Source organism: Streptomyces sp. NPDC047853, from assembly GCF_043204535.1.
In the GTDB taxonomy this organism is placed as follows: domain Bacteria; phylum Actinomycetota; class Actinomycetes; order Streptomycetales; family Streptomycetaceae; genus Streptomyces.
This window is the reverse complement of sequence record NZ_JBIDCI010000007.1, coordinates 56310-110501: the sequence shown is the minus strand read 5'-3', so window position 1 is coordinate 110501 and position 54192 is coordinate 56310. Positions and strand designations below refer to the sequence as shown.

Below are 54192 nucleotides of genomic sequence, written 5' to 3'. Positions count from 1 at the left end.
GTCGCCGTGGTCGCCGTGGTCATGGTCGTCGTGGTCCTCGCCGGCTGGGAAGGCTGAGCGTGAGCTCCCGCGACCGCGTGAGCACCCGCGACCCCGGCCTCCAGCCCGAACGCACCCGGCTCGCCTGGCGCCGCACGACCCTGTCGGGCACCGTCGTCGCCGTACTCGCCGCGAAGGCCGCCCTGCACGGGGGCACGACCCCCGCCTCGGTGGTCGCCGCCGCCCTGTGCTGCGCCCTGTGGACGGCCTTCCTGCGCCTCGCCCACGTCCGCATCCGCACCCTCGCGGCGACCAGCCGCCCCGGCGCGCTGACCCCGCCGTCCGTCGCGGCGGCGGCCCTGTGCACGGTCGCGCTCGCGGTGTGCGGCGCCTTCCTCGTCCTCTAGCTCCCGGGAGCCTCAGCTCTCCCGGTCCACCGTGACCACGACCTTCCCCCGCGTCCGGCCCTCCTGGTTCCGCCGGTGGGCGTCCGCCGCCCGCTCCAGCGGGAAGGTCTCCGACACGTACACGCTCACCACCCCCTGCTCCGCCAGCTCGGTCAGCCGCAGCAGATCGTCCGCGTCGGGCCGCACGAAGCAGTACCGCCCACCGTGGTCGACGACGTCCGCGTCGGCGATCGACGCCAGACGGCCCCCGGCCGCCAGCAGCTCGGCCGAGGTCCTCAGCGTCTCGCCGCCGACCGTGTCGAACACCGCGTCCACGCCCTCGGGCGCCAGCCCCCGCACCCGCTCCGCCAGCCCCTCCCCGTACGCGACCGGTTCCCCGCCCAGCCCCCGCACGAAGTCGTGGTTGCGTTCGCTCGCCGTACCGATGACCCGCGCCCCGGCGTGCCGTCCCAGTTGGACGGCGATCGAGCCCACCCCGCCCGCCGCGGCGTGCACGAGTACGGTGTCGCCCCGGCCGACCCCCAGCGCCCCGTTCATCACCTGGTACGCGGTCAGCCCGGTCAGCGGCAGCCCCGCCGCCTCCTCCCAGGTGAGGTTGCGCGGCTTGCGCGCGAGGGTGCGCACGGGCGCCGCCACGTACTCGGCGAAGGTCCCCCGGGAGAGGAAGTCCTCGCGGACGTAGCCGATGACCTCGTCCCCGGCCGCGAACTCCGCGACGGCCGCCCCGGGCCGCACCACGACCCCCGCGACGTCCCACCCGGGCACCACCGGGAAGACGGGCTGGAGGACCGCGTCGAGGTGTCCGTCCCGGCACTTCCAGTCGACGGGATTGACGGCCGCGGCCCGCACCTTCACGAGCACCGAGTCGGGGCCCACCCGCGGATCGGGGACCTCCCCGTACTCCAGCGCCTCGGGACCGCCGTACTGTGCGTAACTGATCGCCTTCATGGCTCCGACCCTCCGGGGTACTCGGGCACCACGCAACCCTGATGTCCGCATATGCACCCTTAAGGTGAGCGCCATGACCACACTCCACCAGGAACACACGGCCCACGAGCACGACCACGGCCCGGCCTGCGGACACGACGAGGTGCCGCACGGCGACCACGTCGACTACGCGCACGACGGGCATCTGCACCGCGCCCACAGCGGCCACTGGGACGAGTGCGAGCCCGCCGGACACACCGCGCACGGGAGCCACGAGCACCGCCACGACGAGAACTGCGGGCACGCGCGCGTGCGCCACGGCGACCACGTCGACTACCTCCACGACGGCCACCGGCACGCGGCGCACGACGGCCACTGGGACGACCACTGACCGACGGGCACCACGCCGCCCCCGGGCACCCACGGACCGGCGGTCCCCCGCGAGCAGGGCGCGGGGGGCCGCCGGTCCGTCGTGGCACCGATCACGTTCCGTCCTCCCACTGGACGGCATACCGACTGGTCGGCATCATGACTCGGGTACTGTTCGCCTGCCCGTAGGAGCGATGATGAGCCCCGACCACCCGCCCGGACTCGATCTCGACCGGCTGCGCGGCCTGCTCGACCGCGAGCGGCCCGGTCTGGTGACCGGCCCGCTGTCCGGCCGGCTGATCGAGGGCGGACGGTCGAACCTCACCTACGCGGTCTCGGACGGCGGCGCGCGCTGGGTCGTACGGCGCCCCCCGCTCGGCCACGTCCTGGCCACCGCGCACGACATGAAGCGCGAGCACCGCGTGATCAGCGCGCTGCACCCGACGAACGTGCCGGTGCCGCGGACCCTCCTCCTCTGCGAGGACGACGAGGTTCTCGGGGCGCCGTTCTACGTCATGGAGTTCGTCGAGGGCACCCCGTACCGCACCGCGGACCAGCTCGCCCCGCTCGGTCCCGAGCGCACCCGCTCCGCCGTGCTGAACCTGGTCGACACGCTCGTCGAACTGCACGCGGTGGACCCCGCCGAGGTGGGCCTCGCGGACTTCGGCCGCCCCGAGGGCTTCCTCGACCGCCAGCTGCGCCGCTGGTCCAAGCAGCTGGACGCCTCCCGCAACCGCGACCTGGCCGGCATCGACGAACTGCACGCCACGCTCGGCCGGGAGCTGCCCGACTCCCCGGCCCCGGCGGTCGTGCACGGCGACTACCGCCTCGACAACGTGCTGATCGGCGGCGACGACGAGATCAAGGCGATCCTCGACTGGGAGATGTCCACCCTCGGCGACCCGCTCACCGACCTCGGCCTGCTGGTGATGTACAGCATGCCGCTCGGCATGCCCGACTCCCCCGTCTCCACCACCGCCCAGGCCCCCGGCCACCCCGCCCCGTCCGAGCTGATCGAGCGGTACGCCGCGCGCTCGGGGCGCGACGTGTCCGCCGTGGCCTGGTACACGGCGTTCGCCTGGTTCAAGCTCGCCGTGATCCTGGAGGGCATCCACTACCGCTACACGCTGGGCCAGACGGTCGGCCGCGGCTTCGACCGCATCGGCGATCTCGTCCCCGTCTTCATCGAACACGGCCTGACCACCCTTCAGAAGGGCTGACCCGTCATGGACTTCGCGTACGACGCACGCACCGAGGAACTCCGCGCCCGGCTGCTCGCCTTCATGGACGAGTACGTCTATCCGGCCGAGCGGGTCGCCCACGAGCAGCGCGCCCGCCTCGCCTCCCCGTGGGACACCCCGCAGGTCGTCGAGGACCTCAAGGCCGAGGCCCGCCGCCAGGGCCTGTGGAACCTCTTCCTGCCCGACGCCGAGCACGGCGCGGGCCTCACCAACCTCCAGTACGCCCCGCTCGCCGAGATCACCGGCCGCAGCCCGCAGCTGGCGCCGACGGCGGTGAACTGCGCGGCGCCGGACACCGGCAACATGGAGGTGCTCGCCCAGTTCGCCGACGAGACGCAGAAGAAGCAGTGGCTCCAGCCGCTGCTCGCCGGTGAGATCCGCTCGGCCTTCGCGATGACCGAGCCGGACGTGGCCTCCTCGGACGCCACGAACATCACCACGCACATCGAGCGGGACGGCGACGAGTACGTCGTCACGGGCAAGAAGTGGTACATCTCCGGGGCGATGAACCCGGACTGCCGGATCTTCATCGTGATGGGCAAGACCGACCCGGGCGGCGAGGACATCCGCCGCCAGCAGTCGATGGTGCTGGTCCCCCGCGACACGCCCGGCGTCACCGTCGACCGGGCCATGCAGGTCTTCGGTTACGAGGACCACTACCACGGCGGCCACGCCGAGGTGACCTTCGACCACGCGCGCGTGCCGGTGGCGAACCTGATCGGCGAGGAGGGCGGCGGCTTCGCCATCGCCCAGGCACGCCTCGGCCCGGGCCGCATCCACCACTGCATGCGGCTGATCGGCATGGCGGAGCGCGCGATCGAGCTGATGTGCCGCCGGGCGGTGGACCGTACCGCCTTCGGCAAGGCGCTGGCCCAGCAGGGCGTGGTGCACAACTGGATCGCGGACGCGCGGGTCACGGTGGAGCAGCTGCGGCTCCTCGTGCTGAAGACGGCGTGGCTGATGGACACCGTCGGCAACCGGGGCGCGCACACCGAGATCCAGGCCATCAAGATCGCCACGCCGCGCGCGGTGGTCGACATCATCGACCGGGCCATCCAGCTGCACGGCGCGGGCGGCGTGAGCCAGGACTTCCCGCTGGCCGAGCTCTACGCCGGTGCCCGGACGCTGATGATCGCCGACGGCCCGGACGAGGTGCACCAGCGCTCGCTGGCCCGCCGGGAGATCAAGAAGTACCTCTGAGCGGGACGGCGCCCCCCGGGACCCGGGGGGCGTCACCTCACGGGCGCAGCGCGCGCAGCAGCAGGTCGGCCAGGTGGTCGGCCACTTCCTGCGGGGTCAGCGGACCGTCGGGGCGGTACCAGGTGGACAGGTGGTGGACCGAGCCGAAGTGGTAGTCCACCACCAGCGAGGCCGGTGCCTCCTTGGTGAAGACGCCGGTCTGCTGGCCCTCCTCGATGAGCGCGCGGAAGCGTTCGTGGTAGCGCCGGCGCTCCGCGCGCACCTGCTTGTTCTTCTCCGGGCTCAGCTGGTGCATGGAGCGGAAGAAGATCGACGCGTCGTCGAGGTTGTCGATGGTGGTGACGACGACGTCGGCCGCCGCGTCGCGCACCCGCTTCTCGACGGGCTCGTCGGAGGCCGCGAAGGCGTCCAGGCGTTCCTGCTGGAGGCGCAGCACGCGCGCGTAGACCTCGTGCAGCAGGTCGTCCTTGGAGCCGAAGTAGTGGTACAGGGCGCCCTTGGTGACGCCGGCCGCCTCCACGATCTCCTGTACCGAGGTGCGGTCGTAGCCCTGCTCGGCGAAGAGCCGGGTGGCGGCGGCCAGGAGCCGCTGCGGCACCGGAGTGCCGTCCCCGTCCGTGGTCCTGGGCACTGCCGTCACCTGCCTTTCCGTTTTCAGTGTCCGTTCACTGTCCGTCCTGGTGCGCTCGGGAACGCAGTTCCCGACGGAGGATCTTCCCACTCGCCGTCTTCGGCAGCTCGGGCAGGATCTCCACCTGGCGCGGGTACTTGTACGCGGCCAGTTTCTCCTCGCAGTACGCGGCGAGTGTCTCCGGGTCCGCCTCGGCACCCGGACGGAGGCTGATGTACGCCTTGACGGTCTCGCCGCGGTACCCGTCGGGCACGCCGACGACGGCGGCCTCGCGTACCGCCGGGTGGGTGTAGAGCACGTCCTCGACCTCGCGCGGCCAGACCTTGAAGCCGGAGGCGCTGATCATGTCCTTCTTGCGGTCGACGACGTAGAGCCACCCCTGGGCGTCCATGAAGCCGATGTCGCCGGTGCGCAGCTCGCCGCCGGGGAAGGTCTCGGCGGTGGCGTCGGGGCGGCGCCAGTAGCCGGGGACGACCTGGGGGCCGCTCACGACGATCTCGCCCTGCTCGCCGAAGGGCACCTCGGCGCCCTCCTCGTCGACGATCCGGACCACGGTCTCGGGGCCGGGCACGCCGACGGCGAGGGTCCCGGAGACCGGGTCGACGGGCGCCTCCAGGTGGGGCGGTACGGAGGCGCAGGGGGCCGTGCACTCGGTCAGCCCGTAGCCGTTGCGGATGTACGGTCCGAAGCCGGCCCGGAACTTCTCGACCAGGGCGGGCGGCAGCGGGGCGCCGCCGGAGGAGATGTTCGCGAAGGACGCGAAGTGCTCGCGGGTCGCGGACGGGTGGGCGGCCAGCGCCATGAACGCGGTGGACGGGCCGACCGTGTAGTGCGGCCGGTGCTCCGCGAGGGCGTCCAGCACGACGCCCGCCTCGAACCGGTAGGCGAGGACGAGCGTGCCCGCGCTGTTCAGGCAGGCGCCGAACTCGCAGACCATGCCGGTGATGTGGAACAGCGGCGCCAGCGCGAAGTAGACCGGTGCCTCGGGCAGACCGAGCCCGGTGCGCTGGCGCTCGGCGTTGTACATGATGTTGCGGTGCGTGTTGGTGGCGCCCTTGGGCGTGCCGCTGGTGCCCGAGGTGTAGCTGATGAGCGCGGTGTCGGCCGGGCGCGGGTCGCGGCCCTCGGGGGCCTGGTGGCCGCCGCGGGCCACCTCCGCGAGGTCGTCGGCGTCGGCGGCCCGCGGCAGCCGCTCGAAGGTCAGGACGCGCTCGTCCCGGCGGCTCTGGAAGTCCAGCTCGCAGCCGGTGAGCACGATCCGCACCGGCGAGTCGGCGGCCGCCTCGCGCAGGTACGACTCCCAGGCCCGGTCGGAGCAGACCAGGGCGGCCACCTCGCCGTCCCGCAGGACGTGCCCGACCTCCCCCGCCTTGTACATGGGGTTGACGGGCACGACCACCGCGCCGGCCTTCCAGGCACCCAGCACCGCGAGCACGAAGTGCGGCGAGTTCTGCAGCAGGACCGCGACCCGGTCGCCGCGCTCCAGGCCGCGTGCGGCGAGGTGCCCGGCGACGGAGTCGCTCAGCTCTTCCACCTCGCGGTAGGTGAGGCGGCCGTCGAAGTAGGCGAGGAAGGCCCGGTCGGGGGCGGCGGCCGCGGCCCGGCGCAGGGCGTGCACCAGGGAGGGCTCCGGGCTCAGCGGCGCCTTCTGGACATCGGTCAGCAGATCCAGCCAGGGCTTGGCCGCGTAACGGGAGCCGGTCATCGGGCCGCCGCCTCCTCCCACTGCCGCTGGAGCCGGTTCATGCCGTGCAGCCAGCGGTCCGGCTCGACGGCGCGGGCCTGGTAGTACTCGGCGACCTCGGGGTGCGGAAGGATCAGGAAGCGGTCCTCCTCGATGCCCCGGAAGAGGGCGTCCGCCACGTCCTCGGGCTCGATGGCGGTCGGGGCGAGCACCAGGTCGCCGGCGCTGCCGCTCGCGGTGAGCATGTCGGTGCGCACGCCCTGCGGGCAGATGGCGTGGACCTTGACGCCGCGGTGGCGGTACGTCAGGGACAGCCACTCGGCGAAGGCGTAGGCGCCGTGCTTGGTGACGCTGTAGGGGGCGGCACCGATCATGGTGAGCAGTCCGGCGGCGGAGACGGTGGAGACGAAACGGCCGCTGCCGCGCTCCAGCCAGTCCGGGATCAGTTCGTGCGCCGCCCGCACGTGCGCCATGACGTTGACGTCCCAGGCGAGCGCCCAGACGGCCTCGTCGGCCGCCTCGGTGCCGCCGGAGCCGACGCCCGCGTTGGCGCAGTACACGTCGATCCTGCCGTCCAGCGCCTCGCGCGCCTCGGTGACGATCGACGAGGCGTCGCCCGGGACGGCGACGGCGCCGATCTCGTCGGCCACGGCCTTCGCCCGGTCGGCGTCCAGGTCGTTGACGACGACCCTGGCCCCCTCGGCCGCGAAGCGGCGGGCCAGGGCGGCACCGATGCCGCCCCCCGCCCCGGTGACCACGACTCCGGCATCCTGCACGGCTTCCACCATCGGTCTCCTTCGACACGGCTCGGGCACTGCTGGCTCCCCGTTGCAGCGCCAGACTAACCAGTCGGTATGTACGACGGAAGGGGCGAACCGCGGTCTGCTCCGTTCCGCACGGCACGCGGCGCGGGTTAGCGTGCGTGCGCATGACACCCGCCGCGATCACGGAGGTCACCGCATGACGCTGTCCAGACGGTCCCTGCTCGCCACCACGGCCGCGGTGGCGGCCACCACCGGAGCCGCCGCGACCGGCACGGCGCAGGCGGCGCCCGGGGGGCACGGCGGCCGCCGGCTCCGTACCGGCTTCGAGCGCCTCGCCGACGACGGCTACGCCCTGCTCGACGGGGAGCGGGTCGGCGTCGTCACCAACCCGACCGGCATCACCCGGGACGTACGCCACATCGTCGACGTCATGCACGCCGACGACCGGGTGAACCTCACCGCCGTCTTCGGCCCCGAGCACGGCTTCCGGGGCACCGCGCAGGCGGGTGGCTCCGAGGGCCGGTACGACGACCCCGCGACCGGGCTGCCGGTCTACGACACGTACCTGAAGAGCGGGCAGCCGCTGGCGGACGTCTTCACCGCGTCCGGCGTGGACACCGTCGTCTTCGACATCCAGGACGCGGGGGCCCGCTTCTACACGTACATCTGGACGCTCTACGACTGCATGGAGGCGGCCCGGCTCGCGGGGAAGCGGTTCGTGGTCCTGGACCGGCCCAACCCGGTGACCGGGCGGGCGGCCCTCGGGCCGGTCCTGCACGAGGAGTTCGCGACCTTCGTCGGCCGCAAGCCCATCGCCCAGGCGCACGGCATGACGGTGGCCGAACTGGCGCGGCTGTTCAACGGCGAGTTCCTCGCCTCGCCGGTGGCGCTGGAGACCGTGGCCATGTCGGGCTGGCGGCGCTCGGAGTTCTACGACAGCTCCGGGCTGCCCTGGGTGCCGCCGAGCCCGAACATGCCGACGCCGGAGTGCGCGCTGGTGTACTCGGGGACGTGCCTGTTCGAGGGCACGAACCTGTCCGAGGGGCGCGGCACCACCCGCCCCTTCGAACTGCTCGGGGCCGAGGGGATCGACGGGAGCTGGGCCGCCGCCGCGAACGAGCTGGGGCTGCCCGGGGTGCGGTTCCGCGAGGCGTACTTCGCGCCCACCTTCTCCAAGTTCCAGGGGAAGACCGTCGGGGGCGTGCAGCTCCACGTGCACGACCGGGCCGCCCTGGACCCGGTGCGCACGGGGATCGCCCTGCTGGTGACCGCCAAGCGGACCTGGGACGGCTTCGCCTGGCGGCCGGACAACTGGATCGACAAGCTCACCGGCTCCACCCAGGTCCGGACCATGATCGACGCCGGTGCGGACACCGACGAGGTGGTGGGCGGCTGGGAGGGGGAACTGGCGGCGTTCCGAAGGACGCGCCGCCAGTACCTCCTCTACAGGTGACCGTGGGACCGGCCGGTCACCGGTGGGACGTGAACTCCACGACCTGCTGGTAGGTCGGCCGGTTCTGCCAGCCGATCCCGCCGTGCTTGATGCCTCCCAGAGTGCGGTGGATCACGGAGTCGGCGCACCACTGGTCGCCCGCCGAGCAGTGGTCGTCGCCGGGGTAGACCTGGGCGGCGGTGCGGCCCGCCGCCTCCTTCAGGGTGGTGACCAGGGTGTCCCGGCAGGCGGCGAGGTCGCCGCCCCCGCAGTACGCGCGCGCGAGGGGCCCCTTCACGGGCTCGCCGAGCACGGCCCGGACGTCCTTGTCGACATAGCTCCACCAGCCGTACTGGAAGGCGCTGCCGGCGTGCGCGCCGGTCGGGCCGTGGGCGGCGGACGGGGACTCGTCCACGGGGATGCTCCGGGTGATGGCGGTGTACAGCTCGCTGCCGAGGCCGGGTTCGAACGCGGCCTTCACCAGCAGCGGCCACCAGGCGTCCAGCGTGCGGATGGCGTCGGCGTGGGCGTACTTCCGGGAACCGGCCGACGTCTCCGTGCGCAGGGCGCCCGCCCCGGTCCACGCCCGCAGGCCGTCCACGGCCGCCTTGGCCGCGGGGTCGGTCACCGGCGCGGAGTCGATCACCTTGAGCAGGTCGGGCAGGACGGCCTCGGCCCGCAGGTCGGCGAGGCCCGCCTCGGCCATCGCCCGCACCAGCGCGGCCCGGGTGACACCGCCCTCGGCGACCAGCTTCCGCACCCGCTCGTCGAGGAGGTCGCCGCGGTGGACGGAGCCGTTGCCCCAGGGGGCGGTGGTGTAGTCCTTCGCCAGCTTGTTGTTCCAGGAGACGTAGTAGTCCTGGTCGACCGACCGGGGGTGGGCGGACGGGGGCGTGTAGCGGGCGGTGTTGGCGGCCGGGTCCCAGTCCGCCCACTCGTGGGACGGGCGCGCCCACACCGGGAAGTCGGCGTCGACGCCGGCCGCCCGGACCGGGTTGTCGCCGCTGTTGTAGTACGCGGTCCGCTCGGAGTCGGCGTAGAACCAGTTGAAGGTGTAGTTGATGTTCTGGACGGCGCTCTGGAAGCGCTCGGGGCCGGTCAGGTAGTCCGGATCGTTCAGCATCTGGAAGCCGATGATCGAGTCGGCCTCGTGCAGGAACGAGGAGCGCAGCGAGGTGTAGGCGACCCTCTTGCCGCCGACGGTGGCGCGGTACTCGACCGGGCCGTACTTCGTGCGCCAGACCCGCATCGTGTAGGAGCCGGCCGCGGTGGAGTCGGCGACGGTCGGTTTCCAGGCGTTCTTGCGCTCGATCTTCTCCATCGGCGTGCAGGTGCCGCGGTACAGGTAGTGGTGGTCGTCCTGGCACAGCTCGACGGCGTAGGTGTCGATGATGTCCTGGCCGGAGGTGGTCGCGCTCCACGCGTAGTCCTGGCCGCGGCCGAGTTCCACGTACATGCTCAGGCCGGCGAAGGAGGCGCCGCGGGCGCTGATGCCGGGGCCCTGGATCTCCTGGAGCATCAGGAGCTGGGGGGCGAAGTAGCCGGTCTGGGGGCCGAAGACGGCGACCGGGTGACCGCTCGCGGTGTGCTCGCCGCTGACGACGAGGGCGTTGGACATGCCGCGCCGGGCCGAGGTGACGGCCGTGTCCGCCGCCGTCGCCGAGGCGCCGGCCGCGTCCGGGCCGGCCGCGCTGCCCGTGCGGTCGTGCACCAGCGGCTCGGGGGTCACCGAGCCGGCGTCGGGCAGGGCCCGGCCCTGGGGGGCGTCCGGTCTGGGCAGGTACGGGAAGCTGCCGTCCCGCTGGGTGAGGAGCGCCTCGGGGTCGTTGCGCTGGCGGAAGGACTCCCAGACCTTCGTGCCCTCGGCGACGCCGTGCTTCTCCTGGGCGGCCAGCAGGGAGAGGGCGTTGTTGACCTCGCCGCCGCCGCCCGAGCCGAAGAGGGAGCCGATCACGGAGGCCAGGGCGATCAGGTCGGTGCGCTTGAAGCGCTCGATGGTGCCCGCGTTGGTGATCGCGTTCTTGTGGCCGGTCAGGACGTACTCGCCGGGGAAGTAGCGGCCCTTGTCGGAGGCGTCGATGTAGGCGTTGATGCCGGCGACGTAGGCGTCCACGTCGGCCAGGGCCAGCTCGCCGCGCTCGCCGGCCTTGGCGGCGGCGCTGAGGATCTGCGCCTCGAGGTCGGCCTCGGTGTACGGGGCGCTGCGCCAGAACTGCTGCTCCAGGCCCTGGTTGGCGGGGGCGCCGCCGGCGAAGGGGGTCAACTGGCCGCGTCCCACGTGCCGGAAGAGGTCCATCAGCCACAGCCGGTCCTGCGCGGCCGCGTACCCGGCCCCGAACTCGGTGCCGTAGCGGGTGGTGCCGGTGATGTGCGGCACCCCGGTCCTCTTGTCGCGGACGATGGTCACGTCACCGCGTCCGGCGGGGCGGACGGTGGAGGCGACCTGGCCGGCCGGGACGCCGAACGAGGCGTCGTTGAAGAACGTGTTGATCTTGTCGTTGGTGAGGCCGGAGTAGCCGGTGGCGAGGTCGGCGTAGGGCCCGAGCTGGTCCTCGGCGTGGGCCGGCTGGGTGCCGAAGGCCTGGTTGAGGAGGATCTGGGCGAGGGTGGCGTTGCCGTTCTGACCGGGCGGCAGGATGTCGGAACACTGGCCGCCGCAGTGGTCGTTCGCCGCTGCCGCGGTCGCCGGTTGCGGGGTCCTTTCCGAGGCGGGGTCCGTTCCGGCGGCCATCGCGGGGGAAAGCGGTGACAGAAGACCGGCGATGAGGGCGCATAGGGAAGCGCCCTTCAGGAACCCGTGGAGGCCGCGGGGAGTTCTCAGTCTGTCGAGGGCGTTGCGTGGGGTGCGCCGTGGCATGGCAGCTCCTCCCGACGGGGGTGGTGGCGGGACGTTACCGCCGGTATCGCCGACTTGGAAGATGAACATGCGTCACTTTTTGGAGTGGGTGGATCGGCTGATGAGGGGCATCGGAAATCGGATGGAGCCGAATCGCGTGTCGATACGTCTATTCGGCGACGTCCGTACGACGACGCCGAAGTGACCGAAGTGCAGGTGCAGGTGTGACGGAGGTGCAGGGCGATGGCCGGTTTCCGAAGTCTGGCGAGACAGGTCCGCGATCCACGGTGCGACCTGGCGCTGCGGCGCTATTCACTGCGCAAGTGTCTTGAGCGGTTCGCCCCCTACGGGCACAGGGCGACCTGGGACCATCTGTGCTCCCGGGCCGGGTTCGGCCCCGAGGACCGCTCTCCCGAACCGGCGCGGCTCGTGGCCGCACTGGAGGAGCTGGAGGCGGCGCGCTCGGTGTGGCTGGCCTACGAGGGCGAGTTCGCCGAGCGACGCAGGAAGGAGAAGCACGACGGGCTGCGCAGGCCGGGCAGCGTGGACGACTGGCACCGGCTGACCTGGGGCGGATTCGGGGTCGCCTGGTGCGACGACCCCCGCGTCCACCCCGACGGACCGCTGGCCGAGGTGCTGCGGAACCTCATCTCCGCCCTGGAGCGCGCACCCGGGTCCGTGTGCCCGGTGTGCGACGGGGAGCGCCTCGTCTGGAAGTACGACCTGGATCACGAGCCCTCGACCGGGCCCGTCTGCACGGACTGCGGAATACTCGTCCCGCGGCCCGTCCTCACCCCCGACGCGCTGGCGGACGCCCGCCGGGGGCGGCTGCTGATGTCGGCCTAGCCGACCGGGGGTGCGCAGGGGATGCCGCACCCCACGGCCCGTGCGGGATCGCGCGCGACGCGTGTCGGCGGCGGCGCCGGGCACCATGGGGAGATGGTGCAGGTGTGCGCGAACGGCAGCCGGACGGGCGCCGACGGGGCGGTGGTGCCGCTGTCCCCGGAGGCGATCGCCGAGTCCGTGGCCGCGGCGGTCGCCGCGGGGGCCACGGACGTCCACGTCCACCCCAAGACGCCGTGCGGGCGGGACTCGTTGTCGCCCCGGGTGCTCGCGGCCACCCTGGACGCGGTACGGGCACGGGTGCCCGTACCGGTCCCGGTCGGCGTCACCACGGGCGCCTGGGCCGAACCCGATCCGGCCGTCCGCGCGGCGCGGGTGCGCAGCTGGACGGTCCTGCCCGACCACGCCTCCGTCAACTGGCACGAGCCCGGCGCCGAGCAGGTCGCCGCGGCGCTGATCGAGCGCGGCGTGGGCGTGGAGGCCGGCCTCTGGTCGGGCACGGACGGTCCTGCCCTGTTCCAGCGCTCGCCCCTCGCACCGCGGGTGCTGCGCGTACTGGCCGAGGTCACGGACACCGACCCGGCGACCGCCCGGGAGACGGCGCGCGAGCTGCTGTCCGTCCTCGGTGCGGCCCGCGGACGCCCCGTCCTGCTCCACGGCGAGGAGGCCGGCACCTGGCCGGTCCTGCGCCTGGCGGGCCGCCTCGGTCTGGCGACCCGGGTCGGCCTGGAGGACACCCTGCGCCTCCCGGACGGCCGGCGGGCCGCGTCCAACGCCGAGCTGGTCGCCGCGGGGCTGGCCGAGTGGGCGTCGGCACGGCGCAGCGGACGGGCTTGAGGTCCCGGCTCCGCAGGGGACGATCCGGGGCGGACTCCACCTCGCGCGACCGTGCCGTGCGGCCCCGGGGGCGGGCGAGTGCCCCCGCCCGACCCCATGACGCACCGCCAGGTACGGGCGCGGGCGGCGGCCCTGCCCGACACCTCAGTCGCAGCACTCCGCCTGCGCGCGGGCCCCGCGCCGCGTACCGCCGCGCCGGGTGGCGGGGTCCCGGCGCTCCACCAACAGGCGGGATCCGGTGCCGCGTTCACCGAAGGCGTCGTCGGGGTTGGACAGGACGCACGTCTCCAGGGACAGGCAGCCGCAGCCGATGCAGTCGGTGAGGTGATCGCGGAGCCGGTTCAGCTGCTTGATGCGCTCGTCCAGTTCGGAACGCCAGGACTCGGAGAGCCGGGCCCAGTCCTCCTCGGTGGGCGTGCGCTCCTCGGGCAGCTCGGCGAGCGCCTCGCGGATCGTGGCGAGCGGGATGCCCACGCGCTGCGCGGCGCGCACGAAGGCCACCCGGCGCAGCGTGTCACGGCTGAAGCGGCGCTGGTTGCCCGAGGTGCGGCGACTGCTGATCAGGCCCTTGGACTCGTAGAAGTGCAGGGCGGAGACGGCGGCGCCGCTGCGCGCGGCGAGCTGGCCGACCGTGAGCTCGTGGATCTTCTCGGGAATCTGGGGCACTCCCCCCACCCTACCGACCCCGCCACCTGGCCGGTCCGTTGACATGGGCTCCGCGGGCGACCATGCTAAGCAGTCGCTTAGAGTCGTGGGAACAGGTCGAGCGAGCAGAGAGGCCGGGACATGGCAGAGCCCAGGATCTTCACATCCACCGACGAGGTGAAGGCGGCGGTCGGCGAGCAACTGGGGTACACCGACTGGCTGGAGGTCGACCAGAAGCGGATCGACCTCTTCGCGGAGGCGACCGGCGACCACCAGTGGATCCACGTCGACCCGGAGAAGGCCGCCGCGGGCCCGTTCGGCACCACCATCGCGCACGGCTACCTCACCCTGTCGCTGCTGCCGCTCTTCGGACCGCAGCTCATCCGGGTCGAGGGCGTGACGATGGGCGTCAACTACGGCACGAACAAGGTGCGCTTCCCCTCCCCCGTCCCGGTGGGCTCGCGGCTGCGCGCCACGGCGACGATCACCGGCGTCGAGGACGTCAAGGGAGGGATCCAGGTGGCCGTCGCCTTCACCGTGGAGCGCGAGGGCGGCGACAAGCCCGTGTGCGTCGCCGAGTCCGTCTCGCGCTACTACGTCTGAGCGGCGCCCGGCACCCGGGCACCCACCATCCGCAGCACGAGGTCGGCGTAGAGCGCGCCGACCTCGTCGGGCGTCCGGGGCCCGTTGACGTTGAACCAGCGGGCCACGTCGATGCAGAGCGACAGCACGGCCAGTGTCGTGCCCTTGACGTCCGGCACGTCGAACTCGCCCGACGCCACACCGTCGTCGATGATGCCGCGCACGGCGGCGTCGCACTGCCGGCGCAGCGCGAGGATCTCGTCGCGGGCCTCGGGTCCGAGCGCGTCCAGCTCGTACTGGACGACCCGCGCGGTGGTGCGCCGTCCGGCGTGCCAGCGCACGAAGGAGCTCACCGCGTCGGCGAGCCGCTCGGCGGCGCTCCCCTCGCCCTGGGCCGCGGCGCGCAGGATGGCGACCGCCCGGGCGTGGCCGATCCGGCTGATGCGGTGGAGGAGCTCCTCCTTGGTCTTGTAGTGGATGTAGAGCGCGGCCGGGCTCATGCCGGCCCGCCCGGCGATGTCGCGGGTCGTGGTCGCGTGGTACCCGCGCTCCGCGAAAGCCTCCACCGCGGCGACCAGGAGCCGCCGGGCCGCGTCCGGGGTGACCTCTTCCCACGGCTCGGTCTCGCCGCCCGTCTTCTCGGCCGCCGTACTCATCGCTTGTTCGCCCCTCTCGGTGACAGGAGCACCACCATACCGCCGAAGCTGAGCGGTCGCTTAGGGGCGCTGCTGTGCCGGGGTGCCGCCCGGCTTCTGGAAGGGGTCGTGCTCGACGAGGATCTTGTCCAGCCGCGCCTGGTCCACCCGGCTCACGATCTGCCCCACCTCCTGGCGGTCACGGATGATCTTGGCCAGGGTGAAGGCCGAGGTGACCAGGTACAGGACGGCTATGGCGAGGAAGGCGCGCACCCAGGGGTCGGCCTCGAGCTGGTAGATGCCGATGGCGGTGGCGGCCATGGCGACCGAGAACGACGCGACGGCCTGACCGTAGAAGGCCGCCGTGCTCTGCTGCTTGACCGATGTGTCATTCATGGGAACAGGATCGGCGGACGCGGCCCCGGCCACATCCGCCCGCGTACTCAGTCCCGGTACTCAGGGCCGCAGGCTCGGAGCCCGGGGCTCAGAAGGCCGACACCCCCGTCAGCGCCCGTCCGATGACCAGCTTCTGGATCTGGCTGGTGCCCTCGTAAAGGGTCATCACGCGGGCGTCGCGCAGCAGCTTCCCGGCCGGGTACTCGTCGATGTAGCCGTAGCCGCCGAAGACCTGCAGGGCGTTGTTGGCGGCGCGGACCGCGGCCTCCGAGGCGAACAGCTTGGCCTTGGAGGACTCGACGGTGAAGGGCTGTCCGCGGTCGATCAGGTCGGCGACCCGCCAGGTCAGCAGCCGGGCCGCGTCCACGTCGAGGGCGATGTCGCTGATCAGCTCCTGGACCAGCTGGTGGTGGGCGATGGTCTTCCCGAACTGCTCGCGCTCGCCCGCGTACCGCACGGCGACGTCCAGCGCGGCCTGGGCGATGCCGACACAGCCGGCCGCCACCGACATCCGGCCCTTGGCGAGGGCCGACATGGCGACCGAGAAGCCCTTGCCCTCGGGGGCCAGCATCGCGGAGGCGGGGACGCGCACGTCCTCCAGGACCAGCTCGGCGGTGGCCTGGCCGCGCAGCCCGAGCTTGCCGTGGACGGCACGGCGGCTGAGGCCGGGCGTGTCGGTGGGCACCAGGAAGGCGGAGACGCCCTTGTGGCCGGGGGCGTCGGTCGAGCGGGCGAAGAGCAGTACGACGTCGGCCCAGGTGCCGTTGGTGATGAACATCTTGGTGCCGTTGATGACGTAGTCGCCGCCGTCGCGCACCGCGCGGGTGGAGAGGTTGCCGGCGTCCGACCCCGTGCCGGGCTCGGTCAGCCCGAAGCAGCCGACGTGGTCGCCGGAGGTGAGCCCCGGCAGCCAGCGCCGCTTCTGCTCCTCGTCGCCCCACGCGGCGACGGTTTTGGCGACCAGGCCGAGGGAGACGGAGACGATGCCGCGCACCGAGCTGTCACCGCGCCCCAGCTCCTCGGTGACCAGGCAGTACGCGAGGTGGTCGCCGCCCGAGCCGCCGTACTCCTCGTCGACGGTGAGCCCGAGGAAACCGACCTCGCCGAGCTTCTTCACGATCGACCGGTCGACCTCCTCGGCACGGTCCCAGGCGACGACGTGCGGGGCGATCTCGCGCTCCACGAAGTCCCGCGCGAGCTGCCGTACGGCGCTCTGCTCCTCGCTGAGCTCCAGGTTCATGCCGAGTCACCCCACAGGAAAGACGTCTTGGAAGCCGTACACCTTGAAAACCGTACATTTAAATTAGCACTGCTAGTTTCTGTACGCAGCCCTACTATGTGCGCCATGGCCCGACCGCGCAAGCCCCTGCTCAGCACCGACCGGATCGTCGAGACGGCCCGCGCGCTGGTGGACGCGGAGGGCCTCGCGGCCGTCTCCACCCGCCGGCTCGCGGCGGAGCTGGGGGTCAGCGGGCCCTCGCTCTACAACCACTTCCGCACCAAGGACGAGATCCTGGAGGCGGTGGCCGACTCGGTGAGCGCACAGGTCGACCTGTCGATGTTCGAGGACGGCCGGGAGTGGCGGACCGCGCTGCACGACTGGGCCGTCTCCTACCGGGCGGCGCTGCGCGACCACCCCAACATCGTCCCGGTCCTGGCCCACGGCCCCGGCCGCCGCCCGGCCGCGCTGCGCCTCGCGGACGCCGTCTACGGGGCGATGGTCGACGCGGGCTGGCCGCCGGCCCAGGCCACGTCCATCGGCGCCCTGATGCGCTACTTCGTCATGGGTTCCGCGCTCGGCTCCTTCGCCCGGGGCTTCCCGGACGACGCCAGCGCGTACGACCCCGCCGACTACCCGCACCTCGGCAAGGCGCACCTGCTGGCCGAGCAGCAGGAGAAGATCGACGAGCGCGCCTTCGAGACCGGGCTGGCGGCCCTGCTGGACGGGCTGGCGCAGCAGTACCGTCAGGCCGCGGGGGACGCGTGAGGACACTTCGGCGGGGACCGAACGGTGCGTGACGCATCCTGGGACGCATGACCACCAGGGAAACCGGGGCCCCCGGACTCGCCCGGCTGGCCGGGCTGATCGCCGACGAGACCCGGGCCGCCTGTCTGCTGGCGCTGCTCGACGGCCGGGCGTGGACCGCCGGCGAGCTGGCCCGGCACGCGGGCGTCGCCGCGTCGACGCTCAGCGAACACCTGGGCAAGCTCGTCGCGGGCGGTCTGCTCGCCGAGGAGCGGCAGGGGCGGCACCGGTACGTGCGGCTGGCCGACGAGCGGACCGCCCAGCTCGTGGAGGACCTGGCCGCGCAGGTCGCCCCCGAGGCCGCGACCCGGCGACCGCGTACCCTGCGGGCTTCGAGCGCCGGGTCGGCGATGGCGCGGGGACGCACCTGCTACGACCATCTCGCCGGGCGGCTCGGGATCGCCGTCACCGACGCGCTGACCGGACGCGGGCTGCTGCGCCAGGACACCGGCTTCGCCCTCACGGACGCGGGCCTGGGCTGGTTCGACACCGCCGGGATCGCCCTGCGGCCCACGGGGCGCAGGCCGCTGGCCCGCGGCTGCCTCGACTGGACCGAACGCCGCCCCCACCTCGCGGGCGTCGCGGGCGCGGCCCTGTGCCGGCACGCCCTGGAGACGGGCTGGTGCGTGCGCATCGGCTCCGAGCGCGCGGTGCGGGTGACGGCGGCGGGTGAGCGGGCGCTGACGGAGCTGCTGGGCATCGACCCGGTGGTACTGCGCTGAGCACACCGTCCCCGTCCCCGAACCGCCGCCCCGAACCGCCGCGTCCCCGTCCGGAACCCGCCGGTCGAAAAACCCTTTCCCTCCTAGCCTCGGGAGCATGATGAGCACCGCCCCGCGCGCCACCACCCCGCGCGCCGCCTCACCCCGCCCGCAGCTGCTCGCGGCCGGCGCCGCCACCGTCACCGTCGTGCTGTGGGCCTCCGCCTTCGTCTCCATCCGCAGCGCGGGTGAGGTCTACTCCCCGGGCGCGCTGGCGCTCGGCCGGCTGCTGTCGGGCGTCCTGGCACTCGGCGCGCTCTGCCTGCTGCGCCGGGAGGGGCTGCCGCCGCGGGCCGCCTGGCGGGGCATCGCGATATCGGGGGTGCTGTGGTTCGGCTTCTACATGGTCGTCCTGAACTGGGGCGAGCAGCAGGTGGACGCCGGTACGGCCGCCCTGGTGGTGAACGTCGGGCCGATCCTCATCGCCCTGCTCGGCGCCCGGTTCCTCGGGGACGGACTGCCGCCGCGGCTGCTCGCGGGGATGGCGGTGTCGTTCGCCGGGGCGGTGACCGTGGGCCTGTCGATGTCCGGTGAGGGCGGTTCCTCGCTGTTCGGCGTCGTGCTGTGCCTGCTGGCCGCCGTGGCGTACGCGGGCGGGGTCGTCGCGCAGAAGCCCGCGCTGGGACACGCGAGCGCGCTCCAGGTGACGACCTTCGGGTGCCTGGTCGGCGCGGTGCTCTGCCTGCCGTTCGCGGGGCAGCTGGTGCGGGAGGCGGCCGACGCGCCCGTCTCCGCGACCCTCAACATGGTGTACCTGGGCGTGTTCCCGACCGCCCTGGCGTTCACCACGTGGGCGTACGCCCTGGCCCGTACGACGGCCGGCCGCATGGGCGCGACCACCTACGCCGTGCCCGCCCTGGTCGTCCTGATGTCGTGGCTGGCGCTGGGCGAGGTGCCGGGGCTGCTCACCCTGGCGGGGGGCGCGCTGTGCCTGGCGGGCGTGGCGGTGTCGCGGTCGCGGAACCGGAAGGGGACGGCGGCTCCGGAGCCCGAGGGGGCCACGGAGCCGCACGCGGGACGCGGGGGCCGGGTCTAGAACACCACCAGCGCCCGTCCGCCCTTGCCCGCCAGCATGTTCTCGAAGGCCGCCGGGATGCCGTCCAGCGCGATCCGCTCCGTCACCAGGGCGCCGAGGTCCAGCCGCCCCGCGCGGACGTGCTCGGCCAGGACGGGCAGGTCCCGGACGGGGTCGGCGTCGCCGTAGACACAGCCGGTGAGGGTGCGGCCCCAGTGGAAGATCTCCAGGGCGTTGAAGGTGACCTGCTGGTCCTTGCCGCCGATGCCGACGACCGTGGTGCGGCCACCGCGCCGGGTGGATTCCCAGGCGGTGCGGATGGTGACGGCCCGGCCCACGCACTCGACGGCGACGTCCACGCCCTGCTTGCCCGTGAGGGCACGGATCTCGCGGGCGGTGTTCTCGCCGGCGACGAGGTAGTCGGTGGCGCCGGCGGAGCGGGCCAGCTCCTCCTTCTCCGGGGACACGTCGACGGCGACGATCTTCGAGGCGCCCGCGATCCGGGCCGACTGGAGCGCGGCGAGCCCCACTCCCCCGACGCCGAACACCGCGACGGTCTCGCCCTCCCGGACCTTCGCCGAGTGGTGGACGGCGCCGTACCCGGTGAGCACGGCGCAGCCGAGCAGGGCCGCGTCGGTGAGGGGGATGCCGTCGGGGACGGGCAGGACGCAGGCCGCGGAGACCACCGTCTCCTCGGCGAAGGCGGCGACGTTGAGCCCGGGGTGCAGGTCGGTGCCGTCGTCGGCACGGCGGGCGTGCACGTTCGCCGCGCCGGCCAGGGCGTTCGCGCACAGCCAGACCTCGCCGAGCGAGCAGGCGTGGCAGGCGCCGCAGGACGGGGCCCAGTTGAGGACGACGTCGTCGCCGGGGGCGACGTGGGTGACGCCGTCGCCGACGGCGAGGACCGTGCCGGCGCCCTCGTGGCCGAGGACGGCGGGGACCGGCACGCGCATGGTGCCGTTGGACAGGGACAGGTCGGAGTGGCAGACGCCGGCGGCGGCGAGCCGCACGTGGACCTGGCCGGGGCCGGGTGCGGGCAACTCGATCCCGGTGACCTCCAGCGGGGAGCCTACGGCGGGTACGACGGCGGCACGGACAGCGGTACGGACGGCCATGACGTGGACGACTCCCCTGGAGCTAGAACTGGAGGGACTTGGTCTGGAGGTACTCGGCCAGGCCGTGCGAGCCCAGCTCGCGGCCCACGCCGGACTGCTTGTAGCCGCCGAAGGGCGCCAGCGGGTTGAACCGCCCGCCGTTGATGTCGACCTGGCCGGTGTCCATGCGGCGGGCGAAGGCGACCGCCTCGGCCTCGTCCCCGGCCCAGACGGCGCCGGCGAGGCCGTACACCGTGCCGTTGGCGATCCGCAGGGCGTCGTCCTCGTCCTCGTAGCGGAGGATGGTCAGGACGGGGCCGAAGATCTCCTCCTGGGCGACGGTCATCTCCTCGGTCACGTCGGCGAAGACCGTAGGGCTGACGAAGTACCCCTTGTCCCGCGGGGCTTCGGGACCGCCCGCGACGACACGGGCGCCCTCGGCGGCACCCTTCTCGATGTATCCGCGCACCCGCTCCTGCTGCTTGGCGTTGACGACCGGGCCGATCCGGTCGCCGTACTTCGCGGCGGCCTCGGCGGCCAGCTCCACGGCCTCGTCGTACTGGTCGCGGTGGACCAGCATGCGGGTCCAGGCGCTACACGTCTGACCGGAGTTGGACATGACGTTGGCGACGCCCACGTTCACGGCCTTGGCGAGGTCGGCGCTGGGCAGGATGACGTTGGCGGACTTGCCGCCGAGTTCGAGGGCGACCTTCTTGACGGCGGCGCCGGCGAGGGCGCCGATCCGCCGGCCCACGGCCGTGGAGCCGGTGAAGGAGACCAGGTCGACACCGGGGTGCTCGGCGAGGGCCTGCCCGGCGACCGGACCCAGGCCGGTGACCAGGTTGAAGACGCCCGCCGGCACCTCGGCCTCGTGCACGGCCTCCGCGAAGAGCTGGGCGGTGAGCGGGGTGTCCTCGGCGGGCTTCAGCACGATCGTGCAGCCGGCCGCGAGCGCCGGGGCGACCTTGGCGACGATCTGGTGCAGGGGGTAGTTCCAGGGGGTGATGGCGCCGACCACGCCGATCGGTTCGTGGTGGACGACGGAGTTGCCGACCTTCTCCTCGAAGGCGTACGTGGCCGCCAGCTCGGCGTAGGAGCCGGCGACGGCGATCGGCGCGCCGGCGTGCACGGCCTGCGAGAACTTCAGCGGGGAGCCCAGCTCGGCGGTGACCGTCTCCGCGATCTCGTCCTTGCGGGCGACCAGCACGTCCCGCAGGGCGGCCAGGCGTGCGGCCCGCTCGGCGGGCGGGGTCGCGGCCCAGCCCGGCAGGGCGGCCCGGGCGGCCCGCACGGCGGTGTCGACGTCCAGGGCGTTGCCGGCCGGGACCTGGCCGATCACCTGCTCGTCGGCCGGGTTCACGACGTCGATCGTGTCCCGTCCGTCGGCGGACCGCCAGGCTCCGTCGATGTACATGCCGTCGTGTGCCTTCATCGCGTTCCTTCCGGGCGGGCCTCGTCGTCCGGCCCCAAACTAGCGCCGATAGTTTTACGGCACCAGGGGCGGCCGCCATGGTGGCGCGGGTCACCCTCCCGGTGGGGCGGCTTTCCGTGGGCTCACTCCTCCAGGTCCGGCAGCCGGGCGGGGGCGGGGCAGATCCGTTCGCCGTGCTGGTCGAAGACGAACAGGTGGGCCAGGTCGACGAGGAGCGGCACCTGCATGCCGTGGCGCAGGTCGATGTCGGGGGTGGTCCGGACGATCAGGTCGCCGGGCAGGCGGCCGTCGGGCGGGGCCACCGCGGGGCCGGTCTCCTCCGGTTCGTCCATGACCACCACCGGTCCGGCGCGCAGGGCGCCCGCCCGCTCCCTCAGCCGGTCCAGGACCGTGCCGTCGCGGCGGCGGCGCCTGGCCGGGCGGGTGAGGGGGCGCGGCGCCTCCAGGTCGGGCACCACGGCCGGCCGCGAGCCGGTGTCGAAGTGCACGAGGACCTCGTGGCCCTGGAACTCGACGTGCTCCACGAGGCCGGTGAGCAGCACCTCGCCGGGGCGGGCGGAGGAGGGCTGCGCGATCCGGACCGCCTCCGAGCGCAGACCGACGATGACCTCACGGCCCTGCTGGACGCGGAGCAGCTGGTGGTCCAGGGAGAGCGGTTCCGGCAGGCGCAGGAACTGCTTGCCCAGGCTGATGGTCATCGCGCCGTCCAGCGGGGCGCGCACCAGGCCGCGCAGCAGGTTGATGCGCGGGGTGCCGATGAAGGCGGCGACGAAGACGTTGCGCGGGAGCGCGTACACCGCGCGCGGGGCGTCCACCTGCTGGAGGACGCCTCCACGCAGGACGGCGACGCGGTCGCCGAGGGACATGGCCTCGGACTGGTCGTGGGTGACGTAGATCGTCGTGACGCCCAGTTCCCGGGTCAGCTTGGTGATCTCGGCGCGCAGGTGGTTGCGGAGCTTGGCGTCGAGGTTGGACAGCGGCTCGTCCATGAGGAAGGCGGTGGGGTGGCGGGCGATGGCCCGGCCCATGGCGACGCGCTGGCGTTCGCCGCCGGAGAGCTGGGCGGGGAAGCGGTCGAGGAGGTCCTCGATGCCCAGCATGCGGGCGGTGGCGTCCACGCGGGGGCCGTGGTCGGCCTGCGGGGCCTCGACGCGCAGCGGGAAGCCGATGTTCCCGCGGGTCGTCATGTTGGGGTACAGGGCGAAGTTCTGGAAGACCATCGCCATGCTCCGCTCGGACGGCAGCAGGTCGTTGGCGTACGCGCCGTCCAGCAGCAGTTCGCCGTCGGTGATCTCCTCCAGGCCGGCGATCATGCGCAGCACGGTGGACTTGCCGCAGCCGGAGGGGCCGAGCAGGACGAGGAACTCGCCGGGCGCGACGTCCAGCGACAGCCGGTCCACCACGCGGACGCCTCGCGCGTAGGTCTTGCTCACGTCGTGCAGGGAGATGGCGCGTGTCATGGCAGGTGCCCCCGGGGGCTCACTGAGCGCTGGTGCTCCGCGGTCGGACGCCCTCGTGCGGGTCGTACGGGGCGTGTGAGTCACGGAAGTTAACGGAATGTGCGCGGGCGGGGGAAGACACCGGACCCGAATTCGAGGCAGGCGTCCATCTGCTGAGAAAGCGGACGGCCGAATTCAGCCACCGGACCGCTCACGGAGGGCGTACGGGCCCCGGGGCGGCCGGTGGAGCGGCTCCGGAGGCGCCGCACGGGACCGCCCGGGCACGGCAGCCGGACCTGCCGGGAACGCCGGCCCCGGCCCCGGCTACAACCCCGGCGGCGCGGTTCCGCAGCGGGGGCCCGGGACACGCGCGGTGGAGCCGTCAGCGGGCCGTGCGACGCGGTGCCCGCCGGTCGCGGGGAGCCCCTCCCCCGGTGGGCGGCTGGTTCCCGGGCGGGCCGGAGGAGGAGCGCAGGGCGATGCCCGAGGACAGGAACAGCAGCGCCCCGAGCATCACGAAGGGCGCCGCCACACCCGCGACACCGGCGATCAGTCCGGCCGCGGCGGGTGCGGCGACCTGGCCGAGGCGGTTGCCGGTCAGCCGGAGGGCCAGGGCGGTGGAGCGGGCTCCGTCGGGGGCCGCCTGGACGACCGTGGTCATGGACAGCGGCTGGCCGACGCCGAGGCAGAAGCCCAGGACGGCCAGCATCAGCGCGAGCCCCCACACCGGCACCGGCAGCGCGACACCGGCGCACAGCAGGGCGGCCAGCAGACAGGTGACCGTGAGCAGCGCGGTGCGGCCGAGCAGCCGCAGCAGAGGCGTCAGCACCAGCCGGCAGGCGATCGTGGCCGCCGCCCGCAGGCTGAGCAGTACGCCGATCACGGCCGGGGAGATGCCCCGGTGCTCCCCGACCACCGGCAGGTAGGCGGTCAGGATGTCGGTGGCGGACAGCACGGACAGGCTGATCAGGATGCCCGCGGGCACGCCCCGGGCGCGCAGGATGCTCCCCACGGGGACCCGCGTGCCCGCCTCCGGGCGGGAGCCGGCGGGTGTCGGGTGCTCTATGCGCCACAGCGACGTGCACGCCACCGCCGCGCCCGCGCCCGCCACCACCAGGGCCAGCGCGCTGCTGCCCGCCATGTCGTGGCCGCCGATCAGCGCGCCCGCCGCGACCGGGCCGATCAGCTGGCCGAGCGAGGCGCCGATCGTGAAGTGGCCGAAGTTGCGGTCCTGTTCGTGCGGCGCGGACTGGCGGGCGACCAGCGACTGGGCGCCGATGACGAAGCAGAGGTGGCCGAGGCCCATGACGCCGCTCCACAGGGCCATCGCCCACAGCGAGCCCGCGACGCCGCTCAGCGCGCAGCCGCCGGCGATGAGCACCACGCCGACGGGCAGCAGCGGCGCGCAGCGGCCGTGGTCGGTGCGGCGGCCGAGCGGGACGGCGGCGAACAGCGGCAGCAGCGCGTACACACCGGCGATGACGCCGATCGCCCGCTCGTCCGCGCCCAGCGCGAGGGCCCGGTAGGAGACGGCGGGCCGGGCCATCGACACCGCCCCCTGCGCGAAGCCGAAGGCGATGACGAGGCGGAGCAGCCAGCCGCGGTTCCCACCGGGCGCCATGGTCGTGTCCTTCCCGGACCGACGGGTCCGTGAGCCGGTCCCCGGTCGAGCCCGGGGAAGCCGGTCCGTTGATCAGATGATGCCGAACAGAATGCCCGCCGCGAGGATGACCAGGCTCGTCAGGACCGCCCACTTGACCACGAACCGGGTGTGGTCGCCGAACTCGACCTTGGCCATGCCGACCAGGACGTAGACGGCCGGGACGAGCGGGCTGGACATGTGCAGCGGCTGGCCGACGATCGAGGCGCGGGCGATCTCCAGCGTCGACACCCCGTGCGCCTGACCGGCCTCGGCGAGCACCGGCAGCACGCCGAAGTAGAAGCCGTCGTTCGACATGAAGTAGGTGAGCGGCAGGCTCAGCAGGCCGGTCACCAGGCCCATGTGCGGGCCCATGCCCTCGGGGATGGTGTCCACCAGCCAGTTGGCCATGTGGTCGACCATGCCGGTGCCGGTGAGGACGCCGGTGAAGACGGCGGCGGCGAAGACCATGCCGGAGACGTTGAGCACGTTGTCGGCGTGGGCCGCGATCCGGGCCTTCTGGTCGGGGATGTGGGGGAAGTTGACGGTGAGCGCGAGCGCGGCGCCGAGCAGGAAGAGCACCGGGATCGGCAGCAGCTCCATGATCATGGCGGTGAGCAGGGCGACCGTGAGCAGCGCGTTGAACCAGTACAGCTTGGGGCGCAGGGTGGCCCGGTTCGGGTCGAGGCCCTGGAAGTCGTCGTCCGGCTCCCCGTCCCCCGCGGACGCCTTCTCCGCACCGGCACCGGCACCGGCACCGGCACCGGCACCCGGGGCCGTACCCGCACCGGAAGCCGCACCCGCCCCCGTGCGGGCCCCCGCCCCGGCGCCGACCAGCACCGTCTCGCTCTCCGGCTCCCGCACCAGCGCCTCGTCCAGCGTCAGCGTGCCCACGCGCCGGCGCTCGCGCAGCCCGAGCACGTAGGCGAGGACGACGACGGCGAGCAGACCGACGGCCAGGGCCGGGATCATCGGCACGAAGATGTCGGTGGCGTCGACCTTCAGCGCGGTCGCGGCGCGGGCGGTGGGTCCGCCCCACGGCAGCGTGTTCATCACGCCGTTGGCCATGGCCGCCACACCGGTCATCACGACCAGGCTCATCTTCAGGCGCTTGTACAGCGGGTACATCGCCGAGACCGTGATCATGAAGGTGGTGGAGCCGTCGCCGTCCAGGGAGACGATGGCGGCGAGCAGGGCCGTGCCGACCACGATGCGCATCGGGTCCGCCTTGCAGAACTTCAGGATGGCCCGGACGATCGGGTCGAAGAGCCCGACGTCGATCATCACCCCGAAGTAGACGATCGCGAACATGAGCATCGCCGCGGTGGGGGCGAGGCTGGACACGCCGTCGATGACGTAGTCCCCGAGGTGGGCGCCCTTGCCGACGAACACGCAGAACAGCGCGGGGATCAGCACGAGCGCCGCGATCGGCGACATCTTCTTCATCATGATCAGGACCAGGAAGGTCGCGATCATGGCGAAGCCGAGGATGGTCAGCATGAATGAGTACCTAACGTTCGCCCTTGAACATCCCACCGGGGCAGGCGGTGCGAGCGACGTTAGGTGCCGTGTACGCGCGTTAACAAGACGTTGACACGCGAGCAATAAGCGCAAAACTCCAGGTCACAGCTGTGCTCAGCTGATCGGGCTGACCTCCACGGGCACTCCGTTGAGGACCGCGTTGCCCGACAGCGGGTCGAGCGCGCTGCCGTCGAGGAGCTGGTTGACGTTGACGCCGGGGTCGGTGGCGGCGTGGGTCAGCCGGGTGCCCGGCCGGTCGTGTCCCCAGCCGTGCGGGAGGCTGACCACGCCCGGCCGGACGGCGTCGGTGACCTCGGCGGGAGCGGTCACCTCCCCGCCGGCGCCCTTCACGCGCACGCTCGCCCCGGTGCGGACGCCGAGCCGTTCGGCGTCGTCGGGGTGGAGGTGCAGCGTGCAGCGGTTGGAGCCGCCGGTGAGGGCCGGGACGTTGTGCATCCAGCTGTTGTTGGACCGCAGGTGTCGGCGGCCGACGAGGACGAGCCCGTCGGGGCGCTCGGCCAGGGCCCGCCGCAGCCGCGGCAGGTCGTCGGCGATCGGCCCCGGCAGCAGCTCCACCTTGCCGCTGCGGGTCTTCAGCGGCTGCGGCAGCCGCGGGCGCAGCGGTCCGAGGTCGATGCCGTGCGGGTGCTCCAGCAGCCGCCGGAGCGACAGTCCGTCCGGGCGTACGCCGAAGCCGTCGCCGTAGGGGCCCAGGCGCAGCATCATGTCCAGCCGTCGTTCGGCACCGTTCTCCCCGGTGAGCAGGGCGGTCAGTTCGACGGGGTCGCGGCCGTGCACGGGCGAGTGCGGGTCGCGGACGGACCTGGACAGGGTCTGCTCGATCACCATGGCGTCGACGGCGGCCGGGTCGGTGCCGTGCCGGCCGGAGGCGGCCAGGGTCAGCCGGGCCAGGATCTCGGTCTCGGCCATGCGGCCGGGCTCCAGCGGGACGGCCGGGCGGGTGTAGCGGACCTGGTGGCGCACGGCGAGGGTGTTGAGGGCGAAGTCGTGGTGCGGGCTCTGGGCCGGAGGGGGCGGCGGCAGGACGACGTGGGCGTGGCGCGAGGTCTCGTTGAGGTAGGGGTCGACGCTGACCATGAAGTCGAGCGAGTCCAGGGCCCGGTCGAGCCGGTTCCCGTCGGGTGCCGACAGGACGGGGTTGGCGGCGACGGTGATCAGCGCCCGGACCGGTTCGCCCTCGTCGGTGGCGGTGTCGATCTCCTCGGCGAGGACGGACAGCGGCAGCTCGCCCTTGGCCTCGGGGTGTCCGCCGACCCGGGAGCGCCAGCGGCCGAGCGCGAAGCCCCGGCCGGGCCCGGCGGGGCGGGGCGTCCGGTCGGTGGCCGCCTGCGGGAAGAGGGCGCCGCCGGGCCGGTCGAGGTTGCCGGTGAGGAGGTTGAGGACGTCCACGAGCCAGCTGGCCAGGGTGCCGTGCGGGACGGTGCAGCTGCCGATGCGGCCGTAGACGGCGGCGGTGGGGGCCGCGGCGAGTTCACGGGCGAGGGCGCGTGTCACGCCGGCCTCCACGTCACAGGCCGGGGCGACGGCCTCCGGCGTGAAGTCCCGGACCGCCGCGGACAGTTCCTCCACGCCCTCGACGTGCGAGGCCTGCTCACCGAGGTCCACCAGGTCCTCTTCGAAGAGTACGTGGGCCATCGCGGCGAGCAGCAGGGCGTCGGTGCCGGGGCGGATCGCCACGTGCCGGTCGGCGAGCTTCGCGGTGCGGGTGCGGCGCGGGTCGATGACGGTGAGAGTGCCGCCGCGGGCCCTGAGGGCCTTGAGGCGGCCGGGGAAGTCGGGCGCGGTGCACAGACTCCCGTTGGACTCCAGCGGGTTGGCGCCGATCAGCAGCAGGTGGTCGGTGCGGTCCAGGTCGGGCACCGGGATGGCGTTGGCGTCGCCGAAGAGCAGCCCGCTGGAGACGTGCTTGGGCATCTGGTCGACCGTGGAGGCGGTGAAGAGGCTGCGCGTGCCGAGGGCCGCGAGCAGGACGGACGGGTAGAGGGCGCCGGCCACGGTGTGCACGTTGGGGTTGCCGAGGACGACGCCGACGGCGTGCGGGCCGTGCCGTTCGACGACGGCCCGGACCCCGGCGGCGACCGCGTCGAACGCCTCCTCCCAGGTGGCCTCGCGCAGTGCGCCGTCCCTGCGCACCAGGGGGGTGCGCAGCCGGTCGGGGTCGGAGTCGACGGCACCGAAGGACGCGCCCTTGGGGCAGATGAACCCACGGCTGAACACGTCGTCGCGGTCGCCGCGGGCGGCGGTGACCGTGGTGCCGTCGATGGTGAGGGCCAGGCCGCAGGTGGCCTCGCACAGGGGGCAGATACGCAGGGCGGTGCGGGACACGGGTCCTCCCGGGGGCGGCAGCGGCGCTTCCTCGCGGCGAGCATACCGACCGGTAGGCATGTTGGGGAGACCCGCGCGGGAGGCCGTACGGCACCGGCCCGTCACTCCAGTACGCGCCCCAGGTACGCCCGCAACAGCTCCCGGGCCTCCTCGATGATCTTCTCGTCCCCGTCCGGCGCGACCCGGAAGGCGAGCTGGACCAGGGAGTCGGCGGTCTCCACGGCGACGAGGAAGACGCGGCGCAGATCGTCGTCGGGGGTGCGGCCGAGGTAGCCGGAGAGCAGTTCGGTGAGCCGGTCGGCGACCCGGTGGTTGGGGACGGCGTGGCGGCCGCCGACCGGGATCTGGTTGCCGAAGTCGATCAGGGAGAAGCCGGGCGCGGTGCGCTTCATCGCCAGGTACTCGTCGAGCACCGCGTCCAGTGCCCCGCGCCAGCCGCCGTCGCCGGTCACGGTGAGCCGTTCGGTGACGCGCTCCGCGTAGCGTTCCAGGTTGCGCTGGGCGAGCGCGTCGACCATCTGCCGCTTGTTGCCGAAGAAGCGGTACACCGAGCCGATGGGGACGTCCGCGCGCAGCGCGACGGCCCGGGTGCTCAGGGCGTCGTAGCCGGCCTCGTCGAGGAGGTCGGCGCAGGCGTCGAGGATCCGGGTCAGCCGTTCGGCGCTGCGCCGCTGGACGGGGGCGCGGCGGAGCGAGGTCGCGTGGGACACGGGTCTCATGATGCCCTTCCGCCGCGGTCCGGTGAACTGTGACCTTCGGTACGGTGCGGGCCGGCGCCCCCGTTCACCGGCCCACCGTGTCGGCGGGCGGGCCCGCGCCCTCACACCCACCGGCACCACCGCACCGGCGGAGCGGACCCCCTCCCCCACTCTCACCGGCCCACCGTGTCGGCGGGCGGGCCCTGCTCGTCGATCTCCTCCGGCCCCGTCGCCTCCGTGGGCTCCACCTCCGACGCCGTGATGTCCGCCGTGCTCTCGACGGGCTCGCCGTCGGCGGCCCAGACGGTGCCGTCGTCCGCGTACAGGCGGACCGTGACCTGGTGGGTGCCGCGCGGGACGAGGCCGGCGGCGAGGTGGTGCTCCGGGCCGCGCAGGCGGGTGACGAGGTCGCCGTCGAGGAAGAGGTGGGCGACGCCGCGGCCGGCCACCGCCTTCGCCTCCGTACCGGGCGGCGAGAACCTGAAGTCGCGGACGGTCAGGCGTACGTCCCAGCCGCCGTCGGTCTCGGGCTGCACCTCTATGCCGACCTCGGGCGCCCGCGCGCCGTCCACCTCCCGGTAGCGCCGGCCCTCCTCGTCGGTGGTGTCGAGCAGTCTGCCCACCGGGGTGGCCGAGGCCCGGGTCTCCGGTTCGCCCTCGGCACCGGAACCGCAGCCCACGGATCCGGTCAGCAGCAGGACACAGACCGCGAGCACGGTGCGTACTCTCCGCGTCCACGACATGACGGGAGACTAGAACACAGGTCCGACCCGGCGAATCCCCCTGGGGTCCGGTTCCGGTCATCCTCCCCAAGAGGGACCCGTACCGGTCGGGGAAGAACCCGTGCGCCCCCTTGCGCGGGGGAAACCGCAATCCTACGGTGTCCCATAGGAATCGGGTGGCGAGGGAGCGATCAATGAGCGGGGACGCGCGGAAGACCGCGGAGGGGCTGGCCTACCTGTCCGGCTTCGGCAACGAGCACAGCTCGCAGGCCGTGCCGGGCGCGCTGCCCGAGGGCCGGAACTCGCCCCAGCGAGCACCGCTCGGGCTGTACGCGGAACAGCTGAGCGGCACCGCGTTCACGGAACCGAGGGCGGACAACCGGCGTTCGTGGCTCTACCGCATCCGCCCGTCGGCCGCGCACCCGGCGTTCACCCGCACGGGCAACGGCGCGATCCGCACGGCCCCCTTCACCCAGGCCGTGCCCGACCCGAACCGCCTGCGCTGGAGTCCGCTCCCCGCCTCCGAGGCCGGTACGGACTTCCTGGCGGGCCTGTGGACGCTCGGCGGCAACGGCGACGTCACCCAGCGCGCCGGCATGGCCGTGCACCTGTACCACGCCACGGCCTCCATGGACCGCGTGTTCAGCGACGCGGACGGAGAGCTGCTGATCGTGCCTGAGCGCGGCGGGCTGCTGCTGCGCACCGAGTTCGGGCTGCTGCACGCCGAACCCGGCCATGTGGCACTGATCCCGCGCGGGGTGCGCTTTCGCGTGGAGCTGCTCGACGAGGACGCGCGCGGGTACGTCTGCGAGAACTACGGCGCCCCCTTCCGCCTCCCCGACCTCGGCCCGATCGGCGCCAACGGCCTGGCGAACGCGCGGGACTTCAAGGCACCCGTCGCGGCCTTCGAGGACGACGAGAGCCCCACGGAGGTGGTCAACAAGTTCTGCGGCAACCTCTGGACCGCCGTGTACGACCACTCCCCCCTCGACGTGGTCGCCTGGCACGGCAACCATGTGCCCTACGTCTACGACCTGCGCCGTTTCAACGTCATCGGCACCATCTCGTACGACCACCCGGACCCGTCGATCTTCACGGTGCTCACGTCCCCGTCGGACACCCCGGGCCTGGCCGGCGTGGACTTCGTGGTCTTCGCGCCGCGCTGGCTGGTGGGCGAGGACACCTTCCGGCCGCCGTACTTCCACCGGAACGTGATGAGCGAGTACATGGGCCTGATCGAGGGCGCCTACGACGCGAAGGCCGAGGGCTTCGTCCCCGGCGGCGGTTCGCTGCACAACATGATGTCGGCGCACGGGCCGGACCGGGAGACCTTCGACCGGGCGAGCGCCGCCGAGCTGAAGCCGCAGCGGATCGACGACGGCCTGGCGTTCATGTTCGAGACGCGGTGGCCGGTGACCCTCACCCCCCAGGCGGCCCGCGCCGAGCACCTGCAACCGCGCTACGACGACGTCTGGCAGGGCATGGAGCGTCACTTCCGCCCCTTGCACTGAGCAATGCCTACCGGTACGGATGGCCCGTGACCTCCTTCGCCCCGGACTCCATCGTCCTGAACCGCAAGCTGCCGCTCTGGTACCAGGTGTCGCAGTCGCTGCGCGCCTCGATACTCGGCCGCTCGCCGCGGGACCCGCTGCGCCTGCCCACCGAGGAGCAGCTGGCCGGCCACTACGGGGTGAGCGTGCTGACCATGCGGCAGGCACTGAAGGAGTTGGAGGACGAAGGGCTGATCACCCGGCACCGCAGGCGCGGCACGTTCATCGAACCGCATGCCCGGCGCGGCGCCCCGGTGCGGCTGCTGGGTTCGGTGGACGCGATCGTGGCCCAGCAGTCCGGCATGCGGACCGAGCTGCTCGACCACGGCACCGGCCCGGTCCCGGCCGAACTGGCCGAGCACTTCCCGGATCTGGCCGAGACGGCGACGTACCACCGGCTGCGCCGCGAGGAGAAGACGGGCGAGCCCACCAACCACGCCCGCAACTACGTCCGCCCCGAGATCGCCGCCCGCGTCGACCCGGCCGATCTGGCCCGCTGGCCGATGACCAAGGTGCTGCGGGACGTGGTGGGCGTGGACATCAGCCGGATCACGGACACCGTCGAGGCCCGGCTCGCGGACCCGGAGACCGCCCGGCTGCTCGACGTCCCGCTGCTCAGCCCGATCCTGCACTACACCGGCATCACCTACGACAGCGCGGGACGGGTGCTGGACGTGGCCGTCATCCACTACCGGGGCGACCGTTTCTCCTTCACGGTCACCCTGGACGCCACCTGAGGCCCGGGTGCCCCGTCGTACGATGCCCAGCGTGACGCACGACGACGCTCCGCCGCTGGCGGACCTCATGCCGTGGTCCGTCGCACCGCCGCGGCTCGGCCGGGGGTGGCCGGCGGCTCCCGACCCGGCATCCCTGAGGGCCCGTTGGGACGCTCTGGTGAAGGCGGAGGGCCCCGACCGCGAGGCCCTGCTGGAGCCGACGCGGTCCCGCACGCTGCACACGGCGGTCGGCCGGCTGCCGGGCGCGTCCGGCGGCACGGAGAAGCTGCTGCGCGCCCACGGGCCGTGCCCGGAACCGGTCCGCGTACTGCGCGCGCCCTTCGACGAGCAGTGGCTGATCCCCGACCACCGGCTGATCGACGCGGCCCGTCCCGAGCTGTGGCGGGTGGCGGACGGGCAACAGGTCTTCGTGGCGGAGACCGCCGAAGCGACGGGCCCTCCGCTGCTCCTGGCGACCTCCCGGCTGCCCCTGCTCGGCGGCGCCCGGGTCCGCCCGCTGTTCCGCCGTCCCGGCGGCACGGAGCCGAATCTCGCCCCCGGCCTCCTGGACCACCTGGCCGCCCGGCTCGGCCGGCGTCCCGAGCCGCTGGACGTGCTGGCCTGGACGGTGGCGGCCGTGCGGGAGGGCTCCCGGGTCCCGCTCACCGCGGACCCGGCGCTGTGGGAGTACGGCGTCGGCCTGGGCCGGCGCGCCCTGTGGCTGATGCGCCGCGACGGCGAGCGCCCCAAGCTGCCCGGCGGCCGCCGCCCGTACGTCCGTGCCCCGCTGCCCGCGCGCCCGCTGACCCTTCGCTACGACCGGGGGGAGGAGGCCCTGTACCTGGACGAGGGCCGGGTCTCCCCCGTGCCGCCCGGCGCCTGGGACTTCGAGGCGGGCGGGGTGCGGGTGCTGGAGCAGTGGTTCGCGGCCCGCACCGCCGAGGGCGAGCCGGGCACGCTCGCGGCGATCCGCCCGGGCGGCTGGCCGCAGACCTGGACGTCCGAGCTGCTGGAGCTGATCACGGTTCTGGCGCTGCTCGCCGAGGTCCGGCCGCGGTGCCGGGAACTCACGGTGTCGGCGGAGATCACGGCGGCCGAACTGCGCGCGGCGGGCGTTCTCCCGGTGCCGTCGGCGGCCCGTCGGCCGGCTTCCGTCCTGGACGGCCGGGAAGAGGGTCCGGAGGGCCAGCTGGCACTGCTGTAGCGCGGCCGGAGAGCCGGTGGGCCTCACCGCCGGGCGGGGAAGCGGTGACGCGGGGAGACGAACCCGGGCGCGGGACGAACCGGACGGACCACCGGACGGACCCACGGAGCCGGGTGCGCCAGGCGGGCCTACGACATCGGGCGCGCGAGGCGGACGGAAGGAGGCGGACGGAACCGGACGTACGAGTCGGGCGTACGGGTCAGTCAGGCGTACGAGCGGGTGTACGGGATCGTGCCCGCGCTCGGGAACACACCGGGGCGCCGCTGCGTGCCGTGGGGATGACGGACGTGTGCGGCGGCGCCGCGCCGGGGACGGTGTGCGGCCGGAGCGCGGGCCTCAGTTGCTGCCGAACAGCGAACGACGCAGTCGGCGCAGCGGCGCGAACAGCGAGACCCGGCGCACCCTGGCGCCTCTGCTGCTGCGCTTGTGCGCGGGCTCACGCGCGGTCAGCTCACGCATCAGCGACGTCGCCTCCACCGTCTCCCGCTGTGGAAGGGCAGGCCCTCCCAGCACCGCGAGATGGCGGTCGAGACGCGAGCTGGTCGCGCTGCTCCCGCAGGTGATCGCAGGGACCCTGGCCCTGCTGCGCACTGTTATCTGTTCCATGTCACTCCCCACCCGTACGAGTCCACCCGGCCCGGGCAGGGTAACCCTATCGCCCCGGTGCGGCATGCGTGTATCGCGGTCACAGGATTCACCTTCCCCGTAAGGGGGTTGACGATTACTCTCCGAATCCAACAGATTCCAGGGTGAGTTGGACAACCGGCCTGCTCGTCGGCCGGTCGGAGCCGCCATCGGGTTCGACCGTCACGGCCAGTGACGTGACGGACGGTCGCAGACCGGAGGCGATCAGGGGCGTGTCGCCGTCGAGGAGCCCCAGGGAGCGCGGCCCGGCGCCGGGGCGCACGAGCCACAGCTGGTGCACGCGGTCGCCGGACGGCTCGCCGTATCCGCTCAGGGTGACGACCGCGCGCCCCTCGGACGCGGAGGCGACCACCGCGAGGGTGCGGCCCCGGTCGTCCGTGTCGGACGTCGCGCGGACGTCCGGAGCCGCGAGAACGTGGGCGATCTCACGTGCCCGTTCCCCCGCGGCGTCCAACTCCCCCTGGGTACGGTCCGCCTGCACGGCGAAGAGCGAGGCCACCACGAGGGCCGCCGCCGCCGTGGCCGTGGCGAACGGCACGAGCAGGTGGCGCGGCCGGGAGACGCGGGAGCGCCCCGGCGGCGGCCCGACGCCCCACACGTGCGGCGGCAGCCTCGGTACGGTCCCGGGCGCGGGCTCCTGCGGGGTGGTGCGTACGGCGGCCAGGACGCGGTCGCGCAGGGCCGACGGCGCCGGTACGGCCGTGGACCGGGCCAGCCGGACGGCGTCCTCGGTCAGGGCCCGCACCTCGGCGTCGCAGCGGACGCACCCTCGCAGGTGCCGTTCGAAGCGGACCCGTTCGGCGCCCTCCAGGGCGTCCAGGGCGTAGGGGGCGGCGAACGAGTGGAGGGCGCCGCGGCGCGACAGCCGGCCGAGGGGGCTCATGCGGCGCCCCCCAGGCAGTCGCGCAGGCGGGTGAGGCCGTCCCTCATCCGTGTCTTGACGGTGCCCAGGGGAATGGAGAGGCGTTCGGCCACCTCCCGGTAGGTGTAGCCGTCGTAGTAGGCGAGGGTGACCGACTGGCGTTGCAGGGCGGTCAGCCGGTCCAGGCAGCGGCGTACCCCTTCGCGTTCGAGACCCGCCTCGACCTCCTCGGACACCTGGTCGAAGGCGGGGAGGCGGGCGCGGCGGGCCTCGCGTCGTTCGCGTTCGCCGGCCGCGCGGGCGCTGCGGACCCGGTCGACGGCGCGGCGGTGCGCGACGGTGAGGATCCAGGACAGGGCGCTCCCCCTGCGCGGGTCGAACCGCGCGGCGGACCGCCACAGTTCGAGCAGCACCTCCTGCGCCACCTCCTCGGACTGGGCGGGGTCGCGCACCACGCGCCGTACGAGTCCGAACACCGGACCGGACACCAGTCCGTACAGGTCCTCGAAGGCCTTCTGGTCGCCGTCCGCCACGAGCACCAGCAGCTCGTCCGCCTCCACGGGTCCCCCCTCTCCGCGGGCCGCGCCGGCCCGTCGACATCACCGCGGGGCGCGCGCGGCGGCGCGCCCTCGGGCGGAGGTACGGATCCGCGGGCGGAAAACGCGGGTCGGCGGCCTCGACCGGGAAGCGGGAGGAGGGGAGACCCCGACCGACGGGGCCTCCCCTCCTCTTCTCCTTCTGCTTCCGTTTCCGGTCAGGCGGCGCTGTTGAGGACCGGCAGGTAGCCACCGGACTGGCCGGCCGCGGTCGGGTGGTACGACTCGCCGATGTTCAGCCAGTTCACGCTGTGCAGCCAGGAACTGCCGGAGCAGATCTCGTGCCCGGTGAACGTCGTGCGCACGTCGCCGAAGGTGAAGCCGTGGTCGGCGGCCCGCTTGGCGATCGCGGTGTTGAGGTGGTCGGCGGCGTCGTTGATCGCCTTCCGCTTGGTCTCGGAGAGGCCGAGGCAGGAGGCGCCGAGCTGGTAGAAGCGCGGGTAGCCGATGACGACGACCTCGGCGTTCGGGGCCCTGCCGCTGATCGCCGTGTAGACGCCGTCGAGGTTGCCGGGCAGCGTGGAGTCGACGTACGCCTTCGCGGTGGCGATCCGCGACAGGCAGGAGCTGTCGGACTGGAGGACGCAGGTCATCATCACGTCGGCGAATCCCGCGTCGTTGCCGCCGACGCTGATCGAGACCAGGCCGGTGGCGGTGCTGAGCGGGCCGAGTTGTCCGGCGAGAACATCACCCGTACGGGCGCCGGAACAGGCCGTGAAGTCGAAGGTCGAGGGTGAGTTGGCGGCCGCCCAGAGGTAGGGGTGAGCCTTCGTGCTGCGCTTGCAGTCGCCGCTGGAGGCGATGTAGCTGCCCGCTCCGACGCCGGAGGAGTAGGAGTCGCCGAGCGCCACATAGCCGCCGGACACTGCGGGTTGGGCTGCCTGGGCGGTCGCGGCCCCGGTGAGGGCGGCGCCGGCGGCGAGGAGGACGGAAGTCAGGAAGCCGACAAGTCGGGAACGTCTCATGGAACCTCCTTTAGCAGGATCTCTGCCATGAACCGTGGTAGCAGCTACGCGTGTTGACAGGAAGTGTCCATGCCAAGAAATGGCTGACGGTCGTTCAAAATCGGACGGAAACCGGCGGGAACACCTGTGCCGTCTTGACGGTCTCCTGAGAGCTGCGCCACATTGAGGCCCGGCATCTTGGGCTTCGGGGGGCAAAGCGGAACGGTCCGGGGGACCGACTCCGTACGAAATCGCCCCTTGTGAAGAACAGATGGCGGCAAACCAACAAAAACGTGAGTCCTGCTTCCAGGTCTTGCCATACAGCTTCAATCGTCAATACCGTCATACATCTCTCGCATCGGAACGTCGGCAAGCGGCTCAGGGGAGGGCTCGAGGCCGCGGCGGACCGGGTGGGAGGCGCGGTAGGGGGGTGCCGTGCTCGGTGGCCGCACAGGCGACCGGGCCGTGCCGCGCGGTCGGCTGCCGTTTCTTTCCGGCGCCGGCAGGCCATGCCAGCTCGTCCGACACGTACGGAGTTCCACTCCGCCGTGCCGTGGGGGCGAGAACCCCCCTTTCGAACCGGACACAGAGCCGGACCGCCCCTGGGGCGGGCGGTCCGCCGGACGAGAGGGACCAGACTCATGAGCTCAGTTCTGCAGCCGGCGTCGACGGGCAACGATCCGTCACCCGATCCGTCAGCGGCCGAGAAGTACCGGCCCGTCTCCTCGCACCTGGCGATAGCACCGCCGGTGAGCGTGGTCATACCCGCCATGAACGAGGCGGAGAACCTTCCCTACGTCTTCAAGACGCTGCCCGACTGGATCCACGAGGTCGTCCTGGTGGACGGCAACTCCACCGACGACACGGTGCGGGTCGCACGGGACCTGCGGCCGGACGTCAAGGTGGTCGAGCAGCGCGGCAAGGGCAAGGGGGACGCGCTGATCACCGGCTTCGAGGCGTGCACCGGGGACATCATCGTGATGGTCGACGCCGACGGCTCGGCCGACGGCCAGGAGATCGTCTCGTACGTCTCCGCCCTCGTCTCCGGCGCGGACTTCGCCAAGGGCTCCCGCTTCGCCAACGGCGGCGGCACCGACGACATGACCTTCATCCGCAAGCTCGGCAACCGCGCCCTGTGCGCGGTGGTCAACCGGAAGTTCGGCGCCCGCTACACCGACCTCTGCTACGGCTACAACGCCTTCTGGCGGCACTGCCTGGACAAGATCGACCTCGACTGCACCGGCTTCGAGGTGGAGACCCTGATGAACATCCGGGTCGTCAAGGCCGGCCTGAAGGTCCAGGAGATCCCCAGCCACGAGTACCTGCGCATCCACGGCGTCAGCAACCTGCGTGCCGTCCGGGACGGCCTGCGCGTCCTCAGAGTCATCCTCGACGAGCGTTCCAACCGGCGTGCCCTGCGCAGCCGTACGCACTCGCCGACGCTCGGCCCCGTCGGGGCGGTCGGCCCGGTGGGTGCGGTGGGCCCGGTCGGCGCGGTCCGGAGGAAGGCGTCTTGAGCGGTCCCGACGCCTCGCTCACGATCTCCGTCGTGATCTGCGTCTACACCGAGGACCGCTGGGAGGACATCCTCGCGGCGGTCTCCTCGGTGCGGGCGCAGTCCCGCCGGGCCCGCGAGACGCTGCTGGTCGTCGACCACAACGAGGCGCTGAGGGACCGGCTGTCGCGGGAGTACGAGGAGAGCGGGGAGGTGCGGGTGCTCGCCAACGCGGGCCCCCGCGGCCTGTCCGCCGGCCGCAACACCGGCATCGCCGCCTCCCGCGGAGAGGTGATCGCCTTCCTCGACGACGACGCCGTGGCCGAGCGCGACTGGCTGCGGCACCTCACCGAGGGATACGCCGACCCGCGTGTGATGGCCGTCGGCGGACGCACCGAACCCGTCTGGGCGTCGGGACGCCGGCCCGTCTGGTTCCCCGAGGAGTTCGACTGGGTGGTGGGCTGCACGTACCGGGGTCTGCCGCCCGGCCGGGTCCGGGTGCGCAACGTGCTGGGCGGCAACGCCTCCTTCCGGCGCGAGGCGTTCGAGGCGGCGGGCGGCTTCGCCACCGGCATCGGGCGCGACGGTGACAAGCGGCCGCTGGGCTGCGAGGAGACCGAGCTGTGCATCCGGCTCACCCGCGCCCGCCCCGACGCCGTCCTGCTGATCGACGACCGCGCGGTGATCCACCACCGGGTGCCCGGGGTGCGCGAGCACTTCGGCTACTTCCGCACCCGCACCTGGGCCGAGGGGCTGTCCAAGGCACTGGTGGCGCGCAGCGTCGGCGCGGACAAGGGACTGGAGTCCGAGCGCCGCTACGCCACCCGGGTGCTGCCGGCCGGGGTGGCGCGCGGGCTGCGCGACGCCCTGCTGGCCCGGCCGGGCGGCGCGGGACGGGCGGGCGCGATCGTCGCCGGGGTGCTCACGGCGACGGGCGGCTACCTGGTGGGGACGGTTCGGGCGCGGCGGGGCGGGACCACCTTCTCCGCGGCGCCGGTGGAAGGGGGCGCGCGTGGCTGACGCCCACGAGGCCGACGCGCGCGTGGCCGACGCCCACGAGGACGACGCGCGCGTGGCCGACGCCCACGAGGACGACGCGCGCGTGCCGGTCCTCATGTACCACGCGGTCGCGACCGATCCCCGCGACGCCACCCGCGCCCTGTCGGTGGCCCCGCGGGCGTTCGCCGAGCAGATGGCGGCGATCGCCGACCGGGGCCTGACCCCCCTCGGCACGGCGGAGCTGGCCGCCGCGTGGCGCTCCGGGCGCCCGCTGCCGAGGCGGCCCGTCCTCATCACCTTCGACGACGGCTACGAGGGCGTCCACCGGCACGCCCTGCCCGTCCTGGCCGAGTACGGCTTCCCGGCCACCCTGTTCGTCTCCACGGGCTGGCTGCGGGGGCCGTACGACACCGGCGCGGCCCTGGACACCATGCTCGGCTGGGACCAGGTCCGGGAACTGGCCGCCGCCGGCGTGGAGATCGGCGGGCACAGCCACACCCACCCGCAGCTCGACCAACTCGGCGAGGAGCGGCTGCGGTTCGAGCTGATCCACTGCAGGGAGATCGTCGCCGACCAGGTGGGCGCGGCGCCCGTCTCCTTCGCCTATCCCTACGGGTACTCCGACCGCCGGGTGCGGCGGGCGGTGCGCGAGACGGGATACGCGCAGGCGCTCGCCGTCGGCAACGGCCTGGCGCGCCGTGCCCAGGGCCCGTACGCCCTGCGGCGGGTCACCGTGCGGCGCGGCACGGGGCCGGACGAGTTCGCCCGGCTGGTCGAGGGCCGGGCGATCGCCCGCACCTTCGCGCGGGACCGGGCGCTCACCAAGGGGTACGCCGTGCTCCGCCGGGCACGGCAGGTGCGGGGGTGGTCGTCGAGGGCCGGCGCCTGAACCGCCGGCCGTCGGTCCGCCACGCCGCGCCACGCCGCGGGTGCCGCGTGTCCCCGGGAAAGCGGGTGCACGCGGCGGCCGCGTGCCGGATCATGGCGGCATGTCCGTGAACCCGCACGACGCCCTGCCGATCAGGCTCAACGTCGACGACAGCGACTCGCCCTCCGACGTCGTCGACGCGCTGTTCCTCGGCCGTTTCGCCACGGGTGAGCAGCCCTTCGCCCATGCGGCGAACATCGACCGGGTGCGGTCCGGTGCGACCCTGCTGCCGCCCGGCGCGCGCGTCCTGCGGCTCGCCCGCGACGACGACCGCAGCGCGACCCTGGCCGAGGGCGACGGCTGGACGCTGCTGATCTCGCGCTGGAGCCGGGGCGCCGACGTCACGGTGACGGCGACCAGCGCCGAGCTGGCCGAGAAGGTGCTCGCCGACGCCACGGACGGTGCCGCGGACGAACCCGAGCCGCAGCCGGAGAACGTCACGATGGGCTTCTGGTACGTCTCCCCGCGCCGCGGCCCGCACCGCACCACCCGGCAGATCTCCGCGGGCACCTGGGACGAGGTCCGGGCCAACTACACCGCCCCGGTCGCGGAGGCGATGGACGGCCTGATGAAGACCACCCCCGAGGACATCGCGGGCCGGCTGCTGCTCCTGCACGGGCCGCCGGGCACCGGCAAGACGTCGGCGCTGCGCACCCTGGCCCGGTCCTGGCGGGACTGGTGCCAGGTGGACTGCGTGCTCGACCCGGAGCGGCTCTTCTCCGACGTCGGCTACCTGATGGACATCGCCATCGGCGAGGAGGACGCGACGGGCAAGGCGCGCTGGCGGCTGCTGCTGCTGGAGGACTGCGACGAGCTGATCCGCGGCGAGGCCAAGCACACCGCGGGCCAGGCCCTCTCCCGGCTGCTGAACCTCACGGACGGGCTGCTCGGCCAGGGCCGCAACGTCCTGGTCGGCGTGACGACCAACGAGGACCTGGAGCGTCTGCACCCCGCCGTGGTCCGGCCCGGCCGCTGCCTGGCCCGTATCGAGGTCGGACCGCTGACCCGCCGGGAGGCGGTGGGCTGGCTCGGCAGCGAGGAGGGCGTGGGCCGCGAGGGCGCCACCCTGGCGGAGTTGTACGCGCTGCGCCGGGGGACCTCGCCGACCGCGCTGCCGGAGCCGCGGGCCGGTGCGGACGCGGGACTCTACCTCTAGCTGTTTGATGGGGGCATGACCCTGTTCGTCGGCACGTCGGGCTGGCAGTACCGGGACTGGCGGGACGTCCTGTACCCGGCCGGACTGCCCGTGCGGCTGTGGCTGGAGCGGTACGCGGCCGGTTTCGCGACGGTCGAGATCAACAACGCGTTCTACCGGCTGCCGACGCGGGAGACCTTCGAGGCGTGGCGCGAGCGGGTGCCGGCCGACTTCGTGGTCGCGGTCAAGGCGAGCCGCTACCTCACGCACATCAAGCGCCTGCGGGACCCGGCGGAACCGGTCGGCCGGCTGATGACCCACGCGGCCGGCCTGGGTGACCGCCTCGGTCCCGTCCTGCTGCAACTGCCGCCGACGCTGCGGGGCGACGCGGGGCTGCTGGACGCCTGCCTCGCGTGCTTCCCGCCCGGCACGCGGGTCGCGGTGGAACCACGGCACGAGTCCTGGTGGACGCCCGAGGTGCGGGGCGTCCTGGAGTCCCGGGGCGCGGCGCTGTGCTGGGCCGACGTCCGGGCCAGGCCGGTGGCCCCGCTGTGGCGCACCACCGACTGGGGCTACGTCCGCTTCCACCAGGGGCGGGCCGCCGCCTGGCCGCGCTACGGCCGCCGGTCCCTGGCGACCTGGGTCGCGCGCATCCAGGACACCTGGCCGCACCAGGACGTGTACGCGTACTTCAACAACGACCCGAACGCGGCGGCCGTGCGGGACGCGCGGGTCCTCGCCCGGCTGGCGCGGGCGTCGGACCTCACGGTCACGCGCACGCCCTGAGGACGGGGAACCGCGTGACGCACCCCGGCGCGCCGCGGCCCCCGCCGGCCCTGGCCGGGCGGCGCTCAGCCCCCGTAGACCGCCCGCAGCGCGTCCCGCACGGCGGCCTCGGCGTCCTCCCTGGTGACCCCGAGCCTTCGCGCCCGCGACGCGTACTCCTGCGCGGCGGACGCCGCCTCCCGTTCCGCCGCCGGGCCCGCGGCGGCGACGAACGTGCCGTTGCGCCCGCGCGTCTCGATCACCCCGTCCCCTTCCAGCGCCCGGTACGCCTTGGCGACCGTGTTGGCCGCCAGGCCCAGGGACTCGGCCAGTCCGCGCACGGTCGGCAGCCGGTAGCCGACCGGCAGCACCCCCGACCGCGCCTGTTCGGAGATCTGCGCGCGCACCTGCTCGTAGGGCGGGGCACCGTCGTCGATGTCGATCCTCAAGGTCACGCGGCGATTGTCCCGCACCCACGGAAAAATGAGAGGCAACCGCACACCCGGCCGCCGTAGCGTGCGCTCACATGACCGTTCTCGTACGCGACCTGCGCGGTGACGACCCGGCCGATGTCGCGGCCTTCGCCCGGGTCCGGCACCTCGCCCTGCCGTTCATCCTGTGGACCCCACAGGCCGTCGTCCACCACCTCCGCCACGCCCACCCGGACGCCCGCAGCCGCTCCCTCGTCGCGGAGGAGGACGGGGAGGTGATCGGCACGGCCCAGATCGGGCTGGTGCACGACAGCCCGGAGCCCGGGCAGGCGTACCTGAACATCTACGTCCACCCGGACCGGGTCCGGCGCGGCGCCGGCGGGCTGCTGGTGCGCACGGCCGAGGAGCACCTCGCCACCGAGGGTGCGCGGAAGCTGTTCGCCTGGGTGCTGGACGAGCCCGCCAACCTGGTCTTCGCCCAGCGGCACGGCTACGAGCGGCGGCGGTCCGCGCACTTCCTCCGCCTCGGCCTGGCGGACGGCACCCTCCCGCCCCCGCCGCCCCTGCCCGCGGGCGTCGAACTGCGCACCGCCGCCGACTTCGCCGACGACCCCCGCCCGATGTTCGAGCTGGACGCGCAGACGCTGGTGGACGAACCGAGCGACGTCACCATGGAGTTCACCGACTACGAGGCCTGGCTCGCCGAGACCTGGCGGCATCCGCTGCTGAACCGTGAACTGACCTCGGTCGCGGTGGCCGACGGCCGTCCCGTCGCCTTCAGCGTCGCCCACACCGACGGCGGCACCCGCTACGCGAGCGCGATGACCGGCACGGTCCGCGCCCACCGCGGCCGGGGCCTCGCCAAGCTCACCAAGACCGACTCCCTGCGCCGGGCCCGGGCCGCCGGGTACACGGAGGCGTTCACGGGCAACGACACCGACAACGGCCCGATGCTGGCGATCAACAAGTGGCTCGGGTACGAGGTCTGCGCGACGGAGGTGCGGTATGTCCGCGAACTCGGCTGAGGCACCGACCGGTGTGGACGTGGTCCTGGTCAAGGCGGGCCGCACGAAGATCCGTTACGCGGGCCGGCTGCTGCACGACGACGGCACCCGCCTCGCCGTCCGCGCCCCCTGGGCCGGTGCCGGCGTCCGCGACTTCGGCTTCGTGCGCTTCGAGGCGGGCGACGTGTTCACCGAGTACTACTGGCGCGACCGCTGGTACTCCGTGAAGGAGGTCCGGACCGGTTCGGGCGTGCTGAAGGGCTGGTACTGCGACGTCACCCGCCCCGCCGTGCTCACCGGCGCGGAGCTGGTCGTGGAGGACCTCGACCTGGACCTGTGGCGCTCCGCGGACGGCTCGGACGTACGGCGGCTGGACGAGGACGAGTTCGCCGGGAGCGGTCTGGCGGAGCGGGACCCCGAGGCCGCTGCCGCCGCCGTGGCCGCCCTGGACGAACTGGAGCGGCTGGCCCACGGGGAGGGGTTCACCGACCTGCTGTCATCACCCGGGCACCCACAGTGACGACCGGTGGCGACGGCACGGGTGTGGCACGGGAACGTGACAGCCGCCACTGACAGGAATGCATCGATGAGCAAGTCTCGGGGAAAGGGTCTACCTCCGTGACAACGCGGAACCCGGTGGATCCGTAAGGAGGCAGCCATGCGCCGTCTGACCGTGCAGAAGCCCCTGAAGAAGTCCGACGCCCGCCGTGTCCGCGAGGAGGCCGACGAGCGTCCCTCCGGGCGCCCGGAGGTCCGCAAGGACGTCGCGCGCACCTGGTGGCCGGACAGCTGACCGGGCCGGTCACGTCATGAGACGCGGCGGGGCAGCCGCTTGCGGTAGTGGAGACGGTCGTAGGGCCCGTCCGTCCGGCGCTCCACGAGTTCGTAGCCGTACTTCGGATAGATCTTCTGGTTCTCCCACATCAGGGCGTTGGTGTAGAGCCTGACCTCCGGCAGGCCCAGCGCTCGCGCGCGTGCGTCGACGAAGCGCAGCAGTCGCCGTCCCACGCCCCTGCCGTGTGCGTCGGGGTGGACGGCGACGCTGTCGAGGAAGAGGTGGTCCGCGCACGCCTCCAGGACCACGACGCCCACCACTTCCCCGCGCCCTCCGGGCTCGTCCGGGGCTGTCTCGACGAAGACCTTGCCCGCGGCCACGTCCGCCGCGTGGTCCGCCTCCATGGGCTGCGGGACCACGGCGATGCGCTCGATGTAGGGGCGGTAGGCGGCGTCGGTGACGGCCTTCACCGCCGGCAGGTCGGCGGGGACCGCCTGCCGGATCTGCTCTTCTGTCATGCCGCGAACGGTAGCTACCTGAGCCCAGCCTGAGCACTCCCTTAACGCGACCATAAGGATCTCCCTCACCCGCCTCCAGCAGGCGATTTCGCGGTTCCCCGGGGCTAGCTTGCTGATCACCCCCACGGGTTCCGGCCCGGAGTCCACGTCCCCTGTGACCGTTTCGAGGAGTTCCCCATGCCCGCATCGTCCGTCTCCCGCAGGGCCGCCGCCGTCGCCCTCGCCGGTGTCGCCCCGCTGGCCCTGACCACGCTGGCCGCCGCCCCCGCGGCCGCGCACGGTTCGATGGGCGACCCGGTCAGCCGGGTCTCGCAGTGTCACGCCGAGGGCCCCGAGAGCCCGCGGTCCGCGGCGTGCAAGGCGGCCGTCGCGGCCGGCGGCACGCAGGCGCTGTACGACTGGAACGGCATCCGCATCGGCAACGCCGCCGGCAAGCACCAGGACCTGATTCCGGACGGCAGGCTGTGCAGCGCCAACGACCCGGCCTTCAAGGGCATGGACCTGGCGCGTGCCGACTGGCCCGCCACCGGCGTGAGCAGCGGTGCGTACACCTTCAAGTACCGGGTGACGGCTCCGCACAAGGGGACCTTCAAGGTGTACATCACCAAGCCCGGGTACGACCCGTCGCAGCCGCTGGGCTGGGGTGACCTGGACCTGTCCGCCCCGGTGGCGACGGTCACCGACCCGGTCGCCTCGGGCGGTTTCTACACCTTCTCCGGCGCCCTTCCCGAGCGCTCCGGCAAGCACCTGCTGTACGCGGTGTGGCAGCGCTCGGACAGCCCGGAGGCGTTCTACTCCTGCTCCGACGTCTCCTTCGGCGGTGACGGTGGTGCCACCGCGGGCGGTGGTGCGGCGGACGACACGGCGTCGGGCGGGGAGACCGCGGAGGGTACCGCCCCGGCTCCCGTGGCCTCCGCGCCGTCCGAGGAGCAGATCGCGGCCGCGGCCGACAAGTCGACGATCGAGCACCACGGCCACGGCGACCAGGACGCCGAGACGACGACGGACCCGGTGGACCCGGCCGACCCGGCCACCCCGGAGGCGGCTCCCGACGCGGCCACCGAGGCGGCCGCGGGTGAGCCCAACGAGGTCAAGGCCGCCGGGGCCGGCACCGAGAACCTCGCCGAGACCGGCGGGGACAGCACCACGCCCTACATCGCCGTCGGCGGCGCCGCCGCCCTCGCGGTGGGCGCGGCGGCGCTGTTCGCGTCGGTCCGCCGCCGCGCGCAGACCGGCGGCCGGCACGGTCGCTGACCCGGGACACGGGGGGCGCGGGGCCTGTCGGGCGGCTCAGGTCGGACAGGCCCCGCGCGGCGTACCGGCGCCGGGGTCAGCCGAGGACCGAGGCGCAGGTGGTGGGCCTGGCGTGCGCCGGGTCGAGAGCGCCCGCCACCGCGTGGAAGGCGACGCGGTCGAAGAGCCCGATCGCCAGGTGCTCGGACAGGTCGACGGGGCACAGGTCCTGCAGGAGGATGTTGCGCACCCCGGGGCCGCTCAGGAACTGGCTGCGGTACGGCGTGACCACCTGGTCGTACCGGGTGGCGAGGACGGTGTAGCGGACGCCGGGCACGGTGTCTCCGCCCTCGTTCAGCCTGGTGAGGACGTCGGAGCCGACGACCTGGTCGGCGAGGGCGGGCGTGTGCTCGTCCAGCAGGTCCTCGGCGCCGGGGAAGTACGGCAGCAGCCGGGTGAGGCCGGACAGGGTGGTGCCGTGGTTGCTGGGCGCGATGCCGACCAGGGCGTTCACCTCGTCGGCTCCGCCGAGGAACTTCAGGTAGTAGCGGGGCATCATGCCGCCCTGGGAGTGGCCGACGATGTCGGTCTCGGCGGCGCCCGTCGCGGCGAGCACCCTGTCGACGTAGGCGGCGAGCTGCTCCGCGGACTTCTCGACCGGGCCGAGGCCGTGGAAGAACGGGACGCCGGGCAGTTGGCCGTAGTCGAGGGAGAAGACGCAGTAGCCGCGGTCTTCGAGGTAGGGCGCGAGGCCCAGCCAGTTGTCGACGGAGTTCCCGAAGGTGCCGTGGACCAGGACGACGGGCCGCGGGTGGGCGGCGGAGGGCCGGCAGGACCAGTCGTTCCAGCCGGCGCCGGGCCGCGCGTCGGCGGCGTGGGCGGTGGTGGCGGGGACCAGGACGGCCGCGGCGGTCAGCAGCAGCGCGGCCAGGGGTCTGAGCACTCGTCTGAAGGGCAGCATCGGGTGATCTCCTTGCGGATCGAGGGAGTGCGGCGGCAGGACGCCCTGTGATCCGGATCACGGGATGCTGGTTCACTCATCAAGTTACGGACGAGTAGCGCAGACGTGAAGTTACGTGTCGGTAAAAACTTCCAGTGACAACCGGCGCCGGTCGCGACGCAGGTGATAAAGGGTCACCAGGCGGGCCGTACGGGCCCGTTGGGGGCGACCCGCGCCAGCAGGCCGTGCAACGCGCGCACCTCGCCCTCGCCGACGACGTCGGCCCACGCACGCACCGCCTCGGCCGCCGCCTCCTCGGCGGCCCGCGTGCAGTCCCACCCCCGCTCGGTGAGCACGATCAGCCGGGCCCGCGCGTCCACGGGGTGCGGCCGACGTTCGGCGAACCCCTTGCGCACCAGTTCCTCGACGAGCTGACTGGCGGCCTGCTTGGTCATGCCGAGGTGTGCGGCGAGGTCGGTGACCGTGGCACCGTCCGGGGCGAGCCGGGCGAACGCGAAGCCGTGGGCGGGCCGCAGACCCTCGAAGCCGCGGGCGACGACCCCCTCGTGAATGCGCTGCGTGAGTCCGCCGGCGGCGGCGAGCAGGGCGGCGGACAGGGCCATGGCGTCGGAGTTCTGCACGGGGGAATTGAAACACCCTTGACGTCATGGTCAAGCAGCTTGACCATAGGAAGGTAGTCAAGCAGCTTGACCATCCCGTGCGAGGAGTCCGCCATGCCCGTAGTCCGCTCGTCCGAGGCCGTGATCCACGAGATCCACGGCGCCCGTTTCGTCTCGTACGCCACCCCTCGCTCCGGCAGCAGGGAGCTGTGCGCCTGGCGGGGCGAGATCCCGGCCGGGACGAGGGCGCCCGCGCACACCGTCACCCGGGAGGAGATCTTCCACCTGCTCACCGGCGAACTGCTGATCACCCTCGACGGCCGCACCGAGCGCGTCACCGCGGGCGACACGGTGATCATCAACGCGGGATCGACCCTCGCCGTCGAGAACCCCACCGACCGGACCGCGACGTCCTGGGTCACCACCTCGGTGGGCCTGGAGGCCGAGCTGGCCGACGGCACCCGGCTCACTCCCCCGTGGGCCAACTGACCCGCGGGGGCCTCACGCCGCCAGCGACCCCGGCATCACCGCCCTCGGCCCGAACTTCGCCCGCGCGCGGTCCGCGACCTCCTCGATCCGGCGGACCTTCTCGTCCACGGGATCGAAGGTGAGCTGGTGGGAAGCCTGCTCGGCGGGGGCCAGGCCCTCGGCGCGCAGGGCGACCGAGCGGACCCGGGCGCGCTGGAGGCCGAGCGCCTCGTACAGGCCGTAGGCGGTCCGCGTCAGGGCCGCCGAGTGCGCGGTCGGTTCCTTCAGGGTGCGGCTGCGGACGGTCGCGGAGCGGTCGGCGTAGCGCACGGTGAGGGTGAGGGTGCGGCACACCTTGTCCACCGCCCGCAGCCGGGAGCCCAGCTCCTCGGCGGCCGAGAGCAGGGCGCGGCGGTGCCGGCCGGGGTCGAGTTCGTCGCGGGTGAAGGGGCGTTCGGCGGCAAGGGAACGGGAGATCCCGTTGGGGACGACCCGGCCGCGGTCGACGCCGTTCGCCTTCTCGTGCAGTTCGCGGCCGGTCTTCGCGCCGACCAGCCGCTGGAGCGTGGACAGGGGCGCGGCGGCGACCCGGCCGAGGGTGTCGAGGCCGTACTCGCACAGGGTGCGGGCGGTCGCGGTACCGACGCCGGGCAGCGCGGCGACGGGCTTCCCGGCGAGGAACTCCCGCTCCCCGCCCTCGGGCACCGCGCGGGTCAGCCCCGGCCGGGCGTCCCGCAGCGCCACGCGGGCGAGCATCGGGCCGGGACCGGCGCCGATCACGCAGTCGACGCCGTACAGCGCGAGGGCGCGGACGCGGATCACCGAGGCCAGTTCCACGGCGTCCCGCCCGAAGTACCGCTCGGCGCCCCGCAGATCGGCCAGCGCCCCGTCCGGTGGCAGCGCCTCGACGACCGGTGTGAACTCCTCCAACAGCCCCAGCAGGCGGGGCAGGGCCGCCTCGTACATCGGCGGCAGCTGGAAACGTACGCAGAGAATGGTCATCCCGCACTCCCCGGACTCTGGTGCCACAACTTCCTTCCCCCCGCGGGCCCTTCGCCCGCGGGGCGCAGATCGGCCCAGGGGTGCATCTCGTACCCCGTGGGCATGCGGATGGTCCGCTGCCGTTCCATCGCGTCCTGGGCGGCGGACCCGGCCGGCGCGGGCAGCCCGTCCGACCCGGCGAGCCGGCGGCGCGCGGGTCCTGAGTCGCCCTCCGGGGGCCCGCCCTCCGGGGGCCCGCCCGCTCCGGCCAGCCGGGCCGCGACGCCCTCGAGTCCCTCCTCGCGGCGCACCTCCAGCAGGTCGGCGAGGTTCCAGGCGGCGGAGCCGACCACGCTGAAACTGCGCGGGCCGCGCCGCTGCACCACCCCGCGCACCAGCAGCAGCCAGGAGTGGAAGACGGTGTGCGCGCAGGTGTCGTGCGAGTCGTCGAAGAAGGCGAGGTCGACCAGGCCGGTGCCGTCGTCGAGAGTGGAGAAGATGACCCGCCGCCCGGAGCGGACCGGCGGGGTCTGCGTGGCCGCCTTGGCGCCCGCGACCAGCACCGTCTCCCCGTGCCGAAGCTCGCGCAGCCGCTTGGCCGACACCACGCCCAGCTCGTTCAGGAAGGTCCGGTGGTCGTCCATCAGGTTGCGGGAGGCGTCCATGGACAGCACGCCCAGCTCGGCGCTGAGCTTCTCCGCCGAGGTGAGGTCGGGCAGCCCGGCCGACGCGGTCCTGCGCCCGCCGGACAGCGGGAGCTGGTCACCGCGTCCGCCCCGGGCGCCGCGGTGCAGCTCGGTCAGGTGCAGTTGCAGGTCGCGGCGGTTGGCGCCGAACGCGTCCAGCGCGCCGACCTGGGCGAGCCGTCCGGCCAGCGGCCTGCTGGGGCGGGCCCGTTCCCAGAAGTCGAGCAGGGAGGCGTAGGGCTGCCCCTCGGCGATCCGCTCCGCCTCGGCCTCGCTGATGCCGTGCACGTCCAGGAGGGCGAGGCGCAGGCCCCACGTCCCCGGCCGGCGCGGCGTACCTGATTCAGACACCAGTTCGATCCTGTGTGCGACCCCCGACGTGTTGACGTCCAGCGGCAGGATCGGCACCCCGCGCCGCCGCGCGTCCGCCAGCAGCAGCCGCTTGGGGTACATGCCGGGGTCGTGGGTGAGCAGACCGGCGTAGAAGGCGGCCGGGTGGTGGGCCTTCAGCCACGCCGACTGGTACGTCGGCACCGCGAAGGCGACCGCGTGCGCCTTGCAGAAGCCGTACGACCCGAAGGCCTCGACGATCTCCCAGGTCCGCCCGATCGTCTCCGCGTCGTACCCGCGCGCCGCCGCGTGCTGGGCGAACCACACCTTGATCCGCCCCTGTGACTCCGGGTCGGACAGCCCGCGCCGCACCCGGTCCGCCTCGCCGCGTCCGCAGCCGGTCATGACGGCCACGATGTCGATGACCTGCTCGTGGAAGACGACGACCCCGTAGGTGCCCGCCAGCGCTTCCGACAGGTCCTCGTGCGGGTAGCGCACCGGCGCCCGCCCGTGCCGGGCCTCGATGAAGGGGCGCACCATGTCGGCGGCGACCGGGCCGGGCCGGAAGAGCGAGATGTCGACGACCAGGTCGTGGAAGGTCGACGGCTGGAGCCTGCCGACCAGGTCCCGCTGCCCCGGCGACTCGATCTGGAAGCAGCCCAGCGTCTCGGCGGAGCGGATCATCCGGTAGGTCGCCGGATCGCCCTCCGGCACGGAGTCCAGGTCGACCTCGGCGCCCGTGGCCCGCTTCACCTCGGCCACCGCGTGCGCCATCGCCGACTGCATCCGCACCCCGAGCACGTCCAGCTTGAGCAGCCCGAGGTCCTCGACGTCGTCCTTGTCGAACTGCGCCATGGGGAAGCCCTCGCCGCTGGTCGGCACGACCGGCGTCCGGGAGAGCAGGGAGGCGTCGGAGAGCAGTACCCCGCAGGGGTGCATGGCGACCCCGCGCGGGAGGGCGTCCAGACCCTCGACCAGTTCCCAGAGCTTCCCGTACTTCTCCTTCTCCCCCGCCAGCTGCCGCAGCTCGGGCAGTTCCTCCAGCGCGGCGCGGGCGTCGCGGGCGCGGATGTGCGGGAAGGCCTTGGCGACACGGTCGATCTCCGCCGGGTCCATGGACAGGGCGGCGCCGACGTCGCGGATGGCGTGCCGCACCCGGTACGTCTCCGGCATCGCGACCGTGGCGACCCGCTCGGTGCCGAAGCGGTCGATGATCGCGCGGTAGACCTCCAGACGGCGCGCGGACTCCACGTCGATGTCGATGTCGGGGAGCACGACCCGCTCCTTGGACAGGAAGCGCTCCATCAGCAGCCCGTGCTCGACCGGGTCGGCGTGCGCGATGCCGAGGAGGTGGTTGACGAGCGAGCCCGCGCCGGAGCCGCGCGCGGCGACCCGGATGCCCATGTGCCGTACGTCGTCCACGACCTGGGCGACGGTGAGGAAGTACGAGGCGAAGCCGTGGTGGGCGATGATGTCCAGCTCGTGGTGCATCCGCTCCCAGTACTCCCGGTGGTCCCGGCGCCGGTCGTAGCCGCGCCGCACCATGCCCGCCGCCGCCCGGGAGGCCAGCGCCCGCTGGGCGGTGCGTCGCCCGGCGCCGACCAGGTGCGGCTCGGGGAAGTGGACGGCGCCCATGCCGAGGTCGTCGTCCGGGTCGACCAGGCACTCGGCGGCCGTGGCCTGCGTCTGCTCCAGCAGGCGGTGGGCCGTGTCGCGCCGGAAGCCCGCGGCCTCGACGATCCGCTCGGCGGCGTGGCGCATGGCGCCGGCGTCCTTCAGCCAGGCCTCGCCGGAGTCCAGTTCCCCGGTGGCGTCGATCGGGACCAGGCGGCGGGCGGCGTCCAGGACGTCGGCGACCGGTCCCTGGCCGGGGTCGGCGTACCGGACGGCGTTGGCCAGCACCGGCCGGACGCCCTGCTCGGCGGCGAGGCCGACGGTGCGGGCGGCCAGGCGCAGGGAGCCCGGGCCGGTCCCTTCGCGGCCGTGCCAGACGGCCTCCAGGCGCAGGGCGTCGCCGTAGACCTCGCGCCAGGGGGCGAGGAGCTTCGCCGCGCGGTCGGGGCGGCCGGCGGCGAGGGCGCGGCCGACGTCGGAGGAGGGGCCGAGCAGGACGGTCAGGCCGGCCCCGTGGTTGTCGGCCCAGGACAGCAGCGGGGTGCCCTCGGCGGTGTGGGCGGCGGACACCAGCCGGCACAGGTCGGCCCAGCCGCGGGCGCCGTCCCGGGCGAGGAAGGTCACCCGCGGGGCCGACTCGTCGACGAAGGCTCCGCCGCGCACGGGGGTCCGGCGCCGGTCCCGGCGTACGGAGGTCTCCGTGCGGTCCGCCTCGGGCTGCTCGGGGGCGGCCACCGCCAGCTCCGCGCCGAACAGCGGACGGACGCCCGCCTTCGCGCAGGCCTTGGCGAAGCGGACCGTCCCCGCGAGGGTGTCGCGGTCGGTGAGGGCGAGGGCGTCCATGCCCCGCTCGAAGGCACGCTCGGCCAGCCGCTCCGGGTGGGAGGCGCCGTAGCGGGCGGAGAACCCGGAGACGGTGTGCAGATGCGTGAAACCCGGCACGCACACCTCCCGATCCTTGAACCCGACGCCTTATCGAACGTCTGTTCCCAACCACTTCACCCCCACCATACCCCCATCCTCGAATGTTTGTGCGACATCCGTTCGGCCCCTCCCCACCTGCGCAAACGTCCGTCGGCCCGGACCGTGGGGACATGTCGCACACCCCAGGCACCGGCACCCGGAGCGGCTCCTTCCTCGGTCAGGTGAAGGACGCCGTGACCCCACGGGCCACCCTGCTCGTGCTCGGGGTGATCGCGCTCCAGCTGCTGTTCATCGCCTCCTACGTGGGAGCGCTGCACGACCCGAAGCCGAAGGACGTGCCCTTCGGGGTGGTCGCGCCGCCCGCGGTGGCCGAGCGGACGGTGAGCGGACTGGAGCGGCTGCCCGGATCACCGCTGGACCCGCGCACGGTGGCCGACGCGGCGAGCGCCCGGAAGCAGATCGAGAACCGGGAGATCGACGGCGCCCTGATCGCCGACTCCTCCGGCCGCACCGACACGCTGCTGGTCGCCTCCGGCGGCGGCACCGTCCTCGCCACCACCCTGGAGGGGATCGTCGCCCAGGCGGAGCGGTCCGAGGGCCGCACGGTGCGCACCGTCGACGTGGCCCCCGCCTCGGACCGGGACTTCGACGGACTGTCGTCCTTCTACCTGGTCGTGGGCTGGTGCGTCGGCGGCTACCTGTGCGCCTCGATCCTCGCGATCAGCGCCGGCGCCCGCCCGGCCGACCCGCTCCGCGCGGCGATCCGGCTGATCGTGATGGCGCTGGTCGCGATCGTCGGCGGACTCGGCGGCGCGGTGATCGTCGGGCCGGTCCTGGGCGCGCTGCCCGGCAGCGTGGTGGACCTGTGGGGGCTCGGCGCGCTGGTCATCCTCGCCGTGGGCGCCGCCACCCTCGCCCTCCAGGGCGTCTTCGGGATCGTCGGCATCGGGCTGGCGATCCTGCTGGTGGTGATCGCGGGCAACCCGAGCGCGGGCGGCGCCTTCCCGCTGCCGATGCTGCCGCCGTTCTGGAGGGAGATCGGCCCGTGGCTCCCGCCGGGCGCCGGCACCTGGACGGCCCGCTCGGTCGCCTACTTCAAGGGCAACGACACGACCGTCCCCCTGCTGGTGCTGTGGGTGTGGGCGGTCGCGGGGACGGTGCTCACGGTGCTGGCGGCCGTGCTGCGCCGCGCGCGCCGGGAGGCGGAGCTGCCCACGCAGACGGGCTGAGACCGCCGCGCCCGCGGGCGGACGACATGTCCGCGGACACGCCGAAGTCCCGCCCCTCGCGCGCGGGACGGGACTTCAGCCGTGCTTCGGACGCGGTGCCGCTCAGCCGATCTGCGTACCGGTGGCCGACAGGGCCTCCGTCACCGGCTGGAAGAAGGTCTCACCGCCCGAGGTGCAGTCGCCGCTGCCGCCGGAGGTGAGGCCGACGGCCTTGTCGCCCGAGAAGAGCGAACCGCCGCTGTCGCCGGGCTCGGCGCAGACGTCGGTCTGGATCAGGCCGTTGACGATGTCGCCGTTGCCGTAGTTGACGGTGGCGTCCAGGCCGGTGACCTTGCCGGAGTGCACCTGGGTGGTGGAGCCGCTGCGGGTCACCTCCATGCCGACGGTGGCCTCGGCGGCGCCGGAGATGGCCTGCGAGGAGCCGTCGTAGAGGTTGACCTCGCTCGGGTGGTCCACCTCGCCGGAGTACTTGACCAGGCCGTAGTCGTTGTCCGGGAAG

Annotated in this window: 54 protein-coding genes (2 of these 54 running past the window's edge); 26 read left to right on the top strand and 28 right to left on the bottom strand. The window is 73.4% G+C overall.

Translation table 11 applies throughout. From position 1 onward, the window contains the following. Together ACGF5T_RS15695 and ACGF5T_RS15690 are read left to right on the top strand one after the other, a co-directional pair. On the top strand, positions 1 to 57 hold the end of the coding sequence (locus tag ACGF5T_RS15695) for a DUF202 domain-containing protein (RefSeq protein ID WP_366768022.1). It extends 336 nt beyond the left edge of the window; 57 of the gene's 393 nt are visible here — the last part of the coding sequence; its start codon lies off the left edge, out of view; the stop codon is at positions 55 to 57. Positions 58 to 59: 2 nt separating this feature from the next. Next, positions 60 to 386 (top strand): DUF202 domain-containing protein, encoded by a 327-nt coding sequence (locus tag ACGF5T_RS15690; RefSeq protein ID WP_366768023.1) that lies wholly within the window; start codon positions 60 to 62, stop codon positions 384 to 386. 12 nt (positions 387 to 398) lie between these two features. On the opposite strand, the gene ACGF5T_RS15685 is transcribed toward ACGF5T_RS15690, so the two are convergent. Further along, positions 399 to 1334, bottom strand: coding sequence for an NADP-dependent oxidoreductase (locus tag ACGF5T_RS15685; RefSeq protein ID WP_366768024.1), 936 nt, complete (start codon positions 1332 to 1334; stop codon positions 399 to 401). Positions 1335 to 1407: 73 nt separating this feature from the next. Between ACGF5T_RS15685 and ACGF5T_RS15680 the strand changes: the two genes are divergently transcribed. The 3 genes from ACGF5T_RS15680 to ACGF5T_RS15670 all read left to right on the top strand — a co-directional run bounded on the left by ACGF5T_RS15680 (position 1408) and on the right by ACGF5T_RS15670 (position 4123). Then, a complete protein-coding gene (locus ACGF5T_RS15680) occupies positions 1408 to 1704 on the top strand; it encodes a hypothetical protein (protein ID WP_356606014.1) in 297 nt (98 codons plus the stop codon). Positions 1705 to 1879: 175 nt separating this feature from the next. Continuing rightward, positions 1880 to 2902 (top strand): phosphotransferase family protein, encoded by a 1023-nt coding sequence (locus tag ACGF5T_RS15675; protein WP_366768025.1) that lies wholly within the window; start codon positions 1880 to 1882, stop codon positions 2900 to 2902. Between the two features lie 6 nt (positions 2903 to 2908). Then, positions 2909 to 4123 carry an acyl-CoA dehydrogenase family protein gene (locus ACGF5T_RS15670; RefSeq protein ID WP_356606018.1) on the top strand — a complete coding sequence of 405 codons (1215 nt, stop codon included), beginning with the start codon at positions 2909 to 2911 and terminating at the stop codon, positions 4121 to 4123. 37 nt (positions 4124 to 4160) lie between these two features. On the opposite strand, the gene ACGF5T_RS15665 is transcribed toward ACGF5T_RS15670, so the two are convergent. From ACGF5T_RS15665 to ACGF5T_RS15655, 3 genes are read right to left on the bottom strand one after another with little or no spacing between them, the layout of a single operon-like run. Continuing rightward, on the bottom strand, positions 4161 to 4754 hold the full coding sequence (locus ACGF5T_RS15665) for a TetR/AcrR family transcriptional regulator (protein WP_356606020.1): 594 nt from the start codon (positions 4752 to 4754) through the stop codon (positions 4161 to 4163). 34 nt (positions 4755 to 4788) lie between these two features. Continuing rightward, the gene (locus ACGF5T_RS15660) at positions 4789 to 6459 is read right to left on the bottom strand and encodes an AMP-binding protein (protein ID WP_366768026.1); all 1671 of its coding nucleotides are present in this window, start codon (positions 6457 to 6459) and stop codon (positions 4789 to 4791) included. Further along, a complete protein-coding gene (locus ACGF5T_RS15655) occupies positions 6456 to 7226 on the bottom strand; it encodes an SDR family oxidoreductase (protein ID WP_356606024.1) in 771 nt (256 codons plus the stop codon). The genes ACGF5T_RS15660 and ACGF5T_RS15655 overlap by 4 nt, the downstream gene beginning before the upstream one ends. A 172-nt stretch (positions 7227 to 7398) precedes the next feature. Here ACGF5T_RS15655 and ACGF5T_RS15650 point away from each other — a divergent pair, with 172 nt between their 5' ends. Next, a complete protein-coding gene (locus ACGF5T_RS15650; RefSeq protein ID WP_356606026.1) occupies positions 7399 to 8655 on the top strand; it encodes a DUF1343 domain-containing protein in 1257 nt (418 codons plus the stop codon). Between the two features lie 16 nt (positions 8656 to 8671). On the opposite strand, the gene ACGF5T_RS15645 is transcribed toward ACGF5T_RS15650, so the two are convergent. Beyond that, positions 8672 to 11491: a penicillin acylase family protein gene (locus ACGF5T_RS15645; protein ID WP_366768027.1), complete on the bottom strand. Its 2820-nt coding sequence runs from the start codon at positions 11489 to 11491 to the stop codon at positions 8672 to 8674. A 222-nt stretch (positions 11492 to 11713) separates the two neighbouring features. Between ACGF5T_RS15645 and ACGF5T_RS15640 the strand changes: the two genes are divergently transcribed. Continuing rightward, positions 11714 to 12316, top strand: a complete 603-nt coding sequence (locus tag ACGF5T_RS15640) for a hypothetical protein (protein WP_356606030.1) — start codon at positions 11714 to 11716, stop codon at positions 12314 to 12316. A 93-nt stretch (positions 12317 to 12409) separates the two neighbouring features. Further along, positions 12410 to 13150 (top strand): 3-keto-5-aminohexanoate cleavage protein, encoded by a 741-nt coding sequence (locus ACGF5T_RS15635; protein ID WP_361017591.1) that lies wholly within the window; start codon positions 12410 to 12412, stop codon positions 13148 to 13150. Between the two features lie 144 nt (positions 13151 to 13294). Here ACGF5T_RS15635 and soxR read toward each other — a convergent pair whose 3' ends face one another. Further along, entirely contained in the window at positions 13295 to 13816 is a 522-nt protein-coding gene (gene soxR, locus ACGF5T_RS15630) for a redox-sensitive transcriptional activator SoxR (RefSeq protein WP_356606034.1), read from the bottom strand. 120 nt (positions 13817 to 13936) lie between these two features. On the opposite strand from soxR, the gene ACGF5T_RS15625 reads away from it, so the two are divergent. Beyond that, entirely contained in the window at positions 13937 to 14398 is a 462-nt protein-coding gene (locus ACGF5T_RS15625; protein ID WP_356606036.1) for a MaoC family dehydratase, read from the top strand. Here the strand turns inward: ACGF5T_RS15625 and ACGF5T_RS15620 are convergent. From ACGF5T_RS15620 to ACGF5T_RS15610, 3 genes are all read right to left on the bottom strand, one after another. Beyond that, the gene (locus tag ACGF5T_RS15620; protein ID WP_356606038.1) at positions 14389 to 15033 is read right to left on the bottom strand and encodes a TetR/AcrR family transcriptional regulator; all 645 of its coding nucleotides are present in this window, start codon (positions 15031 to 15033) and stop codon (positions 14389 to 14391) included. The genes ACGF5T_RS15625 and ACGF5T_RS15620 overlap by 10 nt on opposite strands. A gap of 60 nt (positions 15034 to 15093) precedes the next feature. Continuing rightward, complete coding sequence (locus ACGF5T_RS15615; RefSeq protein ID WP_053128400.1) at positions 15094 to 15408, bottom strand: YiaA/YiaB family inner membrane protein; 315 nt, start codon at positions 15406 to 15408, stop codon at positions 15094 to 15096. A gap of 88 nt (positions 15409 to 15496) precedes the next feature. Further along, positions 15497 to 16648, bottom strand: coding sequence for an acyl-CoA dehydrogenase family protein (locus ACGF5T_RS15610; protein WP_356606040.1), 1152 nt, complete (start codon positions 16646 to 16648; stop codon positions 15497 to 15499). Between the two features lie 105 nt (positions 16649 to 16753). Between ACGF5T_RS15610 and ACGF5T_RS15605 the strand changes: the two genes are divergently transcribed. From ACGF5T_RS15605 to ACGF5T_RS15595, 3 genes are all read left to right on the top strand, one after another. Next, the gene (locus tag ACGF5T_RS15605) at positions 16754 to 17395 is read left to right on the top strand and encodes a TetR/AcrR family transcriptional regulator (protein WP_356606042.1); all 642 of its coding nucleotides are present in this window, start codon (positions 16754 to 16756) and stop codon (positions 17393 to 17395) included. Positions 17396 to 17442: 47 nt separating this feature from the next. Continuing rightward, entirely contained in the window at positions 17443 to 18156 is a 714-nt protein-coding gene (locus ACGF5T_RS15600; RefSeq protein ID WP_361017596.1) for a winged helix-turn-helix domain-containing protein, read from the top strand. Between the two features lie 100 nt (positions 18157 to 18256). Next, entirely contained in the window at positions 18257 to 19231 is a 975-nt protein-coding gene (locus ACGF5T_RS15595) for a DMT family transporter (protein WP_366768049.1), read from the top strand. Here the strand turns inward: ACGF5T_RS15595 and ACGF5T_RS15590 are convergent. From ACGF5T_RS15590 to ACGF5T_RS15555, 8 genes are all read right to left on the bottom strand, one after another. After that, positions 19228 to 20325: a Zn-dependent alcohol dehydrogenase gene (locus ACGF5T_RS15590; RefSeq protein ID WP_356606046.1), complete on the bottom strand. Its 1098-nt coding sequence runs from the start codon at positions 20323 to 20325 to the stop codon at positions 19228 to 19230. The two genes, ACGF5T_RS15595 and ACGF5T_RS15590, sit on opposite strands and share 4 nt — an antisense overlap. 22 nt (positions 20326 to 20347) lie before the next feature. Further along, a complete protein-coding gene (locus tag ACGF5T_RS15585; protein ID WP_356606048.1) occupies positions 20348 to 21736 on the bottom strand; it encodes an aldehyde dehydrogenase family protein in 1389 nt (462 codons plus the stop codon). A 122-nt stretch (positions 21737 to 21858) separates the two neighbouring features. Next, complete coding sequence (locus ACGF5T_RS15580) at positions 21859 to 23196, bottom strand: ABC transporter ATP-binding protein (RefSeq protein WP_356606050.1); 1338 nt, start codon at positions 23194 to 23196, stop codon at positions 21859 to 21861. A 361-nt stretch (positions 23197 to 23557) separates the two neighbouring features. Next, on the bottom strand, positions 23558 to 24796 hold the full coding sequence (locus tag ACGF5T_RS15575) for an MFS transporter (RefSeq protein WP_366768028.1): 1239 nt from the start codon (positions 24794 to 24796) through the stop codon (positions 23558 to 23560). A 72-nt stretch (positions 24797 to 24868) separates the two neighbouring features. Then, positions 24869 to 26314 (bottom strand): citrate:proton symporter, encoded by a 1446-nt coding sequence (locus ACGF5T_RS15570; RefSeq protein WP_366768029.1) that lies wholly within the window; start codon positions 26312 to 26314, stop codon positions 24869 to 24871. Positions 26315 to 26449: 135 nt separating this feature from the next. Then, the gene (locus tag ACGF5T_RS15565) at positions 26450 to 28681 is read right to left on the bottom strand and encodes a molybdopterin oxidoreductase family protein (protein ID WP_366768030.1); all 2232 of its coding nucleotides are present in this window, start codon (positions 28679 to 28681) and stop codon (positions 26450 to 26452) included. Between the two features lie 101 nt (positions 28682 to 28782). Next, positions 28783 to 29400 carry a TetR/AcrR family transcriptional regulator gene (locus ACGF5T_RS15560; RefSeq protein WP_356606058.1) on the bottom strand — a complete coding sequence of 206 codons (618 nt, stop codon included), beginning with the start codon at positions 29398 to 29400 and terminating at the stop codon, positions 28783 to 28785. A 152-nt stretch (positions 29401 to 29552) separates the two neighbouring features. Further along, positions 29553 to 30122, bottom strand: coding sequence for a hypothetical protein (locus ACGF5T_RS15555; RefSeq protein WP_356606060.1), 570 nt, complete (start codon positions 30120 to 30122; stop codon positions 29553 to 29555). A 173-nt stretch (positions 30123 to 30295) separates the two neighbouring features. On the opposite strand from ACGF5T_RS15555, the gene hmgA reads away from it, so the two are divergent. From hmgA to ACGF5T_RS15540, 3 genes are read left to right on the top strand one after another with little or no spacing between them, the layout of a single operon-like run. Then, positions 30296 to 31612 (top strand): homogentisate 1,2-dioxygenase, encoded by a 1317-nt coding sequence (gene hmgA, locus ACGF5T_RS15550; RefSeq protein ID WP_356606062.1) that lies wholly within the window; start codon positions 30296 to 30298, stop codon positions 31610 to 31612. A 26-nt stretch (positions 31613 to 31638) separates the two neighbouring features. Beyond that, positions 31639 to 32388 (top strand): GntR family transcriptional regulator, encoded by a 750-nt coding sequence (locus ACGF5T_RS15545; RefSeq protein WP_356606064.1) that lies wholly within the window; start codon positions 31639 to 31641, stop codon positions 32386 to 32388. Between the two features lie 22 nt (positions 32389 to 32410). Beyond that, on the top strand, positions 32411 to 33571 hold the full coding sequence (locus ACGF5T_RS15540; protein ID WP_366768031.1) for a type ISP restriction/modification enzyme: 1161 nt from the start codon (positions 32411 to 32413) through the stop codon (positions 33569 to 33571). Positions 33572 to 33907: 336 nt separating this feature from the next. On the opposite strand, the gene ACGF5T_RS15535 is transcribed toward ACGF5T_RS15540, so the two are convergent. The 4 genes from ACGF5T_RS15535 to ACGF5T_RS15520 all read right to left on the bottom strand — a co-directional run bounded on the left by ACGF5T_RS15535 (position 33908) and on the right by ACGF5T_RS15520 (position 36639). Continuing rightward, the gene (locus ACGF5T_RS15535; RefSeq protein WP_053128431.1) at positions 33908 to 34177 is read right to left on the bottom strand and encodes a hypothetical protein; all 270 of its coding nucleotides are present in this window, start codon (positions 34175 to 34177) and stop codon (positions 33908 to 33910) included. Between the two features lie 115 nt (positions 34178 to 34292). Then, on the bottom strand, positions 34293 to 35099 hold the full coding sequence (locus ACGF5T_RS15530; protein WP_366768032.1) for an anti-sigma factor: 807 nt from the start codon (positions 35097 to 35099) through the stop codon (positions 34293 to 34295). Next, entirely contained in the window at positions 35096 to 35638 is a 543-nt protein-coding gene (locus ACGF5T_RS15525) for a sigma-70 family RNA polymerase sigma factor (RefSeq protein WP_366768033.1), read from the bottom strand. The genes ACGF5T_RS15530 and ACGF5T_RS15525 overlap by 4 nt, the downstream gene beginning before the upstream one ends. Before the next feature lie 194 nt (positions 35639 to 35832). Beyond that, positions 35833 to 36639 (bottom strand): SGNH/GDSL hydrolase family protein, encoded by an 807-nt coding sequence (locus ACGF5T_RS15520; RefSeq protein WP_366768034.1) that lies wholly within the window; start codon positions 36637 to 36639, stop codon positions 35833 to 35835. Between the two features lie 620 nt (positions 36640 to 37259). Here ACGF5T_RS15520 and ACGF5T_RS15515 point away from each other — a divergent pair. The 5 genes from ACGF5T_RS15515 to ACGF5T_RS15495 all read left to right on the top strand — a co-directional run bounded on the left by ACGF5T_RS15515 (position 37260) and on the right by ACGF5T_RS15495 (position 41961). After that, positions 37260 to 38135, top strand: coding sequence for a glycosyltransferase family 2 protein (locus tag ACGF5T_RS15515; protein ID WP_366768035.1), 876 nt, complete (start codon positions 37260 to 37262; stop codon positions 38133 to 38135). Beyond that, positions 38132 to 39133 carry a glycosyltransferase family 2 protein gene (locus ACGF5T_RS15510; RefSeq protein ID WP_356606076.1) on the top strand — a complete coding sequence of 334 codons (1002 nt, stop codon included), beginning with the start codon at positions 38132 to 38134 and terminating at the stop codon, positions 39131 to 39133. Before ACGF5T_RS15515 ends, ACGF5T_RS15510 begins: the two co-directional genes overlap by 4 nt. Before the next feature lie 94 nt (positions 39134 to 39227). Beyond that, the gene (locus tag ACGF5T_RS15505) at positions 39228 to 40001 is read left to right on the top strand and encodes a polysaccharide deacetylase family protein (protein WP_366768050.1); all 774 of its coding nucleotides are present in this window, start codon (positions 39228 to 39230) and stop codon (positions 39999 to 40001) included. A gap of 100 nt (positions 40002 to 40101) precedes the next feature. Further along, a complete protein-coding gene (locus tag ACGF5T_RS15500) occupies positions 40102 to 41196 on the top strand; it encodes a DUF5925 domain-containing protein (protein WP_361017620.1) in 1095 nt (364 codons plus the stop codon). 15 nt (positions 41197 to 41211) lie between these two features. Further along, a complete protein-coding gene (locus ACGF5T_RS15495) occupies positions 41212 to 41961 on the top strand; it encodes a DUF72 domain-containing protein (protein WP_356606080.1) in 750 nt (249 codons plus the stop codon). A gap of 65 nt (positions 41962 to 42026) precedes the next feature. Here ACGF5T_RS15495 and ACGF5T_RS15490 read toward each other — a convergent pair whose 3' ends face one another. After that, positions 42027 to 42395, bottom strand: a complete 369-nt coding sequence (locus tag ACGF5T_RS15490; RefSeq protein WP_366768036.1) for a GntR family transcriptional regulator — start codon at positions 42393 to 42395, stop codon at positions 42027 to 42029. A 71-nt stretch (positions 42396 to 42466) separates the two neighbouring features. Here ACGF5T_RS15490 and ACGF5T_RS15485 point away from each other — a divergent pair, with 71 nt between their 5' ends. From ACGF5T_RS15485 to ACGF5T_RS15475, 3 genes are all read left to right on the top strand, one after another. After that, positions 42467 to 43396, top strand: a complete 930-nt coding sequence (locus ACGF5T_RS15485) for a GNAT family N-acetyltransferase (RefSeq protein ID WP_356606084.1) — start codon at positions 42467 to 42469, stop codon at positions 43394 to 43396. Further along, a complete protein-coding gene (locus ACGF5T_RS15480) occupies positions 43377 to 43895 on the top strand; it encodes a DUF402 domain-containing protein (protein WP_366768037.1) in 519 nt (172 codons plus the stop codon). Before ACGF5T_RS15485 ends, ACGF5T_RS15480 begins: the two co-directional genes overlap by 20 nt. A 138-nt stretch (positions 43896 to 44033) precedes the next feature. After that, positions 44034 to 44168 (top strand): hypothetical protein, encoded by a 135-nt coding sequence (locus ACGF5T_RS15475; RefSeq protein ID WP_356606088.1) that lies wholly within the window; start codon positions 44034 to 44036, stop codon positions 44166 to 44168. Between the two features lie 14 nt (positions 44169 to 44182). On the opposite strand, the gene ACGF5T_RS15470 is transcribed toward ACGF5T_RS15475, so the two are convergent. Beyond that, positions 44183 to 44668 carry a GNAT family N-acetyltransferase gene (locus ACGF5T_RS15470; RefSeq protein ID WP_366768038.1) on the bottom strand — a complete coding sequence of 162 codons (486 nt, stop codon included), beginning with the start codon at positions 44666 to 44668 and terminating at the stop codon, positions 44183 to 44185. Positions 44669 to 44845: 177 nt separating this feature from the next. Here ACGF5T_RS15470 and ACGF5T_RS15465 point away from each other — a divergent pair, with 177 nt between their 5' ends. After that, positions 44846 to 45922, top strand: coding sequence for a lytic polysaccharide monooxygenase (locus tag ACGF5T_RS15465; RefSeq protein WP_366768039.1), 1077 nt, complete (start codon positions 44846 to 44848; stop codon positions 45920 to 45922). A gap of 76 nt (positions 45923 to 45998) precedes the next feature. Here ACGF5T_RS15465 and ACGF5T_RS15460 read toward each other — a convergent pair whose 3' ends face one another. Then, complete coding sequence (locus ACGF5T_RS15460; protein ID WP_366768040.1) at positions 45999 to 46862, bottom strand: alpha/beta fold hydrolase; 864 nt, start codon at positions 46860 to 46862, stop codon at positions 45999 to 46001. 173 nt (positions 46863 to 47035) lie between these two features. Next, positions 47036 to 47482: a MarR family winged helix-turn-helix transcriptional regulator gene (locus ACGF5T_RS15455; protein WP_356606096.1), complete on the bottom strand. Its 447-nt coding sequence runs from the start codon at positions 47480 to 47482 to the stop codon at positions 47036 to 47038. A 93-nt stretch (positions 47483 to 47575) separates the two neighbouring features. Between ACGF5T_RS15455 and ACGF5T_RS15450 the strand changes: the two genes are divergently transcribed. Then, positions 47576 to 47950 (top strand): cupin domain-containing protein, encoded by a 375-nt coding sequence (locus ACGF5T_RS15450; RefSeq protein ID WP_356606098.1) that lies wholly within the window; start codon positions 47576 to 47578, stop codon positions 47948 to 47950. Between the two features lie 12 nt (positions 47951 to 47962). On the opposite strand, the gene ACGF5T_RS15445 is transcribed toward ACGF5T_RS15450, so the two are convergent. Together ACGF5T_RS15445 and ACGF5T_RS15440 are read right to left on the bottom strand one after the other, a co-directional pair. After that, positions 47963 to 48931 carry a hypothetical protein gene (locus tag ACGF5T_RS15445; protein WP_356606100.1) on the bottom strand — a complete coding sequence of 323 codons (969 nt, stop codon included), beginning with the start codon at positions 48929 to 48931 and terminating at the stop codon, positions 47963 to 47965. Further along, positions 48928 to 52482, bottom strand: a complete 3555-nt coding sequence (locus ACGF5T_RS15440; protein ID WP_366768041.1) for a DNA polymerase III subunit alpha — start codon at positions 52480 to 52482, stop codon at positions 48928 to 48930. The genes ACGF5T_RS15445 and ACGF5T_RS15440 overlap by 4 nt, the downstream gene beginning before the upstream one ends. Before the next feature lie 152 nt (positions 52483 to 52634). On the opposite strand from ACGF5T_RS15440, the gene ACGF5T_RS15435 reads away from it, so the two are divergent. Further along, on the top strand, positions 52635 to 53693 hold the full coding sequence (locus ACGF5T_RS15435) for a DUF3533 domain-containing protein (RefSeq protein ID WP_366768042.1): 1059 nt from the start codon (positions 52635 to 52637) through the stop codon (positions 53691 to 53693). Positions 53694 to 53795: 102 nt separating this feature from the next. Here the strand turns inward: ACGF5T_RS15435 and ACGF5T_RS15430 are convergent, their stop codons facing one another. Continuing rightward, a protein-coding gene (locus tag ACGF5T_RS15430; protein ID WP_366768043.1) for a S1 family peptidase crosses the window boundary here: on the bottom strand, positions 53796 to 54192 show its 3' end. The gene runs 686 nt beyond the window's last position; the window shows 397 of its 1083 coding nt (coding positions 687–1083); the start codon falls outside the window, past its right edge; it ends in the stop codon at positions 53796 to 53798.

Excerpts from the sequence above, each read along its gene's own strand:
- ACGF5T_RS15520 (WP_366768034.1), bottom strand. The coding sequence starts at position 36,639 with ATGAGACGTTCCCGACTTGTCGGCTTCCTGACTTCCGTCCTCCTCGCC.
- ACGF5T_RS15515 (WP_366768035.1), top strand. The coding sequence starts at position 37,260 with ATGAGCTCAGTTCTGCAGCCGGCGTCGACGGGCAACGATCCGTCACCC.
- ACGF5T_RS15435 (WP_366768042.1), top strand. The coding sequence starts at position 52,635 with ATGTCGCACACCCCAGGCACCGGCACCCGGAGCGGCTCCTTCCTCGGT.
- ACGF5T_RS15570 (WP_366768029.1), bottom strand. The coding sequence starts at position 26,314 with ATGCTGACCATCCTCGGCTTCGCCATGATCGCGACCTTCCTGGTCCTG.
- ACGF5T_RS15680 (WP_356606014.1), top strand. The coding sequence starts at position 1,408 with ATGACCACACTCCACCAGGAACACACGGCCCACGAGCACGACCACGGC.
- ACGF5T_RS15605 (WP_356606042.1), top strand. The coding sequence starts at position 16,754 with ATGGCCCGACCGCGCAAGCCCCTGCTCAGCACCGACCGGATCGTCGAG.
- ACGF5T_RS15460 (WP_366768040.1), bottom strand. The coding sequence starts at position 46,862 with ATGCTGCCCTTCAGACGAGTGCTCAGACCCCTGGCCGCGCTGCTGCTG.
- ACGF5T_RS15575 (WP_366768028.1), bottom strand. The coding sequence starts at position 24,796 with ATGGCGCCCGGTGGGAACCGCGGCTGGCTGCTCCGCCTCGTCATCGCC.
- ACGF5T_RS15505 (WP_366768050.1), top strand. The coding sequence starts at position 39,228 with ATGTACCACGCGGTCGCGACCGATCCCCGCGACGCCACCCGCGCCCTG.
- ACGF5T_RS15600 (WP_361017596.1), top strand. The coding sequence starts at position 17,443 with ATGACCACCAGGGAAACCGGGGCCCCCGGACTCGCCCGGCTGGCCGGG.
- ACGF5T_RS15475 (WP_356606088.1), top strand. The coding sequence starts at position 44,034 with ATGCGCCGTCTGACCGTGCAGAAGCCCCTGAAGAAGTCCGACGCCCGC.
- ACGF5T_RS15585 (WP_356606048.1), bottom strand. The coding sequence starts at position 21,736 with ATGAAGGCACACGACGGCATGTACATCGACGGAGCCTGGCGGTCCGCC.
- ACGF5T_RS15640 (WP_356606030.1), top strand. The coding sequence starts at position 11,714 with ATGGCCGGTTTCCGAAGTCTGGCGAGACAGGTCCGCGATCCACGGTGC.
- ACGF5T_RS15535 (WP_053128431.1), bottom strand. The coding sequence starts at position 34,177 with ATGGAACAGATAACAGTGCGCAGCAGGGCCAGGGTCCCTGCGATCACC.
- ACGF5T_RS15500 (WP_361017620.1), top strand. The coding sequence starts at position 40,102 with ATGTCCGTGAACCCGCACGACGCCCTGCCGATCAGGCTCAACGTCGAC.
- ACGF5T_RS15445 (WP_356606100.1), bottom strand. The coding sequence starts at position 48,931 with ATGACCATTCTCTGCGTACGTTTCCAGCTGCCGCCGATGTACGAGGCG.
- ACGF5T_RS15610 (WP_356606040.1), bottom strand. The coding sequence starts at position 16,648 with ATGAACCTGGAGCTCAGCGAGGAGCAGAGCGCCGTACGGCAGCTCGCG.
- ACGF5T_RS15485 (WP_356606084.1), top strand. The coding sequence starts at position 42,467 with ATGACCGTTCTCGTACGCGACCTGCGCGGTGACGACCCGGCCGATGTC.
- ACGF5T_RS15580 (WP_356606050.1), bottom strand. The coding sequence starts at position 23,196 with ATGACACGCGCCATCTCCCTGCACGACGTGAGCAAGACCTACGCGCGA.
- ACGF5T_RS15670 (WP_356606018.1), top strand. The coding sequence starts at position 2,909 with ATGGACTTCGCGTACGACGCACGCACCGAGGAACTCCGCGCCCGGCTG.
- ACGF5T_RS15495 (WP_356606080.1), top strand. The coding sequence starts at position 41,212 with ATGACCCTGTTCGTCGGCACGTCGGGCTGGCAGTACCGGGACTGGCGG.
- ACGF5T_RS15615 (WP_053128400.1), bottom strand. The coding sequence starts at position 15,408 with ATGAATGACACATCGGTCAAGCAGCAGAGCACGGCGGCCTTCTACGGT.
- ACGF5T_RS15660 (WP_366768026.1), bottom strand. The coding sequence starts at position 6,459 with ATGACCGGCTCCCGTTACGCGGCCAAGCCCTGGCTGGATCTGCTGACC.
- ACGF5T_RS15465 (WP_366768039.1), top strand. The coding sequence starts at position 44,846 with ATGCCCGCATCGTCCGTCTCCCGCAGGGCCGCCGCCGTCGCCCTCGCC.
- ACGF5T_RS15480 (WP_366768037.1), top strand. The coding sequence starts at position 43,377 with ATGTCCGCGAACTCGGCTGAGGCACCGACCGGTGTGGACGTGGTCCTG.
- ACGF5T_RS15620 (WP_356606038.1), bottom strand. The coding sequence starts at position 15,033 with ATGAGTACGGCGGCCGAGAAGACGGGCGGCGAGACCGAGCCGTGGGAA.
- ACGF5T_RS15450 (WP_356606098.1), top strand. The coding sequence starts at position 47,576 with ATGCCCGTAGTCCGCTCGTCCGAGGCCGTGATCCACGAGATCCACGGC.
- hmgA (WP_356606062.1), top strand. The coding sequence starts at position 30,296 with ATGAGCGGGGACGCGCGGAAGACCGCGGAGGGGCTGGCCTACCTGTCC.
- ACGF5T_RS15655 (WP_356606024.1), bottom strand. The coding sequence starts at position 7,226 with ATGGTGGAAGCCGTGCAGGATGCCGGAGTCGTGGTCACCGGGGCGGGG.
- ACGF5T_RS15645 (WP_366768027.1), bottom strand. The coding sequence starts at position 11,491 with ATGCCACGGCGCACCCCACGCAACGCCCTCGACAGACTGAGAACTCCC.
- ACGF5T_RS15635 (WP_361017591.1), top strand. The coding sequence starts at position 12,410 with ATGGTGCAGGTGTGCGCGAACGGCAGCCGGACGGGCGCCGACGGGGCG.
- ACGF5T_RS15650 (WP_356606026.1), top strand. The coding sequence starts at position 7,399 with ATGACGCTGTCCAGACGGTCCCTGCTCGCCACCACGGCCGCGGTGGCG.
- ACGF5T_RS15555 (WP_356606060.1), bottom strand. The coding sequence starts at position 30,122 with ATGTCGTGGACGCGGAGAGTACGCACCGTGCTCGCGGTCTGTGTCCTG.
- ACGF5T_RS15590 (WP_356606046.1), bottom strand. The coding sequence starts at position 20,325 with ATGGCCGTCCGTACCGCTGTCCGTGCCGCCGTCGTACCCGCCGTAGGC.
- ACGF5T_RS15560 (WP_356606058.1), bottom strand. The coding sequence starts at position 29,400 with ATGAGACCCGTGTCCCACGCGACCTCGCTCCGCCGCGCCCCCGTCCAG.
- ACGF5T_RS15675 (WP_366768025.1), top strand. The coding sequence starts at position 1,880 with ATGAGCCCCGACCACCCGCCCGGACTCGATCTCGACCGGCTGCGCGGC.
- ACGF5T_RS15595 (WP_366768049.1), top strand. The coding sequence starts at position 18,257 with ATGAGCACCGCCCCGCGCGCCACCACCCCGCGCGCCGCCTCACCCCGC.
- ACGF5T_RS15470 (WP_366768038.1), bottom strand. The coding sequence starts at position 44,668 with ATGACAGAAGAGCAGATCCGGCAGGCGGTCCCCGCCGACCTGCCGGCG.
- ACGF5T_RS15625 (WP_356606036.1), top strand. The coding sequence starts at position 13,937 with ATGGCAGAGCCCAGGATCTTCACATCCACCGACGAGGTGAAGGCGGCG.
- ACGF5T_RS15530 (WP_366768032.1), bottom strand. The coding sequence starts at position 35,099 with ATGAGCCCCCTCGGCCGGCTGTCGCGCCGCGGCGCCCTCCACTCGTTC.
- ACGF5T_RS15685 (WP_366768024.1), bottom strand. The coding sequence starts at position 1,334 with ATGAAGGCGATCAGTTACGCACAGTACGGCGGTCCCGAGGCGCTGGAG.
- ACGF5T_RS15540 (WP_366768031.1), top strand. The coding sequence starts at position 32,411 with ATGCCCAGCGTGACGCACGACGACGCTCCGCCGCTGGCGGACCTCATG.